Source organism: Achromobacter sp. UMC71, from assembly GCF_014170305.1.
Taxonomy (GTDB): domain Bacteria; phylum Pseudomonadota; class Gammaproteobacteria; order Burkholderiales; family Burkholderiaceae_B; genus Achromobacter.
The window spans coordinates 57,672-113,014 of record NZ_LZZT01000004.1; the positions used below are offsets into that span (position 1 = coordinate 57,672).

The 55,343-nt window shown below is 67.4% G+C and carries 58 protein-coding genes and 1 tRNA gene (2 of these 59 cut by a window edge); 34 read left to right on the forward strand and 25 right to left on the reverse strand.

Translation table 11 applies throughout. The features are described from left to right. The 5 genes in view from A9974_RS00865 to A9974_RS00885 are tightly spaced (at most 52 nt apart) and all read left to right on the forward strand, a layout consistent with a single transcriptional unit that may run on beyond the window. On the forward strand, positions 1–148 hold the 3' portion of the coding sequence (locus tag A9974_RS00865; protein ID WP_183002311.1) for a 3-oxoacid CoA-transferase subunit B. It extends 497 nt beyond the left edge of the window; the window shows 148 of its 645 coding nt (coding positions 498–645); its start codon lies beyond the left edge, outside the window; the stop codon is at positions 146–148. A 13-nt stretch (positions 149–161) separates the two neighbouring features. Further along, complete coding sequence (gene catC / locus A9974_RS00870; RefSeq protein ID WP_175191666.1) at positions 162–437, forward strand: muconolactone Delta-isomerase; 276 nt, start codon at positions 162–164, stop codon at positions 435–437. Positions 438–449: 12 nt separating this feature from the next. Then, positions 450–746: a YciI family protein gene (locus A9974_RS00875; RefSeq protein WP_183002312.1), complete on the forward strand. Its 297-nt coding sequence runs from the start codon at positions 450–452 to the stop codon at positions 744–746. A gap of 52 nt (positions 747–798) precedes the next feature. Further along, positions 799–1,578, forward strand: a complete 780-nt coding sequence (gene pcaD / locus A9974_RS00880) for a 3-oxoadipate enol-lactonase (protein WP_183002313.1) — start codon at positions 799–801, stop codon at positions 1,576–1,578. Positions 1,579–1,583: 5 nt separating this feature from the next. Then, the gene (locus tag A9974_RS00885; RefSeq protein ID WP_183002314.1) at positions 1,584–2,624 is read left to right on the forward strand and encodes a cyclase family protein; all 1,041 of its coding nucleotides are present in this window, start codon (positions 1,584–1,586) and stop codon (positions 2,622–2,624) included. A gap of 60 nt (positions 2,625–2,684) precedes the next feature. Here the strand turns inward: A9974_RS00885 and A9974_RS00890 are convergent, their stop codons facing one another. Next, positions 2,685–3,044 carry a PsiF family protein gene (locus A9974_RS00890; RefSeq protein WP_183002315.1) on the reverse strand — a complete coding sequence of 120 codons (360 nt, stop codon included), beginning with the start codon at positions 3,042–3,044 and terminating at the stop codon, positions 2,685–2,687. Positions 3,045–3,532: 488 nt separating this feature from the next. Here A9974_RS00890 and A9974_RS00895 point away from each other — a divergent pair, with 488 nt between their 5' ends. Together A9974_RS00895 and A9974_RS00900 are read left to right on the forward strand one after the other, a co-directional pair. Next, complete coding sequence (locus A9974_RS00895; protein WP_183002316.1) at positions 3,533–3,871, forward strand: FxLYD domain-containing protein; 339 nt, start codon at positions 3,533–3,535, stop codon at positions 3,869–3,871. Positions 3,872–4,119: 248 nt separating this feature from the next. Further along, a complete protein-coding gene (locus tag A9974_RS00900) occupies positions 4,120–4,770 on the forward strand; it encodes a carbonic anhydrase (RefSeq protein ID WP_183002317.1) in 651 nt (216 codons plus the stop codon). Positions 4,771–5,315: 545 nt separating this feature from the next. Here the strand turns inward: A9974_RS00900 and A9974_RS00905 are convergent. Beyond that, a complete protein-coding gene (locus tag A9974_RS00905) occupies positions 5,316–5,993 on the reverse strand; it encodes a GntR family transcriptional regulator (RefSeq protein ID WP_183002318.1) in 678 nt (225 codons plus the stop codon). Between the two features lie 205 nt (positions 5,994–6,198). Here A9974_RS00905 and A9974_RS00910 point away from each other — a divergent pair, with 205 nt between their 5' ends. The 11 genes from A9974_RS00910 (at position 6,199) to A9974_RS00960 (ending at position 16,387) form a co-directional block, all read left to right on the forward strand. After that, complete coding sequence (locus A9974_RS00910; protein ID WP_183002319.1) at positions 6,199–6,990, forward strand: SDR family NAD(P)-dependent oxidoreductase; 792 nt, start codon at positions 6,199–6,201, stop codon at positions 6,988–6,990. A 78-nt stretch (positions 6,991–7,068) separates the two neighbouring features. Then, positions 7,069–8,280, forward strand: coding sequence for an ABC transporter substrate-binding protein (locus A9974_RS00915; RefSeq protein ID WP_183002320.1), 1,212 nt, complete (start codon positions 7,069–7,071; stop codon positions 8,278–8,280). 72 nt (positions 8,281–8,352) lie between these two features. Continuing rightward, complete coding sequence (locus A9974_RS00920; RefSeq protein WP_183002321.1) at positions 8,353–9,255, forward strand: branched-chain amino acid ABC transporter permease; 903 nt, start codon at positions 8,353–8,355, stop codon at positions 9,253–9,255. Continuing rightward, a complete protein-coding gene (locus tag A9974_RS00925) occupies positions 9,252–10,253 on the forward strand; it encodes a branched-chain amino acid ABC transporter permease (protein WP_183002322.1) in 1,002 nt (333 codons plus the stop codon). The genes A9974_RS00920 and A9974_RS00925 overlap by 4 nt, the downstream gene beginning before the upstream one ends. Then, positions 10,250–11,014: an ABC transporter ATP-binding protein gene (locus A9974_RS00930; RefSeq protein ID WP_183002323.1), complete on the forward strand. Its 765-nt coding sequence runs from the start codon at positions 10,250–10,252 to the stop codon at positions 11,012–11,014. The genes A9974_RS00925 and A9974_RS00930 overlap by 4 nt, the downstream gene beginning before the upstream one ends. Beyond that, the gene (locus tag A9974_RS00935; RefSeq protein ID WP_183002324.1) at positions 11,007–11,726 is read left to right on the forward strand and encodes an ABC transporter ATP-binding protein; all 720 of its coding nucleotides are present in this window, start codon (positions 11,007–11,009) and stop codon (positions 11,724–11,726) included. The genes A9974_RS00930 and A9974_RS00935 overlap by 8 nt, the downstream gene beginning before the upstream one ends. 11 nt (positions 11,727–11,737) lie before the next feature. Further along, positions 11,738–12,490, forward strand: coding sequence for an SDR family NAD(P)-dependent oxidoreductase (locus tag A9974_RS00940; protein ID WP_183002325.1), 753 nt, complete (start codon positions 11,738–11,740; stop codon positions 12,488–12,490). 8 nt (positions 12,491–12,498) lie between these two features. Further along, positions 12,499–13,239, forward strand: coding sequence for an SDR family NAD(P)-dependent oxidoreductase (locus A9974_RS00945; RefSeq protein ID WP_183002326.1), 741 nt, complete (start codon positions 12,499–12,501; stop codon positions 13,237–13,239). 5 nt (positions 13,240–13,244) lie between these two features. Then, entirely contained in the window at positions 13,245–14,951 is a 1,707-nt protein-coding gene (locus A9974_RS00950) for an FAD-binding protein (protein WP_183002327.1), read from the forward strand. A 27-nt stretch (positions 14,952–14,978) separates the two neighbouring features. Beyond that, positions 14,979–15,584, forward strand: a complete 606-nt coding sequence (locus A9974_RS00955; RefSeq protein ID WP_183002328.1) for a glutathione S-transferase — start codon at positions 14,979–14,981, stop codon at positions 15,582–15,584. 227 nt (positions 15,585–15,811) lie between these two features. After that, positions 15,812–16,387, forward strand: a complete 576-nt coding sequence (locus tag A9974_RS00960; RefSeq protein WP_183002329.1) for a hypothetical protein — start codon at positions 15,812–15,814, stop codon at positions 16,385–16,387. Positions 16,388–16,524: 137 nt separating this feature from the next. Here the strand turns inward: A9974_RS00960 and A9974_RS00965 are convergent, their stop codons facing one another. Further along, positions 16,525–17,862, reverse strand: coding sequence for a DUF3100 domain-containing protein (locus A9974_RS00965; protein ID WP_183002330.1), 1,338 nt, complete (start codon positions 17,860–17,862; stop codon positions 16,525–16,527). A 238-nt stretch (positions 17,863–18,100) separates the two neighbouring features. Between A9974_RS00965 and A9974_RS00970 the strand changes: the two genes are divergently transcribed. The 4 genes from A9974_RS00970 (at position 18,101) to A9974_RS00985 (ending at position 21,794) form a co-directional block, all read left to right on the forward strand. Further along, positions 18,101–19,024 (forward strand): LysR family transcriptional regulator, encoded by a 924-nt coding sequence (locus A9974_RS00970; RefSeq protein ID WP_183002331.1) that lies wholly within the window; start codon positions 18,101–18,103, stop codon positions 19,022–19,024. A gap of 88 nt (positions 19,025–19,112) precedes the next feature. Continuing rightward, complete coding sequence (locus A9974_RS00975) at positions 19,113–19,304, forward strand: DUF2970 domain-containing protein (RefSeq protein ID WP_183002332.1); 192 nt, start codon at positions 19,113–19,115, stop codon at positions 19,302–19,304. A gap of 215 nt (positions 19,305–19,519) precedes the next feature. Next, complete coding sequence (locus A9974_RS00980) at positions 19,520–21,256, forward strand: nitrite/sulfite reductase (RefSeq protein WP_183002333.1); 1,737 nt, start codon at positions 19,520–19,522, stop codon at positions 21,254–21,256. Further along, positions 21,249–21,794, forward strand: coding sequence for a DUF934 domain-containing protein (locus tag A9974_RS00985; protein WP_183002334.1), 546 nt, complete (start codon positions 21,249–21,251; stop codon positions 21,792–21,794). The genes A9974_RS00980 and A9974_RS00985 overlap by 8 nt, the downstream gene beginning before the upstream one ends. 37 nt (positions 21,795–21,831) lie before the next feature. Here the strand turns inward: A9974_RS00985 and A9974_RS00990 are convergent, their stop codons facing one another. Then, positions 21,832–22,626 (reverse strand): IclR family transcriptional regulator, encoded by a 795-nt coding sequence (locus A9974_RS00990; protein WP_183002335.1) that lies wholly within the window; start codon positions 22,624–22,626, stop codon positions 21,832–21,834. Between the two features lie 102 nt (positions 22,627–22,728). Between A9974_RS00990 and A9974_RS00995 the strand changes: the two genes are divergently transcribed. From A9974_RS00995 to A9974_RS01010, 4 genes are read left to right on the forward strand one after another with little or no spacing between them, the layout of a single operon-like run. After that, entirely contained in the window at positions 22,729–23,718 is a 990-nt protein-coding gene (locus A9974_RS00995; protein ID WP_183002336.1) for a tripartite tricarboxylate transporter substrate binding protein, read from the forward strand. A gap of 10 nt (positions 23,719–23,728) precedes the next feature. Next, on the forward strand, positions 23,729–25,234 hold the full coding sequence (locus A9974_RS01000; protein WP_183002337.1) for an AMP-binding protein: 1,506 nt from the start codon (positions 23,729–23,731) through the stop codon (positions 25,232–25,234). Beyond that, entirely contained in the window at positions 25,231–26,019 is a 789-nt protein-coding gene (locus tag A9974_RS01005) for a citryl-CoA lyase (protein WP_183002338.1), read from the forward strand. The genes A9974_RS01000 and A9974_RS01005 overlap by 4 nt, the downstream gene beginning before the upstream one ends. After that, positions 26,016–26,837 (forward strand): SDR family NAD(P)-dependent oxidoreductase, encoded by an 822-nt coding sequence (locus A9974_RS01010; RefSeq protein WP_183002339.1) that lies wholly within the window; start codon positions 26,016–26,018, stop codon positions 26,835–26,837. The genes A9974_RS01005 and A9974_RS01010 overlap by 4 nt, the downstream gene beginning before the upstream one ends. Before the next feature lie 153 nt (positions 26,838–26,990). Here the strand turns inward: A9974_RS01010 and A9974_RS01015 are convergent, their stop codons facing one another. Then, complete coding sequence (locus tag A9974_RS01015) at positions 26,991–27,788, reverse strand: MetQ/NlpA family ABC transporter substrate-binding protein (RefSeq protein WP_183002340.1); 798 nt, start codon at positions 27,786–27,788, stop codon at positions 26,991–26,993. A gap of 178 nt (positions 27,789–27,966) precedes the next feature. On the opposite strand from A9974_RS01015, the gene A9974_RS01020 reads away from it, so the two are divergent. Beyond that, entirely contained in the window at positions 27,967–29,040 is a 1,074-nt protein-coding gene (locus A9974_RS01020) for a DUF6817 domain-containing protein (protein WP_183002341.1), read from the forward strand. 33 nt (positions 29,041–29,073) lie between these two features. Here the strand turns inward: A9974_RS01020 and A9974_RS01025 are convergent, their stop codons facing one another. The 5 genes from A9974_RS01025 to hemA form a co-directional block, all read right to left on the reverse strand. Then, the gene (locus A9974_RS01025) at positions 29,074–29,637 is read right to left on the reverse strand and encodes a UbiX family flavin prenyltransferase (RefSeq protein ID WP_025138455.1); all 564 of its coding nucleotides are present in this window, start codon (positions 29,635–29,637) and stop codon (positions 29,074–29,076) included. 4 nt (positions 29,638–29,641) lie between these two features. After that, positions 29,642–29,968, reverse strand: coding sequence for a Grx4 family monothiol glutaredoxin (gene grxD / locus A9974_RS01030; protein ID WP_006391696.1), 327 nt, complete (start codon positions 29,966–29,968; stop codon positions 29,642–29,644). Positions 29,969–30,140: 172 nt separating this feature from the next. Beyond that, the gene (prmC, locus tag A9974_RS01035; RefSeq protein ID WP_183002342.1) at positions 30,141–30,968 is read right to left on the reverse strand and encodes a peptide chain release factor N(5)-glutamine methyltransferase; all 828 of its coding nucleotides are present in this window, start codon (positions 30,966–30,968) and stop codon (positions 30,141–30,143) included. A 14-nt stretch (positions 30,969–30,982) separates the two neighbouring features. Continuing rightward, positions 30,983–32,065, reverse strand: a complete 1,083-nt coding sequence (gene prfA, locus A9974_RS01040; protein ID WP_183002343.1) for a peptide chain release factor 1 — start codon at positions 32,063–32,065, stop codon at positions 30,983–30,985. 84 nt (positions 32,066–32,149) lie between these two features. Next, complete coding sequence (gene hemA / locus A9974_RS01045; protein ID WP_183002344.1) at positions 32,150–33,424, reverse strand: glutamyl-tRNA reductase; 1,275 nt, start codon at positions 33,422–33,424, stop codon at positions 32,150–32,152. Positions 33,425–33,690: 266 nt separating this feature from the next. Between hemA and A9974_RS01050 the strand changes: the two genes are divergently transcribed. Then, positions 33,691–33,766: transfer RNA gene (locus A9974_RS01050), tRNA-Phe, on the forward strand. A 74-nt stretch (positions 33,767–33,840) separates the two neighbouring features. Here the strand turns inward: A9974_RS01050 and A9974_RS01055 are convergent. Together A9974_RS01055 and A9974_RS01060 are read right to left on the reverse strand one after the other, a co-directional pair. Then, entirely contained in the window at positions 33,841–34,449 is a 609-nt protein-coding gene (locus A9974_RS01055) for a LysE family translocator (protein ID WP_183002345.1), read from the reverse strand. A gap of 130 nt (positions 34,450–34,579) precedes the next feature. After that, positions 34,580–35,056 (reverse strand): Lrp/AsnC family transcriptional regulator, encoded by a 477-nt coding sequence (locus tag A9974_RS01060; protein ID WP_183002346.1) that lies wholly within the window; start codon positions 35,054–35,056, stop codon positions 34,580–34,582. A gap of 192 nt (positions 35,057–35,248) precedes the next feature. Between A9974_RS01060 and A9974_RS01065 the strand changes: the two genes are divergently transcribed. Then, positions 35,249–35,893: a LysE family translocator gene (locus tag A9974_RS01065; RefSeq protein ID WP_183002347.1), complete on the forward strand. Its 645-nt coding sequence runs from the start codon at positions 35,249–35,251 to the stop codon at positions 35,891–35,893. 19 nt (positions 35,894–35,912) lie between these two features. Then, on the forward strand, positions 35,913–36,812 hold the full coding sequence (locus A9974_RS01070; RefSeq protein WP_183002348.1) for an EamA family transporter: 900 nt from the start codon (positions 35,913–35,915) through the stop codon (positions 36,810–36,812). Between the two features lie 52 nt (positions 36,813–36,864). Here A9974_RS01070 and A9974_RS01075 read toward each other — a convergent pair whose 3' ends face one another. The 5 genes from A9974_RS01075 to A9974_RS01095 form a co-directional block, all read right to left on the reverse strand. Beyond that, positions 36,865–37,848 (reverse strand): tripartite tricarboxylate transporter substrate binding protein, encoded by a 984-nt coding sequence (locus A9974_RS01075; RefSeq protein WP_183002349.1) that lies wholly within the window; start codon positions 37,846–37,848, stop codon positions 36,865–36,867. 108 nt (positions 37,849–37,956) lie between these two features. Then, positions 37,957–38,742 carry a 2-oxo-tetronate isomerase gene (gene otnI / locus A9974_RS01080; RefSeq protein ID WP_183002350.1) on the reverse strand — a complete coding sequence of 262 codons (786 nt, stop codon included), beginning with the start codon at positions 38,740–38,742 and terminating at the stop codon, positions 37,957–37,959. Positions 38,743–38,906: 164 nt separating this feature from the next. Further along, positions 38,907–40,919 carry a TonB-dependent receptor domain-containing protein gene (locus tag A9974_RS01085; protein WP_255467956.1) on the reverse strand — a complete coding sequence of 671 codons (2,013 nt, stop codon included), beginning with the start codon at positions 40,917–40,919 and terminating at the stop codon, positions 38,907–38,909. A 222-nt stretch (positions 40,920–41,141) separates the two neighbouring features. Continuing rightward, positions 41,142–42,239, reverse strand: coding sequence for a M14 family metallopeptidase (locus tag A9974_RS01090; protein ID WP_183002352.1), 1,098 nt, complete (start codon positions 42,237–42,239; stop codon positions 41,142–41,144). Beyond that, positions 42,239–43,567, reverse strand: coding sequence for an MFS transporter (locus A9974_RS01095; protein ID WP_183002353.1), 1,329 nt, complete (start codon positions 43,565–43,567; stop codon positions 42,239–42,241). The genes A9974_RS01090 and A9974_RS01095 overlap by 1 nt, the downstream gene beginning before the upstream one ends. A gap of 129 nt (positions 43,568–43,696) precedes the next feature. Between A9974_RS01095 and A9974_RS01100 the strand changes: the two genes are divergently transcribed. Continuing rightward, positions 43,697–44,617, forward strand: a complete 921-nt coding sequence (locus A9974_RS01100; protein WP_255467948.1) for a LysR substrate-binding domain-containing protein — start codon at positions 43,697–43,699, stop codon at positions 44,615–44,617. A 46-nt stretch (positions 44,618–44,663) separates the two neighbouring features. Beyond that, entirely contained in the window at positions 44,664–45,371 is a 708-nt protein-coding gene (locus A9974_RS01105; protein WP_183002354.1) for a FadR/GntR family transcriptional regulator, read from the forward strand. 12 nt (positions 45,372–45,383) lie between these two features. Here A9974_RS01105 and otnK read toward each other — a convergent pair whose 3' ends face one another. The 6 genes from otnK to A9974_RS01135 form a co-directional block, all read right to left on the reverse strand. Next, positions 45,384–46,658, reverse strand: coding sequence for a 3-oxo-tetronate kinase (gene otnK / locus A9974_RS01110; protein ID WP_183002355.1), 1,275 nt, complete (start codon positions 46,656–46,658; stop codon positions 45,384–45,386). Beyond that, positions 46,655–47,563: an L-threonate dehydrogenase gene (gene ltnD, locus A9974_RS01115; protein ID WP_183002356.1), complete on the reverse strand. Its 909-nt coding sequence runs from the start codon at positions 47,561–47,563 to the stop codon at positions 46,655–46,657. The genes otnK and ltnD overlap by 4 nt, the downstream gene beginning before the upstream one ends. Beyond that, positions 47,560–48,537, reverse strand: coding sequence for a D-erythronate dehydrogenase (gene denD / locus A9974_RS01120; protein WP_183002357.1), 978 nt, complete (start codon positions 48,535–48,537; stop codon positions 47,560–47,562). Before denD ends, ltnD begins: the two co-directional genes overlap by 4 nt. Before the next feature lie 72 nt (positions 48,538–48,609). Next, a complete protein-coding gene (locus A9974_RS01125; RefSeq protein ID WP_183002358.1) occupies positions 48,610–49,248 on the reverse strand; it encodes an aldolase in 639 nt (212 codons plus the stop codon). Positions 49,249–49,331: 83 nt separating this feature from the next. Further along, positions 49,332–49,769, reverse strand: a complete 438-nt coding sequence (locus A9974_RS01130) for a hypothetical protein (RefSeq protein WP_183002359.1) — start codon at positions 49,767–49,769, stop codon at positions 49,332–49,334. Further along, complete coding sequence (locus A9974_RS01135; RefSeq protein ID WP_183002360.1) at positions 49,766–49,906, reverse strand: hypothetical protein; 141 nt, start codon at positions 49,904–49,906, stop codon at positions 49,766–49,768. The genes A9974_RS01130 and A9974_RS01135 overlap by 4 nt, the downstream gene beginning before the upstream one ends. A gap of 37 nt (positions 49,907–49,943) precedes the next feature. Here A9974_RS01135 and A9974_RS01140 point away from each other — a divergent pair, with 37 nt between their 5' ends. Both A9974_RS01140 and A9974_RS01145 read left to right on the forward strand, forming a co-directional pair. Beyond that, complete coding sequence (locus tag A9974_RS01140) at positions 49,944–50,384, forward strand: hypothetical protein (protein ID WP_183002361.1); 441 nt, start codon at positions 49,944–49,946, stop codon at positions 50,382–50,384. A gap of 101 nt (positions 50,385–50,485) precedes the next feature. Further along, a complete protein-coding gene (locus A9974_RS01145) occupies positions 50,486–50,953 on the forward strand; it encodes a MarR family winged helix-turn-helix transcriptional regulator (RefSeq protein ID WP_183002362.1) in 468 nt (155 codons plus the stop codon). Between the two features lie 39 nt (positions 50,954–50,992). Here the strand turns inward: A9974_RS01145 and A9974_RS01150 are convergent, their stop codons facing one another. Together A9974_RS01150 and A9974_RS01155 are read right to left on the reverse strand one after the other, a co-directional pair. Then, positions 50,993–52,309, reverse strand: a complete 1,317-nt coding sequence (locus A9974_RS01150) for an MFS transporter (RefSeq protein ID WP_183002363.1) — start codon at positions 52,307–52,309, stop codon at positions 50,993–50,995. Between the two features lie 150 nt (positions 52,310–52,459). Beyond that, positions 52,460–55,343: the 3' portion of a c-type cytochrome gene (locus A9974_RS01155; protein WP_183002364.1), read on the reverse strand. The gene runs 59 nt beyond the window's last position; 2,884 of the gene's 2,943 nt are visible here — the last part of the coding sequence; its start codon lies beyond the right edge, outside the window; the stop codon is at positions 52,460–52,462.

A 55,343-nucleotide genomic window follows, 5' to 3' on the forward strand; every position in this document is an offset into this window, starting at 1 on the left:
CGGCGTACGCTGCGTGTCGCGCGTGTACACCGACGTGGCCGTGTTCGACATCCGCGCCGACGGCGTGACCGTCATCGACATGTTCGGCGACATCACTGCCGACGAGCTGCTGCGCCTGACCGGCCTGCCGCTGAAGTTTTCACAATAACTGGAGATAAGCAATGCTGTTCATGGTTCAAATGCAAGTCAACCTGCCCGTCGACATGCCCGCCGAGCGCGCCGACAAACTCAAGGCCGACGAAAAGGCCCTGGCCCAGCAACTGCAACGCGACGGCAAATGGAAGAGCCTGTGGCGCGTGGTCGGCCGCTACGCCAACGTCAGCATCTTCGACGTCGAAAGCAATGACGAACTGCACACGCTGCTGTCGTCGCTGCCGCTGTTCCCGTACATGGACATCAACGTCACGGCGCTGGCGCGCCACCCTTCCGCGATCTGATCGGAGCAGGCCATGCCCTACATCATCGAAACCTTCGACAAGCCCGGCCACCAGGCCGTGCGCCAGCAGCACCGCGCCGCGCACCTGCAATACCTGGACGCCAACAAGCACCTGCTGCTGGCCTGCGGCGCCAAGCTGCAGGACGACGGCACGGATGCGGGCGGCGGCCTGTACATCGTCGACCTGGACACGCGCGAGGCCGCGCAGCAGTTCATCGACGCCGACCCGTTCGCCCACGCCCAGCTGTTCGACCGCGTGACCATCACCCGCTGGCGCAAAGCCTACGTCGACGGCACCTGCCATCTGTAATCGCGACGCGGCCGCCTCCGGGCGGCCGCAGCTACACCCCGAGGATTTCCCCATGTCTTACGCCGATCTCAGCCAGGCACGGCTGTTCTACGTCATCGATGGTCCTGCCGACGCCCCGGTGCTGGTGCTATCCAACTCGCTCGGCACCTGCGCCGACATGTGGGCGCGCCAGATTCCCGAGCTGACCCGGCACTTCCGCGTGCTGCGCTACGACACTCGCGGCCATGGCAAATCCTCGGTGCCCGACGGCGAATACACCTTCGCGCAGCTGGGCAACGACGTCGCCGAACTGCTGGCGCACCTGAACATCAAGCAAGCACACTTCTGCGGCCTGTCGATGGGCGGCCCCACCGGCCTGTGGCTGGCGCTGAACCGCCCCGAACTGATCAACAAGCTGATCCTGTGCAATACCGCCGCGCGCATCGGCTCGGCCGAAGGCTGGAGCACCCGCATCGCTGCCGTGGCCGAACAGACGCTGGAAAAAATGGCGCCCACGCTGGTCCAGCGCTGGCTGACCGACGACTACCGCGGCGCCGAGCCGGGCCTGACGCAAGTGTTGATCGACATGCTGCGGCGCACGCCCGACGCCGGCTATTCGGGCAACTGCGCCGCGCTGCGCGACGCCGACTTCCGTGAACAGGTGGCCGCCATCACCACGCCCACCCTGGTCATCAGCAGCACCCACGACCTGGCCGCCACGCCCGCCCAGGGCCGCGAACTGGCCGGCGCCATCGCCGGCGCGCAATACCTGGAATTGAATACCTCCCACATCTCGAACTGGGAGCAACCGGAAGCCTTCACCCGCGCGGTCGTCGACTTCCTGACGGAGTAAACCGCATGCAGCGCTGGACCCACCGGCCCGAGGGCTCCAATTGGGGCGACTTCGGACCCGACGACCAACTCGGCCGCCTGAACCTCATCACCGAAGAGCAAGTCTTGAAAGGCGCGCGTGAAATCCGCGCCGGCAAGACCTTCTGCCTGTCCCTGCCCCTGGACCTGCCCGGCGGCAACGTGCTGAACCCGCGCCGCCATCCGCCGCGCTTGAGCCCGACGACGCTGCAGGACACGCCGTACCTGAACTTTCCCCTGCGCAACGTCAACCCGGATGCGGTGGACGTGCTCAGCGACGACCAGGTGCTGCTGTCCATGCAGTACTCGACCCAGTGGGACGCGCTGGCGCATGTGGGCGCCCTGTTCGACGCGGACGGCGACGGCAAGCCCGAGCTACGCTACTACAACGGCTTCCAGGCCGGCCTGGACGTGCTGGGTCCGGCCGACGGCGACCACACCGGCTGCGGCTGCAACAGCGGCGGCCCCTCGGCCGCGCTGAAGCTGGGCGTCGAAAACCTGGCGCAGAAAGGCATGCAGGGCCGCGGCGTGCTGGTGGACCTGTTCCGCCACTACGGCCCGGGCCGCACCCTGATCGGCCACGCCGAACTGATGCACGTGCTGGCCACGGACCACATCGAGGTCGAACCCGGCGACATGCTGGTGCTACGCACCGGCTACGCCGAAGCGGTTGTGGCCATGAACGGCACGCCCGACGCCCAGGTGCTGCACACCTACGGCGCCGCGCTCGATGGCACCGACGCCGCGCTGCTGCAGTGGATCACCGACAGCGGCATCGCCGCCATCTGCGCCGACAACTATGCGGTCGAGGCCTATCCTGCCCGCGAAAAGACCGGCCCGCGCGCCATGCTGCCGCTGCATCACCACTGCCTGTTCAAACTGGGCCTGCCCCTGGCCGAGCTGTGGTACCTGAAAGACCTGGCCGACTGGCTGCACGCCAACGGCCGCCATCGCTTCATGCTGACCGCGCCGCCGCTGCGCCTGCCGCACGCCATCGGCTCGCCGGTCACGCCGATCGCCACGGTCTGACGGAACAAAGAAAAAGCGCCGGTCCGTTCAACGGCCGGCGCTTTTTGCATGAAGCGGCGTTCAGCCCTTCAGGCAAGTGCTCATGAAAGTCTTGCGCTTGTCGCCGGTCAGCTTCTGTTCGCCGGCCTTGGCGTTGCAGTCCTTCATCTTCTGCTGCTGCGGCGTCAGCTGCTTGGCCGGCGCGGGCGCTTCGCCCTTCAGGCACGAGCTCATGTACGTCTTGCGGTCATCGCCCTTCTTGCCTTCCGCCGACTTGTTGCAATCGGCCATGCGCTGCTGCTGCGCCGTGGGCGTCTTGGCGGGCGCTGGCGTCGCGGCGGGAGCGGGCGGGGTGGCAGCGGGCGTCTGCGCATAGGCGGCGCCCAGGAAGCTGGCGGACAACACAATGGCCGAAGCCAACTGGCTAGTACGGGAAAGCATGAGTTCCTCCCTTGAGCGCCCGCCTACGCCATGCACGCGCACAGCCGGGCCGCACGTTCCGCCGGCCAAGGTGCCGGCCCGGTCATCATCGGACAAACCGGACCGCTCCGCAAGCGCCCAAAGGACAACAAATGCTAACGCCGCCGCCATCATTCAGCTTGCGGAAAGGCACTGGGATCACGCCCCCGAACCCGCCCGGATCCGTCCGAAAAACGCAACATGACAGGCCAGGAAAGCGGCGCCGATTTCATCGAAAAGTCCCCGAAAATGCGGCCAACAATCCCCAATTTGGAGACATTCCGATGCACTTGTGGCATCCGCAGATGAATCTGCGGCGATCCCGCGCAACCTGTTACCCATTCATCCTTTCGGCCCGTTGTGCCGGGCTGCCGAAAGGTGTGAGATAGGCGCATATCCGCGGCAACACCCGTAAAAGACCGCTGCCCAGGCAGCCCGGCCCCGCCGCGCCGGCCTCACAGGAGACCGCCATGAAAACCGCCCTAGCCTTCGCCGCCCTGCTTGCCGGCCTGTCCGGCGCCGCCAGCGCCCAGAGCCTGTCCTACGGCGTCACCCTGGGCAACATCCAGGCCATCCGCGACACCAACGAGAACATCTCCACCATCACCGGTTCGCTCGCCAACCAATCCACCCGCGCCGTCAGCAACGTCATGCTCACCTTCGTCCTGTACGACGACCAAGGCCGCGAAGTCGGCCGCGTCCGCGACGACGACATCGGCCCCCTGGCCCCCGGCCAGATCAAAATGATCCGCGCCATCACCCCCCTGCAATTCACCAAGGTCACCGCCCTGGACATCCGTGCAAGGTGATGAGGGCCACCAGCTGCGCGCTTGCCGCCCCCAAAGGGGGCGCCCCGGCCTTCGGGCGGCCGAGAGGGGGGCTATTCCTGCAAGCAATTAAAAACCCTGGCGGCAATGGGGTTTAGTCAGGCAAGTGTGGGTTCAAGTATGGGAAAATTCGTCATGCCGACTCGATAGAAGGGGCTTCCACACGAAGCCCCTTGTTGCGTCTGCGGCGCGCCAGCACGCCTGGCATCGTTACCAAGGAAGTGAAGATCATGTTTCCCAAAAGACTCACCGAAGGCTATCAATCGTTTCTCGAAGGCCGTTTCCATTCCGAACGCAGCCGCTACGAAAAACTGGCCGAAACTGGGCAAAGCCCGGAAATCCTGATCATCGGCTGCTGCGACTCGCGCGTTTCGCCCGAAGCCATCTTCGACGCCGGCCCCGGCGAGATGTTCGTCGTGCGCAACGTCGCCAACCTCGTCCCGCCCTGTGACCCGGACTCCGAATCCTCGTACCACGGCACCAGCGCCGCCATCGAATTCGCGGTCAACGGCCTAAACGTCAAACACATCGTCGTCCTCGGCCACGCCTCCTGCGGCGGCATCCGCGCCTTCTTCGATGACGCCAAGCCCCTCACCAAGGGCGACTTCATCGGCAAATGGATGTCCCAGATCGCCCCCGTCGCCGACGCCATCGGCCCCGGCACCGACGACCGCGCCGCCAACCTCAAGCGCCTGGAACTCGCCGTCATCGGCCACAGCCTGAACAACCTGATGACCTTCCCCTCCATCCGCCGCCGCGTGGAAAAGGGCGAACTCGAACTGCACGGCACCTACTTCGGCGTCGCCACCGGCATTCTCTTCCTGCGCGACCCCGCCACCGGCGATTTCCACCCCTGCCTGGAAACCGGCCTGCCCGCGTAACACCAGCGCCACCGCAGCAACACGGCGGCCCAGCCGCCCGCCACCGCAAGCGAATGCTGGCGCGCACGCCCCAAGCGTGCGCGCCCACCGCCACAAGCCATCAACGCACGTCGCCCAAGCAGCCCGCAAATTCACCGAGCCGCCCGCGACGCAATGCGCAACCCCCGCAAGCGCGCAGCGTCATCCCATGACGCAAGACACCGCGTAAGCCGAGCAAGGCCGCCCGCGCGGCCGGCACGAGGCGGGCCCCGCAAACTCCTCCAAACCCAAACCGACCTTGGCCAAAACGCCAAGCACACCGCTCGCCCCAGAGGCCGCCAGTAAGGCACATCAGGAGCGCGCGACGGGGCAGGCGGGTGAGGGCGGGGCGTGTAGATGCGCCCGAGGGAATCGGAAGGCAGGCGCCGAAGGCGACAACGACGATGACGAAGGGGCAGTCCGGAGCGAAGGCTCCGGACCGCAATCGTAGCCCCGCCCTCACCCGCCTGCCCCGTCACGCGCGGCTCAAGAACCCACAACCGCCGCAAAAAAAAGCCAAGACGCCCCTACACCCGATAGGCCTGCGCCAACCTCTCATAATTATTCTTAAGAATGATCCCGGCATAATAAACATGCTCCCGCATAAGATCCTCAGCCCGAGCCCCATCTCCCGCGATGATGGCGCTAACGATCCGATGATGATCATCGTGCGACCGCAGGATGATCCCGTGATCCTCCCACAGGATGATCCGATCCGAGGCATAGGGAATCGCCTGCGCCTGCGTCGCAAACCGCTTCACCCAGGGGTTCCCCGCCGCCTCCAGAATCCCGTTATGCAAGGTAATGTTGACCTGCTGATAAGGCAGATGGTCCTCAGCCAGCAGCACCCCCTTGCCCAGGATCCGATCTCCTTCATCCAGGCAATTCTTGAGCACCGCCACCGCATCGTTCGACAGCCCGCGTAACGCCGCCTGCCGACAGGCCAGCCCCTCCAGCGCCGCGCGTACCTCGTAAGCCGCCACGATCTCGGCGATGTCATAGGCCCGCACCGTATAGCCGCGCTTGGGCAAGTGTTCCAGCAACCCCTCATTGCCCAGCGTCGCCAGGGCCGCCCGCACCGGCGTGCGCGACACCCCCAGCTTCTCGGCCAGCGGGATTTCCTCCAGGCGGGCGCCGGGGCTGAACTTGCCATGCAGCACCCAGTCCCGCAGCGTATCGGTAACGTGTTGAGAGAGCGTATCCATGCCCGCATTGTATACATGAAGAATACATACGACAGGGCCAGCACCCTGCCCGCTAGGGATCTCCCCTATGATCGACCTCTAGCGAACAGCTTATCTAGGGAAACCCCCTATACCTGGGCAACCTTCATGTATACATAATCGCAAAAAATTCAGACAGGCAGGCGCACTCCCCAAGGCGAGGCGAACCTGCTCAACAGGAGACAGCATGTCCAATGTATCCACGCCGGCCGCGGGCCCGGCCCCGCGTCTTGCGCTCGTCACCGGCGGCGGCGGAGGTATCGGCGCCACCATCTGCCAGGAACTGGCGCGCGCCGGCTACCGGGTCATCGTGTCCGACGTGGACGCCCAGCGCGCCCGCCGCGTGGCCGATGAGCTGGGCGCGCCGCACGCCGCCCACGCCTTCGACGTCAGCGACGAAAACGCCGTGGAAACCGCCTTCGACCAGATCGAACAGGCCCATGGCCCTATCGCCGTGCTCGTCAGCGCCGCCGGCCTGCTGCTGTTCCAGGACAACGGCGAACGCCCGCTCATCAAGGACACCACGCTCGACATCTGGGAACGCAGCTTCGCCGTCAATGCGCGCGGCGTGTTCCTGTGCGGCCGCGCCTACCTGCGCCGGCGCGAAGCCGCTCCGCTCACGCATGGCCGCATCGTCACCTTCACCTCGGTCGCCGCGCAATTGGGCGGCTACCGCTCCAGCGCCTCGTACATCGCCGCCAAATCCGCCGTGCTCGGCCTGACCAAGGCCATGGCGCGCGAATCCGCGCATCTGGGCGTCACCGTCAACGGCATCGCGCCCGGCCTGATCGATACCGACATGCTACGCAGCACCGTCACCAGCAGCGGCGCCCTGGCCGCCGCGGCGCAAGCCATTCCGCTGGGCCGCATCGGCACCGTCGACGACGTGGCCGCGGCCGTGCGCTTCCTGGCCTCGGAAGAGGCCGGCTACATCACCGGGAGCGTCATCGACGTGAACGGCGGCTACCGCATGCAGTGAACCCAATCCGGCGGCCTGGCCGCCACGCAGCAACGCGCCATTCATAAAGGCGCGCACTCATAAAACGGGAGACAAACCATGATTCATCCTCGCCGCTACGCGGCCGCCGCGCTATGCGCCCTGGCGCTGGGCGCCTCGGCCCAGGCCCAGCAGGAACCCGGCATCACCGACAAGACCATCAAGATCGGCCTGTTCGCGCCCCTGTCGGGCAGCGGCATGGCCTATGGCTTTGACGTGCTGAACGCCGCCAAGATGTGGTACGCCAAGGTCAACAAGGAAGGCGGCATCAACGGCCGCCAGATCGAACTGGTGATCGAGGACGACCGCTGCAACGCCAACGACCTGGTCGCGGCGGTGAAGAAGCTGACCGAGCAGGACAAGGTCTTCCTGCTGAACGGCGGCTCGTGCTCGGCCGCGGTGGTGGCCGCCCGCGAATACGTCGAACGCGAAAAAATGCCGCTGGTCATGCTGAACGCCTCCGGCGACGGCGCGCTGTATCCGCCGTCCAAGTACATCTACGGCGCCTTCTCGATCTCGCAGCACGCCGTGGGCGGATCGATGGTGCAGTTCGCGGCCGAACACCTGAAGGCCAGGAAGATCGGCTACATCAACCATGACGACGCCTACGGCGGCTGGAACCTGGAAGCCGCGCAGGCCCAGGCCAAGCACCTGGACGGACTGAGCCTGCAGGTGCAGTCGGTCAATCCCAACATCACCGATGTCACCGCGCCGATGCTCAAGATCCGCGCCGCCAATCCGGACGTGCTGCTCTTGACCACCTATGCCCGCCCCGCCGCGCTCATCATCAAGAAGGCGCAGGAACTGGGCTGGAACAAGCCCATCGTGCTGGCCGTGAACGGCACCGCCGACCTCAAGCAGCTGGTCGAGAACGTCGGCAACAAGGACGCCTTCAAGAACGTCTACATCCAGGAAGTGCTGGCCGACATGCCCGGCGGTCCCAAGCTGACCTGGGTCTACGACATGTACAAGCAGGCCTACCCCGACCTGGCCGCCAAGCCCGGCCATCCGCAGACCTACATGCCCTATGGCCTGCCGCCCGCCATGGCGGTGGTCAACGCGCTCAAGGCCGCCGGCCCCCAGCCCACCCGTGAAAAGGTGCTGGCGGCGCTGGAAACGATGAAGTTCGACTCCGGCGTCATGGCCGGCCCGATCGAATTCGGGCCCAACGACCGCGCCGCGCAGGAGTCGGCCATCTACATCAAGTTCGACGGCACCAACATGTCGCTGGTGCCTGGCGCCTTCAAGAGCGTCTGGCAGTACCAGCCGTAAACCTGCCGTCATCACGGCCACAGGCCAGGTCCGCGCCGCGGCGCAGCGCCGCGCGGACCGCCGGAGACCATCATGAGCTTTGCCGATTTTTGGTTGTTCCTGCAGCAAGGGGTGCTGTCAGGATTGGTGACGGGCAGCGTGTACGCGCTGCTGGCCGTCGCCGTCGTCATCATCTTCAAGACCACCGACGTGCCCAATTTCGCGCAAGGCGAAATCTTCATGGTCGGCGGCTACATCGCCCTGTTCCTGACCCTGGTCATGGGCTGGCCCTATCTGATCGTCATTCCCGTGACGCTGGCGGTGGTGGCCGTGGTGTCGGGCCTGTTCCAGCGGGTGGTGATGGAACGCGTCATCGCCTCCAAGGGCGTGGGCGTGCAGATGGTGATCGCCACGCTGGGCCTGGCGTACGCGCTCAAGGGCCTGGTGCGCCAGACCGGGCTGGGCGACACGCCGCGTTCGCTGCCGCCGCTAGCCCCCACCGACGCCATCATCATCGGCGACGCGGTGCTGACCCAGCTGGACCTGGTGATCTTCGCGGTGGCGGTGGGCGTGATGCTGCTGCTGTACGTCATGTTCACCTATACCCGCGTGGGCAAGGCCATGCGCGCCGTCGGCATGAACCCCAAGGCCGCGCGCCTGGCAGGCGTGAACCTGACGCGCATCCGCATGATGGTCTGGGCGCTGTCGGGCCTGATCTCGGCCGTGGCGGCCCTTCTCATCACGCCCAAGATCCTGATCACGCCCGACATCGGCCACATCGCCATCCTGGCCTACGCGGCCGCCATCGTCGGCGGCATCACCAGCCTGCCCGGCGCCGTGATCGGCGGTTTCGTGATCGGCGTGGCCGAGAACCTGGTGGGCCTGTTCATTTCGACCAACGCCATCGTCGTGGCGCCCTTTGTCGCCATCATGGTGGTGCTGCTGCTGCGTCCGCAAGGTCTCCTGGGCGGCAAACTGCAGGTGAAGAAAGTATGAAATCCAAGCTCGATCCCGCGTTGCTGGCCCTGATGGCCGTGGCGCTCGTGGCCCTGCCGTTCGTGGCCAGCGGCTATGTCATCTACGTCGTGAACCTGCTGATGGTGTTCGTGGTCCTGGCGCTGGGCCTGCATCTGGTCATCGGCGAAACGGGGCAATTCGCACTGTCCCATGCCGCGTTCTACGGCGTGGGCATCTACACCGCCGGCCTCATCAACAACCTGTGGCACCCGCCTTTCTTCGTGTCCATCGTGGCCGGCGGCCTGCTGGCCGCCGCGCTGGGCTACCTCATCGGCGCGCTGGCGCTGCGCATGCGCGACATCTACCTGGCGCTGTCCACCTTTGCCTTCGGCGAGGCGATGCAGTGGGTATTCCTGAACTGGCAGTCGGTCACCAACGGCTCGAACGGCTTCCGGATCTCGCCCGCTTCGCTGTTTGGCTACGAGCTGGTGTCCGACATCAAGGCCTATCCCTTTGTCGTGGCGATCGCCGCGTTGCTGCTGTGGACCACCATTGCCCTGTCGCGCTCGCAATTGGGTTCGGCCTTCCGCGCCGTGCGTGAAAGCGACGTGGCGGCCCAGGCCATGGGGGTCAACGTCAACGCCATCAAGCGCACCGCCTTCACCTTGTCGGCAGCGTACGCCGGCATTGCCGGCGGCATGTACACCACCTTCGCCTCGTTCATCCATCCGGAAAGCCTGGGTTTTCAGACCACCATCCTGATCCTGACCATGGTGGTGGTGGGCGGCATCGGTTCGGTGCGAGGCGCCATCGCCGGCGCGCTGGGTTTCGGCCTGATCTCGGAACTGCTGCGCCAAGCGTTGTCGTTCCAGGAAATTATCTATGGCGTGATCCTGATGGGCTTCATGATGTTCGCGCCCAAGGGCCTGTTCGCCAGCCGCGACGTCCGCCGCCGCGCGCCGCCGCCGGCTACGCCGCTACCCGCGCGCACCGCTGCCGGCGCCGCCGCCAAGCCTACCCAAAGGAGCGCGGCATGAGCGCCCAGCCTTATCTCGACGTCCAGGGCCTGACGGTGAAATTCGGCGGCCTGACCGCCATTAACGGCCTGTCCATGCAGGTCGAGCGCGGCCGCATTCACGCGCTGATCGGCCCCAACGGCGCAGGCAAGTCCACCACATTCAACTGCGTCTCGCGCTACTACCGGCCCACCCAGGGCCGCATCGTGTTCGACGGCGTGGACGTCACCACCAAGAAGCCGCACGAAATGGCCGCGTTGGGCGTGGCCCGGACGTTCCAGAACCTGGAGCTGTTCAGCGCCCTGACCGTGCGTGAAAACGCGCTGTTGGGCACCTATGCGCACGGCGCCTCGACGGCCGCGCGCCTGCTGCGCCCCGCCCGCGCCGAGGCCCGCGAACGTGTCGAGCACCTGCTCGAACGCGTGGGCCTGGCCGACCATCTGGACACGCCCGCGTGCAGCCTGGACTTCGGCCGCCAGAAGATGCTGGAACTGGCGCGGGCGCTGGCCATCTCGCCCAAGCTGCTGCTCCTGGACGAGCCGGCGGCGGGCTTGCGCAACCGTGAAATCGAAACGCTGGACCGCATCCTCACCGAGCTGTGCGAACGAGACGGCATCACGGTGCTGCTGGTCGAGCACGTGATGCAGCTGGTGATGTCGATCTCGCATCGCATCACGGTCATGTCGTTCGGCGAGAAGATCGCTGAAGGCACTCCCGCGCAGGTGCGCAGCAATCCCCGCGTCATTGAAGCCTATCTGGGCAAGGGAGCCGCCGGTGGCTGATTATCTGCTTGAAGTCGAGTCGGTCAGCGCCGCCTATGGCAATATCCGCGCCCTGCAGGACGTGTCGTTGAAGGTGCCGCAAGGCGCCATCGTCGCGCTGCTGGGCGCCAACGGCGCGGGCAAGTCCACCACGCTGAACGTGATTTCGCGGCTGGTGTCGCCCACCGCCGGCAGCGTACGTTTTGACGGCGAGCCGATACACCGCCAGTCCGCCGACGCCATCGTCGGCCGCGGCATCGTGCAGGTGCCCGAAGGCCGCGAGATCTTCCGCGACATGAGCGTGCGCGAAAACCTGGAAATGGGCGCCTATCTGCGCCGCGACCGCAGCGAGGTCAAGCAGGACCTGGACAGGGTCTGCGACACCTTTCCGCGGCTGCGCGAGCGCTTCGAACAGAAAGCCGCCACGCTGTCCGGCGGCGAGCAGCAGATGCTGGCCACCGGCCGCGCCATGATGGCGCGGCCTCGCATGATCCTGCTGGACGAACCGTCCATGGGGCTGTCGCCGCTGGTGGTGGAGCAGATCTTCGACATCGTGCTGCGCCTGAACCGCGAGCAAGGCATCACCATCTTGCTGGTCGAGCAGAACGTGAAGCTGGCGCTGTCGGTGTCCAGCTATGCCTACATCCTGGAAAACGGCGAGATCGCGCTGGAAGGCGCGTCGCAAGCGTTGGCCAGCGATGAAGCCGTGCAACGCGCCTACCTGGGCGCCTAGGGGATTTCGCCATGACCATGATGCAAGACAAACGAGTCCTCGTCACCGGCGCCGGCCGCGGCCTGGGCGCCACGATTGCACAAGGCTTCGCCAGGCAAGGCGCCACGGTGATCGTGGCCGACCTGGACCCGGCGCTGGCCCGTGCCAGCGCGCAAGCCATCGCGGCCGATGGCAGCCGCGCCTTCGACGCTGCGCTGGACGTGACCGACGCTGCCGCGGTGCGCGCCTTCGCCGCAGAATCCGCCAGCCGCCACGGCAATATCGACGTGCTGGTCAACAACGCCGGCATCTCGGCGCGCGCGCCGTTCGACGATCCGCAAACGCCGCAGATCTGGGACCGCGTGATGAGCGTGAACCTGCAAGGCACCTTCAACGTCACGCACGCTTTCGTCGACCAGCTCAAGGCCACGCGCGGCGCCATCGTCAACCTGTGCTCCATCGTCGCCTACGGCTGCGGCATCTCCACGGCGGGCTACGTGGTGTCCAAGGGCGGCGTGCGCTCGTTCACCGAGGTGCTGGCGCGCGACCTGGCGCCGCACGGCGTACGCGTGAACGCGGTCGCGCCCGGACTGATGGAAACGGAAATGACGGCCGGCCAGCGCTCCCAGGCCAACGGCACCGATTGGTACATGCGCCGCGCCCCGATGGCGCGGGCCGGGCGCGCCGACGAAATCGTCGGACCCGTGCTGTTCCTGGCGTCCGACATGGCCAGCTATGTGAACGGCGTGGTGCTGCCTGTGGACGGCGGCTACCTGGCCGTATAGGAATCGACATGGAAGCAAACAACACATCAGGCGTCGCCTTGGTGACGGGCGGGGCCAGCGGCATGGGCCTGGCGATCGTGGAACGGCTGGCACGCGACGGCTTTCGCGTCGTCATGGCCGACCGCAACGGCGAGCTGGCCGCCCGTGAAACCGCCGTGCTGCAAGCGCGGGGCCTGGACGTGGACTGCCGCGTGGTCGACCTGACCGACGAAAGCGCCACTCGCCAGCTGGTGCGAGATCTGGCGCCGCTGGCGGCGCTGGTCAACAACGCGGGCCTGTTCGACGAACGCAAGTTCTTTGACGTCGCCAGCGCGGACTACCGCCGCATGTTCGATGTGAACCTCCTGGCCGTGGCCACGCTGACGCAGGAAGCCGCGCGCGATATGGCCCCCGGCGCCAAGATCGTCAACATCGCGTCACGCGCCTACCTGGGCGCCAAGAATCATCCGCACTACGTCGCCTCGAAAGCTGCGCTGGTGGGCTACACGCGCGCTGCGGCCATGGAGCTGGCGCCGCGCGGCATCCTGGTCAACGCCATCGCGCCCGGCCTGATCGACACGCCGCTGCTGCGCAACCTGAGCGCCGAGCGCCTGGCGGCCCAGCTGGCCCTGCAGCCCACGGGCCGCGCCGGCCAGCCGCAAGACATCGCCAATGCCGTGTCCTTCCTGGCCGCGCCGCACATGGACTTCATCACGGGCCAGGTCATCTTTGTGGACGGCGGCAAGTCGCTGGGCGGGTCGGGAGCATAGGCAGCATGGATAGCATCAAGTGGGACAAGGAAGTCGACGCGCTGATCGTCGGCTCGGGCGCCGGCGGCATGACCGCCGCGCTGACGGCCAGCGTGGCAGGCCTGGACGTGCTGCTGGTGGAAAAGACCGGCCGCATCGGCGGCTCGACCGCCATTTCCGGCGGCGCGCTGTGGATACCGCTGAACGCGCAGACCGAGGCCGCCGGCCATCCCGACAGCTTCGACAAGGTCTGGACCTATCTGCAGGAAACGGTCGGCGACGGCGCTTCCGACGACATGAAACGCGCCTATCTGGAAGCCGGCCCGCGCATGATGGACGACCTGGTCGGCCGCGGCTTCCTGCAAGTGGCCGCGCGCACCGCGTCGCCCGACTACTACCCCGACCGGCCCGGCGCCGCGCTGGGCGGCCGGTCGCTGGACCCCGTGGAGTTCGACGGTCGCAAGCTCGGGCGCCACTTCAAGACCCTGCGCGATCCGCTCAAGGAATTCACGGTGCTCGGCGGCATGATGGTCACCATCACCGACGTGCGCCACCTGCTGCGCGCCACGCGCGCGTTCGCCTCGTGGCGCCATGCCATGAAGCTGGTGCTGCGCTACGGCGCCGACCGCCTGCGCGGCTACCATCGCGGCACCCGCCTGCTGCTGGGCAACGCGCTGGCCGCGCAACTGTTCCATGCCTTGCTGGCGCGCCAGATTCCGTACTGGCTGGACACCCCGGCGCTGGCGCTGGTGCGCGACGATACCGGGGCCGTGCTCGGCGCCACCGTGGTGCGCCAGGGCCGCCAGATGCACATCCGCGCCCGCCGCGGCGTGGTCCTGGCCACCGGCGGCTTTCCGTGGGATTCGGCGCGCCGCAAGCAGACCTACCCGCATCCCACCGACGACTGGTCGATGGCCCCGCGCGACAACACCGGCGACGGCATCCGCTTGGCCGAGGGCGCCGGGGCGGCGCTGGGCCAGGGCTATTCCAGCCCCGCCTTCTGGGCGCCGGTGTCCATCCTGCAGCGGCCTGGCGCCAAGCCGCTGCACTATCCGCACCTGGTGTGGGACCGCGCCAAGCCCGGCCTCATCGCCGTCAACAGCGCGGGGCGCCGTTTCGTCAACGAGTCGACCTCGTATCACGCGTTCGTGCAGGGCATGTACCAGAGCCACGCCGAGACGCCGTCGGTGCCGGCCTTCCTGCTGTGCGACCAGCGCTTCATCGACACCTGGGGCCTGGGGCTGGCACTGCCCGGCGGCCGGCCGCGCCAGCACCTGATCGATGCCGGCTACCTGCTGCAGGCGCCGACGCTGCAAGCCCTGGCCGAAAAACTCGGCGTGCCGGCGGACACGTTGACGGCCACGGTGCAGCGCTACAACGAACACGCGGCGCAAGGTGAAGACCCCGACTTCGGCAAGGGCGGCACCGCCTACAACCGCTATCTGGGCGACCCGGACCACGCCCCCAATCCCTGCCTGGCGCCGCTGGGCGCCGGCCCCTACTACGCGGTCAAGGTGTACCCCGGTGACATCGGCACGGCATGTGGCATTGCAGCAAACGCCAATGCCCAGGCCGTGGACGAATCCGGCCGGGCCATCGCCGGCCTGTACGTGGCGGGCAATGATATGCATTCGGTCATGGGCGGCGCCTATCCCGCGCCCGGCATCACGCTGGGTCCGGCGCTGACCTTCGGCTGGGTCGCTGGACAACACCTGGCTCACGGCCAACACTGACGCTACGCAACTTCTCAAGGACCCCACATGAAGATCTACTTTTCGCCCGCCTCGCCCTTTGTGCGCAAATGCATGGTCATCGCGCATGAGCTGGGGCTGGTCGACCGCATCCAGAAGCTGCCCAGCGCCGCCGGCCCCGTGGCCCGCGACCAGACCATCATCCCGGACAACCCGCTGGGCCAGGTGCCCACCCTGATCACCGACGACGGCCAGCAGCTGTTCGACAGCCGCGTCATCTGCGAATACCTGAACGATCTGGGCGGCGGCGCCCTGTTCCCCACCGGCCCCACGCGCTGGCGCGTGCTGGCCGAACAGTCGCTGGGCGACGGCATGCTGGGTGCGGCCCTGCTCGCCCGCTACGAGACCGTGCTGCGCCCCGAGGCGCTGCGCTGGGACGGCTGGTACGAAGGCCAGATGGGCAAGGTCCGCGACGGCTTGGCGCTGCTCGAAAAAACCGCCGCCAGTCTCGAAGGCCGCCTGGACATCGGAACCATCACCATCGGCTGCGCGTTGGGCTATCTGGACTTCCGCTATCCCCAATTCGACTGGCGCGCCAGCCACCCCGCGGTCGCCGCCTGGTTCAAGACGTTCAACCAGCGCCCCTCGATGCAGGCCACGCTGCCGCCGGTCTGAGCCGGTAAGGTTTGGGCTGCCGCAAGGCCTGGAGGACCCGCCGGGCTCCCTGCCAAGCGTCAGCCTTGTACGGCGCGTTCTCTTGAGCCCGCTGCTGGCCCCTGGCGTTTGCCAGGGGCCTTTTTTTCTTACAGATGGAAATCCCGGCGCGCGGGGGGACGTCTATATTGAACTTTCATCGGGCCAGCCAGCCCAATCCGTAGCCCCATGCAAACAGGGAGCCACGCATGAACGTGACCGCCGTCTCTCCCATCGCCCGTGTCGCCGCGCCCTACGCCGCGCGCATTCCGCTGCTGGACGACACCCGCTCCGTCTGGGAAGCCGAATGGGCCGCGCGTAACGCCGCGACCCGCCAGGCCCAACGCAGCGCCCAGGCACAGGCCGCCTGGCAAGCACAGCGCATCGCGCGCACGCCGCCCCCGGCGGATACCGACCGCGACGTTCGCGCCGCGGCACCCGCGCCGCAACCTCCGCTGGCGCTTGCCTCCGCGCCCCTCCCCGTCGATGTCGACCAGTTGCGCGACCTGTATGCCGACGCCCGAATGCGGCGCGCGGTGGATGAATTCTCGGCGCGCCCCGATCCCGTGGCGCTACGCGCCGGCACCGCCAACGACCTGGGCACCATCGAAGGCCTGACGCCGCTGCAGCCCTACCGCGTGGCGATGGGCAACCCGCAGGTACAGGACCTGCAGACCGCCGTGGCCATGAAGGCCGCGGGCCTGAGCATTCCCAAGGTCGAGAACATCGGCCCCACCGAAAACGTCACCGACAACGCGCGCTACCGGCCGGGCGCCCGGACCTGACCCACGCGCCGGAATTGACGGCTGGCAGTCGAAAAAAAGCCGCCCTGCAAGGGCGGCTTTCTGCTGGCCGGACGGCGATGGACTTGCCATCGGCCGCCGGGCCATCTGCGCTTGGCCTTGTGGCCCCGCGCCTGCGATCAGTGGAAGAACTCGGCGATCACGGTGGCGCCCATGAAGGTGCCGGCGTTGGCGGCCAGCGACACCACCACAATCTTCCAGCCCAGCTTGCGGAAGGCCGGCAGGTCTTTCAGGATCGACAGGCCGGCCATCGCCAGGATCACCGTCGTGAACGGCAGGAAATTGACCTTGCCGACGGCGGCGATGATCTGGTCCGAGTACGGCAGCACGCCCGGGCAGCCCACGGTCATCGCGATCAGCGACAGCACCGCCACGGCCGGCAGCTTGGGCACCACGCGCAGCAGCAGATCGGCGATCACGACCAGGAGGATGATGATGGCCATGCCGGGCAGCGCGTCCAGGATCGGCACGTTGTAGCCCAGGCGGTTGCCCACCAGCGCGAACAGGCCGCAGACGGCGTAAGCGGTCAGGCGGTCGCCAAAACCCATCTTGGCCGAGTGCGACGGCACATCGGCATCGGCTGCGGCCGCAGCGGCGGCCGGTTCGGCCTTGGCGCGCGAGAAGCGGCCCAGCACGGGTTCCAGCTTGCCGTACAGGAAGATGGTCGTCGGCAGCGAGATGAACAGCGTGAAGTACACGCCCACCACGGTGGTCAGCAGGTTGGCGGCGGCAGCCAGCGCGGCCACCTGGTGCGCCATTTCCGGGGTCTGCTGCGAGGCGATCGCGCCCACGCCGGCGGCCATCATGCTGCCCGAGCCCACGCCGGCGCCCATCGCGAGCGAACGCGGATCGAAGATGTTCAGGCTGGTGATGAAGCCGGCCATCAGCGCCACGAACAGCGCGCCGATCACGGTGCCGGTGATGTACTCGGCCATGACGCCGCGGCCTTCGGGCGAATTCATGCCGTAGCGCTCGCCGATGATCGCCAGGCTGGGCTCGCGGCCCACCGAGAACGTGGCACCGATGGCTTCGCGCTTGATGCCCAGCAGCAGGGCCAGCGGCAGGCCGATGGCCATGGTGCCGAAGAAGTGACCGAACTCCTGGAACACCAGCGCCCAGCCGGCTTCGCGCACTTGCGGCAGCGAGCCGCCCACCATCAGGCCCAGCTTGGCCAGGAACGGCAGCAGCGCGTATTGCAGGTAGCCGCTGATGCGGGTCTGCATGGCGGTGTCGATGCCGGCGCCGGCAGGCAGGCGCTGGCCGAAGGCGGCCACGATCGCGCCGATGAAGATTGCCCAGAGCATGGGCTGCAGAACAATCTTGCCCGGGCCCACGGCAAAGGTGACGCTGCCGATCGCTTCGGACACGATCACCACCAGCAAGATGGCGGCGAGCATGCGGACGCGGGTGGACAGCGACATGGTGGGCGCGGCCAGGCCGGCGCTGGCATGAGACATCGAATTCCCCTGAATACGTGAGTAGGTTTTAGAGCGGCCCGCGGCGCGGCGGGCGGCAGCGGCGATTTTCGCCGGGGGCTTGCGCGCCAACCATGACACCATCCAGGCTATTACGTTGCGTAAAATGCAACGGACGGACTTTTCCTCGGAATTTTTTGCAAGATCAGGCAATAACTCCGGGTAAACCCTCATATTGTTGCAAATTTTCCGATGCCTTGCCGCCACGGAGCCTTCTGCCATGGACGAAAAACTCGACGCCCGCCGCACCCACTACTTCATGCAGGTCATGAGCCGGGGTTCGGTGCGCGGCGCCGCCGAAGTGCTGAACATGGATCCGTCCGCGGTCAGCCGCGCCATCGCCGCGCTGGAACGCGACTGCGGCATGGCCCTGTTCGAGCGCCGGGGTCGCGGCGTGGTGCCCACCGATGCCGGCCACATCCTGGCGCGCTACGTGAAGCGTCAGCAGAACATCCAGGAAAGCTTCTTTTCGGAAATCGACAGCCTGCGCAAGGCCGAACGCGGCCACATCGACCTGGTGCTGGGCGAAGGCTTCGTCGAGTTGATGTTCGACCGGGTGCTGCCCGGCTATTGGCGCAGCCATCCCGAGGTGACGCTGGACATCGACGTGGCCCGCACCTCGGAAATCGTGCAGCGCATCGTGGATGACCAGGCCTACATCGGACTGGTGTTCCAGCCGCCCAACGACGCCCGCCTGCGTACCCACTATTCGCGGCCCGAGCCCATCCGCGCCATCGTGCGCCAAGACCATCCGCTGACGCGGCTGCAACGCCCGCTGCTGCTGACCGACCTGGTCGACTACCCGGGAGCCTCGATGCAGGAAGGCTTCGGCGTGCGCCAACACATCCAGGCCGCCGAGATCAGCGAACAGGTGCGCCTGCGCAACGTGCTGACCACCTCATCCTTCAAGGCATTGTGGCAGTTCGCCGCCACGGGCATCGGCTACGCCCTGACCCCGCCCATCGCCGTCACTGCGGACATGGCCGCCCAGCGCCTGGCCAGCCTGCCGCTGGCCAATCCGATCCTGAACCAGGGCAGCCTGCACGTGCTCAGCCGCGCCGGCCGGCATATCTCGCCCGCCGCGCGCGAACTGCTGGACCACATCGTGCGCGGCATCGGCGCCCCCGCGCCCGGCGCCATCTGATCCGGTCGTTCCAGGCCGATCTGCCCCTGTCGCCGCGCGCGCGCAGCGCCTACAGTGGCTGCATCCGCCTTCTCGCCTGGAGACCTCCATGCTCAGCTTCCTGCGCACGGTCAAATCCGTGCTGTGGGGCTTTTTCGGCGTGCGCCGCGGCCGCGGCTACGACGCCGACATCGCCCACAACAAGCCCGCCCCCCTGATCCTCACCGGCCTGCTGATGGCCGCGTGCCTCGTCGCCATCCTGATCGCCGTCGCCCGCTGGGCCGTCAACGCGGCGTTGTGACCCTCCCGCTAGAACGGCCGGACACCCCCCCCTGAGGGGCAGCAAGCACGCATCGCCTGTACAGCAGGGGGCCCACCCTCCGGCATACCGTTATTACTAGAATGACTTAGACGGTCGTCCGGGCTGCCTGTTACGGTTATGAATCCCCCCATTGCCCGCCTGCGGCGGGCCTTGCCTTGGGGACTCAGACCGAGAAGACTTCAAGGGCAGTAGACATGTACGTGTATGACCCCGTCGATCAGCAGCTCGTCGAGCAACGCGTGGCGCAGTTCGCCGACCAGACGCGCCGCTTCCTCGACGGCCAGCTCACCGAAGATGATTTCCGCGTCCTGCGCCTGCAGAACGGCCTGTACATCCAACGCCACGCGCCGATGCTGCGCGTCGCGATTCCGTACGGCATCCTGGCGTCGCGCCAGCTGCGCACCCTGGCGCACATCGCGCGCAAGTGGGACCGCGGTTATGGCCACTTCAGCACGCGCCAGAACATCCAGTTCAACTGGCCCAAGCTGGAAGACGTGCCGGACATCCTGGCCGAACTGGCCACGGTGCAGATGCACGCCATCCAGACCAGCGGTAACTGCATCCGCAACACCACCACCGACCACTTCGCGGGCGTCGCGCCCGACGAGCTGATCGATCCGCTGGTGTGGTGCGAGATCATCCGCCAGTGGTCCACGCTGCACCCCGAATTCGCCTTTCTGCCACGCAAGTTCAAGATCGCCGTCAGCGGCGCCGTCCAGGACCGCGCCGCCGTCGGCGTGCACGACATCGGCCTGCAGGCCGTCGAGCGCGACGGCAAGCTGGGCTTTCGCGTCTGGGTGGGCGGCGGCATGGGCCGCACGCCCATCGTCGGCAAGCTGATCAATCCCTTCGTCGAATGGCAGGACCTCCTGACCTACATGCAGGCCGCGCTACGGGTCTACAACCTGCACGGCCGCCGCGACAACAAGTACAAGGCGCGCATCAAGATCCTGGTCAAGGACCTGACGCCCGAGGTCTACGCGCAACAGGTGGATGAACAATGGCAGCTCATCAAGGGCGGCCCGGACACCATCACGCAGGAATTCGTCGACACCATCGCCGCGCGCTTCGTGTGGCCCCAGTATGACGCGGCCGCCGCCGGCGACACCGACAACACCGCGGCCCTGGCCGCCGCCGATCCGCGTTTCGCGCGCTGGGTCCGCACCAACGTGCATCCCCACAAGATCGCCGGCTACGCCGCCGTCACCGTGTCGCTGAAAGCCACCGGCGTGCCGCCGGGCGACATCACCGCTGACCAGATGGACGCGGTGGCCGCCCTGGCCGACGAATACGGCTTTGGCGAACTGCGCGTGTCGCATGAGCAGAACCTGATCCTGGCCGACGTGCGCCGCGCGCGCCTGCACGAGCTGTGGGGCAAGCTGGAAGCGCTGAACCTGGCCACGGCCAACGTGGGCCTGCTGACCAACATCATCGCCTGTCCGGGCGGGGATTTCTGCGCGCTGGCCAATGCCGTCTCGATCCCCGTGGCCGAAGCCATCCAGCGCCAGTTCGACAACCTGGACTATCTGTTCGAGATCGGCGAGCTGGACCTGAACATCTCAGGCTGCATCAACTCCTGCGGCCACCACCACGTGGGCCACATCGGCATCCTGGGCGTGGATAAGGCCGGCGAGGAGTGGTACCAGGTCACCATCGGCGGACGCCAGAACGGCGCTGCCAAGCCTCTGCCCGACATTGAATCCACGAAGGGCGGCGGCGCCGCCATCGGCCGCATCATCGGCCCGTCGTTCGCCCGCGACCAGGTGCCCGGCGTGGTCGACCGCCTGATCCAGACCTACCTGGGCCTGCGCGACAGCGAGGAAGAACGCTTCATCGACGTGGTGGACCGCGTCGGTATCGACCCCTTCAAGCAGGACGTGTATGCCGACCCTGCCTTCGCCAAGCCCGCCCAGGAGGCCGCCCATGTCTGAGCTCTACGCCCACGACGCGCCCGGCCCGCACCTGATCCGCAACGGCCGGCTGCAAGCCGACACCGCGCGCACCTTCGTGCCCGAACCCGAAGTGGCGGCCGAAGGCCAGGTGCCCAGCGACGAACCCGGCTGGATCGTGCCGCTGGCCACCTGGAAGGCTTCGCACGCCACGCTGCGCCGCCACCAGCACCCGGTGGCCGTGCTGCTGGCGCCCGATGCCGACCTGCGCGACCTGCTCGACGCCGACGGCACGCTCAACCCCGCCGGCATCGCCTTCATCGCGGTGGACTTTCCCGTCTACACCGATGGCCGCGGCTATTCGCTGGCCCAGTTGCTGCGCACCCGTTACCAATGGACGGGCGAGTTGCGTGCCGTCGGCGACGTGATGATCGACACCATCCACTACCAGGCGCGCGTCGGCTTCGACAGCTTCCTGGTCAAGCCGGGCCATGACCCGCGCAAGGCGCTGGAGGCGTTCAAGACCTTCACGGTCCACTACCAGAAGACCTACCGCGCTCCGGCGCCGGCCCAGGCCTGATTCCCCGCTGCCCGGGTCGACGCAGGCCTGATCGCCGTCAGGCCTGCTCGCCCGGCATCGTCCAACGCTCTCGCTTGATCTCGTCCTGCGCCAGCTGCGCGCGGATCAGATCGGCAATGCTGCGCTGGCGCGGCGCCTGCATGCGGCTGATCAGACTGGACACGCTGACCGCCAGCCGCGGATAGCCGCTGGCATCGCACAGCGCCACCCCCACGCCCAGCACGCCCGGCACCGCGGCGTTGCCCACCACCGCCCAGCCGCGATCGCGGGTGTTCTCCACCAGGCGCCGCATCTGCGCCACCGTCATGCCGCCGTAAGCCCGCAGCGCCTGCTCGTTCTGCGCGATCACCTCGTCGGCCTCGTCCGCCGGCAACGCCCCCAGCAGCGCCAGCCCGGCCGCCCCCACCCCCAGCGGCTGGCGATGCCCCACGGTCACGGCCAGCACCTGCACTGGATAGTTGCCCACCTCGCGATGCAGGCAAAGCGAATCGCCCCCCGCCCGGCAGATCAGAAAGGCCGAATCGCCGCTGACGTCGCTGATCTGCCGCAGCACGGGCCGCAGGCTGCGCACCGCCTGGGCGTGCGGGTCGCCGGCCATCATCACGCCCAGCTCCGCCATGCGCCAGCGCGGCGCATCGGCCTCGCGCAACGCATAGCCCTCTTGGGCCAGCACATCCAGGTAGCGGTACACGGTGGACCGCTGCATGCCCGCCGCCCGCGCAATGTCCGTGACGTGCATACCGACGGCGCCGGCCTGGCGCAGCACGCCCAGCACCCGCAGCCCGCGCCGCAATACCCGGGGGCCGTCTCCTTCCGTCTCCATCTTGTTCATTTTCTGGACACCTTGCGTTGATGACGCGCCTATCAAAGCCCAATATGAAGTGGGGCAGGCAAAGATCTGTCCAAATATTAGACAAATAGGACGGAGACAACCATGAAGACATTCAGCAAGCGGCTCACCGCCGCCGCGGCGGCCCTGGCCAGCGCCCTGACGCTGTGCGGCGCCGCCTCTGCCGCCAAGCCCTACCCCGAACGCCCCGTGACGCTGGTGGTCGGCTACGCCGCCGGCGGCGCCACCGACATCGTCGCCCGCCTGGTGGCCAAGGCCCTGACCGAAGAACTGGGCCAGACCATCGTGGTGGAGAACAAGACCGGCGCCAACAGCAACATCGGCGCCGAGATCGTCTCGCGCGCCGCGCCCGATGGCTACACGCTGTATGTCGGCTCCATCGCCAACACCATCAACCGCACGCTGTACAGCCAGCTCAATTACGACTTCGTCAAAGACTTCAAGCCCATCGGCCTGTTGGCGACCATTCCGAACATCCTGGTGGTCAATCCCAAGGTGCCAATCAAGAGCGTGCAGGAATACATCGCCTACGCCAAGAAGAACCCCGGCAAGCTGACCTGCGCCTCGTCGGGCAGCGGCTCGTCCATCCACCTGTCGTGCGAGCTGTTCAAGATGCGCACTGGCACCGACATCCTGCACGTGCCCTATCGCGGCAGCGGCCCGGCCGTGGCCGACCTGCTGGGCGGCCAGGTGGATTCCATGTTCGACAACCTGCCGTCGTCGCTGCCGCACGTGCAGGCGGGCAAGCTGCGCGCCATCGGCGTCACCTCGCCGCAGCGCCTGCCGGCCGTGCCCGACGTGCCGACGCTAGCCGAGTCCGGCCTGCCCGGCTTCGACGTGGAGTCCTGGTTTGGATTGATGGCGCCCGCCGGCACGCCGCAGGCCGTCGTCGACCGTCTGAACCAGGCCATGAACAAGGCCCTGGCCAATCCTGCGCTGCAAGCGTCCTACAAGCAATCCGGTTTCTACCCCCCGCAACCGCCCAACACGCAGGAGACCTTCGCCAAGATGATCGCCAGCGAAATCGACAAATGGGGCGCCGTGGTCAAGAGCGCCGACATCAAAGCCAACTGAGGAGTAGAGGGTGTACCCGATCGACTTTTTCTTCCGCGCCGCCGAGCAATACCCGGACCGCGTGGCGCTGGATGCGCCCGAGGGTCAGGTGACGTATGCACGGCTGGCCGCGGACGTGCGGGCGCTGGCGGCCGCGCTGCAGGACCTGGACCCGGCGCCGCAGACCCGCGTGGCCCTGTGCGCCGGCAACTCCAGCCGCCATATCCTGGCACTGCTGGCGGTGCTGGCCAGCGGCAAGATCTGGGTGCCGCTGAACTATCGCAGCACCGCGCGCGAAATCGGCCGCATCCTGGATGCCACCGAACCATCGATTGTCATCGTCGATGCGGCCGGCGAACCGCTGGTGCCCGCCGGCGTGGGCCAGCGCATCAGCCTGGGGCCTGACGCAACCGGCACTGCCGTGGATACGCTGCTGGCGCGCGGCGCCAGCCGCGAGCCGCTGCGCCACGCCTTGCCGCGCGAGGCCACCCAGGCCATCAAATTCACCGGCGGCACCACCGGCCTGCCCAAAGGCGTGATGCAGCCCTATCACGCCTGGAACGCCGGCATCATCAACCAGATCACCAGCTGGGGGCTGACCCCCGACGACCGCTATGTGGTTGCCGCGCCCGTCACCCACGGCACGGGCACCTATCTGCTGCCAGTGCTGGCCAGCGGCGGCGCGCACGTGCTGCTCGATGCCGCCACGCCCGCGGCCATCACCGCGGCGTTCCGTGAACGTGGCGGCACGCTGAGCTTCATGCCGCCCACCCTGATCTACATGATCATGGCGCAGCCCGGCGTCTCGCGCGCCGACTTCCCGCGGCTGCGCAACCTGATCTATGGCGGCGCGCCCATGCCGCCCGAAAAAATCGAACGCGCGCGCGACTTCTTCGGCCCGGTGCTGGGCACCACCTATGGCCAAACCGAGGCGCCGCAGATCGTCACAGTGCTGCGGCCCGCCGACCTGGAAACGCCCGCAAACCGCGCCTCGGTCGGCCGCGTCACCTGGCTGTCGGACGTCGCCATCATGGCGCCGGACGGCGCGCTGCTGCCACGCGGCGAGATCGGCGAAGTGGTGGTGCGCGGCGACCTGGTGATGTCCGGCTACTGGCGCCTGCCCGAGAAAACCGCCGAAACCATTGTCGACGGCTGGCTGCACACCGGCGACACCGGCCTGATCGACACGCGCGGCTATCTGTTCCTGAAAGACCGGCTGCGCGACGTCATCATCACCGGCGGCTTCAACGTGTACCCCGTGGACGTCGAGAACGCCCTGTCCGCACATCCGGCGGTGTACGAATGCTCGGTCTTCGGCCTGCCCGACGACAAATGGGGCGAAGCCGTCCACGCCGCCGTGCAATTCCATCCCGGCGCGGCCGCCGACGCCGACGCGCTCAAGGCCCACGTGCGTGCCTTGCTCGGCCCGGTGGCCACGCCCAAGCAGATCCATATCCACGCCAGCCTGCCGCGTTCGCCCGTCGGCAAGGTACTGAAAAACGCCGTGCGCGACGCGGCTCTGAAGGAGACGCCATGAACACCCCCGAAACCCGCCTGTGCGCCCATCATCTGACCGGCATGTCGTACCGCGATGTCGACCTAGTTGAGGACCTGATCGGCAAGAAGAGCTTCACCGACGTGATGATCATGCAGATCCTGGGACGCGAAGCGCGGCCAGTGGACATACGCATCGTGGACGCCGTGCTGGTCACGCTGATGGAACACGGCATGACGCCCAGCGCCATCGCCACGCGGCTGATCTACATGAGCGCCCCCGAAAACCTGCAGGGCGCGGTGGCGTCCGGCCTGATGGCGGTGGGCAGCCAGTTCGTGGGCACCATGGAAAACTGCTCGCGCCTGTTGGACCGCATCCGCCAGGCCGCCGATGGCGCATCGGAAGCGCAGGCGATCGCCCGCGAATTCCGCCAAAGCCGCCAGGCGCTGCCCGGCTTCGGCCACCACCTGCACAAACCCGACGATCCGCGCTCGATCAAGCTGCTGGCGCTGGCCGAGGCCGAGCCGGATCTGCCGGGCGACTCGCTCAAGGCCTTGCGCCTGCTGGCCTCGGCGGTGAACGCGGTCTACGGCAAGCACATCACCATCAACGCCACCGGCGCGGTGGCCGCGCTGCTCAGCGAAATCGGCGTGCCCACGGCGCTGATGCGCGGCTTTGCCGTCATCTCGCGCGCCGCCGGCCTGGTGTCGCACATCGCCGAAGAGCAGCAAAGCCCCTCCGGCCGCTACATCTGGGAAACCATCGACCACGCCATTCCGTATGTCGGCAAGGGCAAGTCGCACCAGAACGGCGGGGGCGCGTCATGACACCCGCGCCCGCGACACCCGGCGCCCGCCTGGCGGGCAAGGTCGTGCTGGTGGCGGGCGCCGGCGCGTCGGCCGCCGGCTGGAGCATCGGCAAGGCCAGCTGCGTGACGCTGGCGCGCCAGGGCGCCGCCATCGTCGCGCTGGACGCCAGCCTGGCGGCGGCCGAAGATGCGGCGCACGAGGTCGCGCAGGCCGGCGGCAGCGCCCTGCCGGTGCAGGCCGACGTGGCCGACCCGGATGCCATGCAGGCGGCGGTGGATGCGGCGCTGCGCCGTTATGGGCGCATCGACGCGCTGCAAGCCAACGCCGGCATCGGCCAGGTAGGCGGCCCGGAAGACATTTCGCTGCCGGACTGGGACCGCATCCAACGCGTCAACGTCACGAGCCTGCTTATCGCCACGCGCCTGCTCGCGCCGCTCATGCGCGCCCAGGGCGGCGGCGCCATCGTGACCGTGTCTTCCGTCGCCGGCATTCGCTACACCGGCTATCCACACCTGGCCTACAGCGTCAGCAAGGCGGCCGTGATTCATTTCGCGCGCATGGCGGCCCAGCAATACGCCGCCGATGGCATACGCGTGAACACGGTGATTCCCGGGCTGATCGACACGCCGCGTGTGGCCAAGAACGTGGCGCGCATGTTCGATGCCGACGACCTGCAAGCGGCCCGCGCGGCGCGCGACCGACAGGTGCCGATGGGCCGCATGGGCACGCCCTGGGAGGTCGCCAACGCAGTGGCGTTCCTGATGTCGGACGAGGCCTCCTACATCACCGGCACGGAATTGCTGGTCGATGGCGGACTGACGGGCAAGTACGCGTAGGGCTGGGCACAAAACGCGGCAAGCGCCGAAGGCACTCAGCGCTCGAAAGTCACGCCGATGGCGGCCAGCTCGCGCCGGATCTCGCCGGCCTCGTCGATGCGGCGGCCGGGTCATCCTGCGGATAGATCGTCAGCGAGGACATAGGCGCAGCGTCTACCAGGACGTGGTGTACGCGCCAGGGAACTGCTTGGCCACGAACGCCTTCACTTCCTCGGACTGGTAGGCCTTGATGAAACGCGCGACGCGCGGGTCGTTCTTGTTGTCTTCACGAGCGGCGATCACCACAGCCGCGAACGGGGCGTCCTTGCTTTCCAGCGCCAGCGCGTCCTTGGCGGGCGACAGGCCGGCCGGAATCGCGTAAGCCGAATTCACGGCGGCGGCGTCCACATCCGCCAGCGAATGCGGCAGCTGCGCCGCTTCGATCTCGACGAACTTCAGGTTCTTGGGATTCTCGACCACATCGAACAGCGATGCCGTCACGGTCACGCCGTCCTTCAGCTTGATCAGCTTGGCGGCCTGCAGCACCAGCAGCGCGCGGGCCCCGTTGGTCGGGTCGTTGGGGATCGCCACCTTGGCACCCGGCTTGAGCTCGTCCAGCGACTTCACGCGCTTGGAATAGATGCCCATCTGCTGCACCACCGCCGTGGCCACCGGTACCAGCTTGTAGCCGCGCGCCTTGTTCTGCGATTCCAGGAAAGGCTTGTGCTGGTAGATGTTCAGGTCCAGTTCCTTGGCATCCAGCGCGGCGTTGGGCTGGATGAAATCGCTGAACTCCACCAGCTTGACCTTCAGGCCCTGCTTGGCGGCCACCTGCTGCACCACTTCGCCGATCTGTGCATGCGGGCCGACGGTCACGCCGACCTTCAGTTCGGCGTCCTGCGCCAGGGCCGGCGCGGCGGCGGCGAATCCGATAAAAGTGGCAAGGGCGGCCAGGGTGTGGCGTAGGCGCATGAAAAGTCCCGACGAGGCAAACGAGTAAAGGAAGCCCCGGATTCTAGTGACCGCGCTTCAAAACCGGAAGCGATGAATTTTCATATTTATATGCATGAACGCATATAAGACGCGCCGCCATGACAAGCCTGCGCCAGCGCGACACAATAGCGGCTGTATCCCATTACCTGCTACGCCCATGTCCACCCCTACCGACCTTCATCCACACGCCCGCGCCCTGCTGGCCGACCACTACGCCGCGGTAGATGCCGACCTGCCCGTCCTGCTCGACCTGCTGTTTGCCCGCAGCGCTGGCGAAGACTGGCACAAGGCCGGCACCTTCAAGCATCACCTGCTGGGCGTCTACCGCACCCTCACGCTCTGGAACCAGCCGCGCGAAGTCCGCCTGCTGGGCCTGTTCCACAGCGTCTACGGCAACGAATACGTCGACCTGACCCTGTTCGACCGCGAACGCGAGCGCAACACCCTGCGAGACGTGCTGGGCGCCGAAGCCGAAGAATGGGTCAGCCTGTTCTGTGCCATGCCGCGCACCAAGTTCGTCCAGGCCGTGCTGCAGGGCCAGGGCGCGGGCCCCGATGGCCTGACGCTCGAAAGCGCCGACGGCCAGGTCTTCACCTTCACGCCGCGCCAGGTCGCCGCCTTCATCGTGGTGTCGGCCGCCGACATCGGCGAACAATGGCACAGCTGGCAAGACGAAATCTTCGCCGGCTATCCGCAGCAGCAGCGCCGCGATCTGAAGACGAACTGGGCCGCGTCGCTGTGGCCGGGGCCGCTCAAGCCGCCGTCAAACATCCTGTCGATGCTGTCGCACCTGCTGGCACCGCTCGCCACGCTGCCGGCGGGCACCGGCATTCCCGTGCCCCCCGCCTTCGACCACTGCCGCGCCACGCTCACGCCGCGCGACGAAGCCGCCGCCAGCGCCCTGTACTGGCAGGTCGTCACGCGTATGCAACCGCTGACCGAAATGGACAGCGCCCGCCACATGCTCGAAGCCGCGGTCGAACACAATCCGTGGGTGGGCGAGCCGCGCCTGCTGCTGGCCCAGCTTGCCTTGACGGCTGGCGACTTTGACGCGGCAGAGCACCATGCCACGGCAGGCTTGGCCGCGCTGCAAGCCTGGGGCACCGCCTGGGACAAGCGCATCGAATGGGCTGGTTGGATGGCCTGGGCGCGTATCGAATTGCAGAATGCGCGCGCCCGCCGCTGGCCCGAGAACCTGGCCGCGCTGAACGGGCTGGGACTGGTCGAATAGATTTTGCCGCAGCGGCGCTGGCCGCCGCGCCACTTACTTCGTGCCTTCCCAGTGCGGGCCAGGCACGTGGATATCGAACAGTTCCAGCACGCGGGCCACGGTGTGGTCCACCATTTCCTCGATGCTGGCGGGGCGGTGATAAAACGCCGGCAGCGGCGGAAACACGATGCCGCCCATTTCGGTCACGGCCGTCATGTTGCGCAGGTGCGCCAGGTTGAAGGGGGTTTCGCGCACCATCATCACCAGGCGCCGGCGTTCTTTCAAGGTCACGTCGGCCGCACGGGTGATCAGGTTATCCGACAGGCCGTGGGCCACGGCCGCCAGCGTGCGCATCGAACACGGCACAATGACCATGCCCGCCGTCTGGAACGCGCCGCTGGCCAGCGTGGCGCCCACGTCGCGCACGCTGTGCACGTGGTCGGCCAGTGCGTAGACATCATGGCGGCTGACATCGAGCTCGTGCTTGATGTTCAGCACGCCCGACGCCGACACCACCAGGTGCGTCTCGACATCGTCCACGCCGCGCAGCGCCTGCAGCATGCGCACCGCGTAGAGAGAGCCCGTGGCCCCCGTGATGCCGATAACCAGACGCCTCACGGGATCAGGCCGTGGCGCCGGATTGCTCCAGCAGCGTCTTCAGTTCGCCGGATTCGTTCATCTCGTTCATGATGTCCGAGCCGCCGATGAATTCACCAGCCACATACAGCTGCGGAATCGTGGGCCAGTTGGAGAATTCCTTGATGCCCTGGCGGACTTCGTCGTCCTCCAGCACATTCACGGTGACCAGCTTCTTCACGCCACAGCCCTTGAGGATCTGGATGGCCTTGCCGGAAAAGCCGCATTGCGGGAACTGGGCAGTGCCCTTCATGAACAGCACCACGGGGTGCTGGGTCACGGTTTCGCGGATGAATTCTTGAACGTCGCTCATGGTGGTCTCTTGGACAGGCATAACGGAATACGCCAATTATAGGTACAGGCGGCAAAACCGCCCCGAATCCCCCCGCCCGGATCCGGAAATGGGGCGGCCGGCAGTTACAAATCGGCCGGGCGGCGCCGGGGCCAAGGGCAGCGAGTCCCCCGAGGCAGCGCCAGATCCCGCGTCAGCGGCGGCTCGGCCAGCGCCCACCGGAAATACGCTCGATGCCCGCCAGGTCATGGCGGCTGTGCACGTCGTCAAAGCCCGCCGCCGCTAGCAGCGTCCGCACCGCCTCGGCCTGGTCCCAGCCGTGCTCTATCCACAGCGAGCCACCCGCCTTCAGATGGCGATGCGCGCCTGCCACGATGCGGCGCAGGTCTTGCAGGCCGTCGGCCTCGTCCGTCAGCGCGCCGCGCGGCTCGAAGCGCACGTCGCCCTGGCCCAGGTGCGGATCGTCGCTGGCGACATAGGGCGGATTCGACACGATCAGGTCAAAGCCCTCGCCCGCCGGCACGGCGTCGTACCAGCTGCCTTCCACGAAGCGCAGCGATGCCGTCAACTCCCAGGCGTTGGCGGCGGCCACCGCCAGCGCCTTGGCGCTGACGTCGCTGGCCATCACCCGCGCATCGCGGCGCGCCAACGCGATGGAAATCGCGATCGCACCGCTGCCGGTGCCCAGGTCCAGCACCGCGGGCGCGGCCAGTCCGGCCACGCATTCCAGCGCCGTTTCCACCAGCACCTCGGTATCGGGACGTGGAATCAGCACGTCGGGCGTCACCCGGAACACATGCCCCATGAACTCGCGCTGGCCCACCAGATACGCCATCGGCTCGCCCGCCAGGCGGCGCTGTGCCAGCGCCTCGTAGGCCGTGGCCGTCTCCGGCGTCAGCGGATCGGTATCGTGCGCCAGCAGCCAGGCGCGCGGCTTGGCCAGCACGTGTTCGAGCAGCATGCGCACTTCCAGGCGCGGCAGGCGGTCGTCCAGCAGCAGGCTCTTGATCTGGGCGGTCATGGCGGCGCGGCGCGTCAGAGGTCGTCGCCCAGCGCCGCCAGCTGCTCGGCCTGGTGTTCGGCGATCAGCGCGCCGGTCAATTCCTCGAGGTCGCCTTCCATGATCTGCTGCAGCTTGTACAGCGTCAGGTTGATGCGGTGGTCGGTCACGCGGCCCTGCGGGAAGTTGTACGTGCGGATGCGCTCGGAACGGTCGCCCGAACCGATCAGGCTCTTGCGCTCGGCCGCTTCCTTGCTTTGGCGCTCGCGGGTTTCCTTGTCTTTCAGGCGCGCGGCCAGCACCTGCATGGCCTTGTCCTTGTTGCGGTGCTGCGAGCGGTCGTCCTGGCATTCCACCACCAGCCCGGTCGGCAAGTGCGTGATGCGCACGGCCGAATCGGTCTTGTTGATGTGCTGGCCGCCGGCGCCGCTGGCGCGGAAGGTATCGATGCGCAGGTCACTGGCGTTGATCACGATTTCCGACGCCTCGTCGGCCTCGGCCATGATCGCCACCGTGCAGGCCGACGTATGGATGCGGCCCTGGGCTTCGGTCGCGGGCACACGCTGCACCCGGTGCGCGCCCGACTCGAACTTCAGGCGGCCGTAGGCGCCATCGCCGTCGATGCGCGCGATCACTTCCTTGTAGCCGCCCAGTTCCGACGCGCTTTCGGACATCAGCTCGACGCGCCAGCCGCGCTGCTCGGCGTAGCGCGTGTACATGCGCAGCAGGTCGCCCGAGAACAGCGCGCTTTCGTCGCCGCCCGTACCCGCGCGGATTTCCAGGAACACGCTGCGTCCGTCGTTGGGGTCGCGCGGCAGCAGCAACAGCTGCAGCGCCGCCTCCAGAGATTCCAGCTTGACGCGGCCGGTCTTGATCTCGTCCTCGGCCATCGCCTTCAGTTCGGGGTCCGACAGCATTTCCTGGGCCGCCGCCAGGTCTTCCTCGCCCCGCACGAAGGCGTTGAACGCCTCGACCACGGGCTCGAGCTCGGCGCGTTCGCGCGACAGCTTGCGAAAGCGGTCCATGACGGACGCGGTTTCCGGTTCGGCGAGCAGCGCGTCCACCTCGATGAGGCGGTGGCACAGATGCTCCAGCCGGCTACGCATGGAAGATTTCATAAGGGGGGTATCAAGGGGAAAAACGACATGGCGGGCGCCCACAACACGAACGCCCGCCGGGAAGCGGGGCGTGGGACAGCGCCGCTAACGGCGCGAGTCGCGGCCGGGGAACAGGCGCGGCATCCAGGCAAGCAGTTGCTTGCGGTCGTCGCCTTCGCTGCGGTTCAACGCCGCCAGCGGACCATGCAGGTACTTTTGGGTCAGGCCGTGGGCCAGCTGTTCGAGCACGGCCTCGGGCGATTCGCCGCGCGCCAGCAGGCGCCGGGCGCGTTCAAGTTCGGCGGCTTGCACATCTTCGGCGGCCTGGTGCAGGTCGCGAATGACGGGCACCACTTCGCGCGATTGCATCCAGTGCATGAAGCCCTGGACGCGCGTTTCGATGATGGCCTCGGCCTGCACGACGGCGGCGCGGCGCGCGTCGGTGCCGGTTTGCACCAGGCGGCCCAGGTCATCCACGGAATACAGGTAGACGTCGTCCAGGCGGCCGACTTCGGGTTCGATGTCGCGCGGCACGGCCAGGTCGATCATGACCATGGGGCGGTGGCGGCGCAGGCGCGTGGCCCGTTCCACCATCCCCAGCCCGAGGATGGGCAGGGAGCTGGCCGTACAGGAAACGATCACGTCGAATTCGGACAGCCGGTCGGTCAGGTCCGACAGCTTCATGGTGCTGGCCGAAAAACGGTTGGCCAGCAGTTCGGCGCGTTCGGCCGTGCGGTTGGCCACCACCATGCTGCGCGGACGCTGCGCGGCAAAGTGCGTGGCGCACAGTTCGATCATTTCTCCCGCGCCGATGAACAGCGTGCGGGCCTGGTCCAGATTGCCGAACACGCGTTCGGCCAGGCGCACCGCCGCGGCGGCCATGGACACCGACTGCGCGCCAATGGCGGTTTGCGATCGCACTTCCTTGGCCACCGAGAAGGTGCGCTGGAACATCTGGTGCAGCAGCGTGCCCAACGCGCCCGCCTCGCCGGCGGCGCGCACGGCGTCTTTCATCTGGCCGACGATCTGGGTTTCACCCAGCACCATGGAATCCAGGCCGCTGGCCACGCGGAAGGCGTGACGCACGGCGTCGTCTTGATGGTGATGGTACAGGTGCGGACGCAGGGTGCCGGCATCCAGGCGATTGTGCTCGGCCAGCCAAGCGGGCAGCTTGTCGGCCACGTGGCCGTCGGCGGCGCAATAGATCTCGGTACGATTACAGGTCGACAGGATGGCCGCTTCGCGCACCGATCCGCCAAACGCAGAACGCAGGCCTTCGAGCGCGGGCTTGACCAGATCAACGGGCATGGACACGCGTTCGCGAACCGAAACCGGCGCGGACGTGTGATTCAGACCGAAGGCGAGGACAGCTACCGACATGTAAAGGACGAGGCCGTGAGTAATAAGAGCGGTGGTCCCTGCGGTCATGCGGTACAGCACGCATGTAACAGCAGACCGCTAACGATTATACCCCTGCGGGTTATCCCCGGACCAACCGGCCCTTCGGCCGCGACCTTGGGTCGCACCCTGGCGTGCCTTGCGCCCAACAAATCGCCGCCTCTCGCAACCGATGCGAAAAATATTTGAAGTTTTTTCGCGCTGACTGGCACAAGTCCAAAAAATTGTGTATAGTTGCGGACTTCGTTGGCCTGGTAGCTCAGTCGGTAGAGCAGAGGATTGAAAATCCTTGTGTCGGTGGTTCGATTCCGCCCCAGGCCACCAGAATTAAAAAGCCCGGCTCCAAGGAGCCGGGCTTTTGCATTGCGGCCGCTGAAATCCAGACCCATCCAAACCCATCAAGACCCCGGCAAGGCAACGCCCATCGCGGCGAACAGGCCACCGCACACCTTATTGAACCGCCGGCCGCTGCGTTCGAGCCACGGCCGCACGCGATGCGCCAGGCGCGCCAACACGTACTCCACCAAAAACTCGATCACCGCGAAGGTGGCCGCCATGATCACGAACTGCGTGAACAGGCTGCGCGCCGGGTCGATGAACTGCGGCAGGAACGCGCCGTAGAACAGCAGCGCCTTCGGGTTGGAGATGGCCGACAGGAAGCCCTGGCTGAACATGCGCGTGCCGCGCAGGCGAGGCGCGTTCGGCGCCGGACGCAACTGCACGGCGGGCGCGCGCCATAGCTGGATGCCCAGCCAGATCAGGTAAGCGCCGCCGGCCGACTTCAGCACCGTCAGCGCCGGCCCCCACGTCTTGAGCAGCGCACTGATACCCAGCATCGACAGGGCGATCAGCAGAATGAAACCCACCGCGCCGCCGGCGATGGTGCACAGCGCCTTGCGGTGGCCATGCAGGGCGCCATGGGTCAGCGCGAGCAAGGTGTTGGGGCCTGGCGTGACCGACAGGCCGGTCACGGCAACCAGGTAGATCAGCCAGCTATGCAATGCCATGGCGAGATACGCGAAAGAGAAACGGGAAGCGGCCAGTCTAGCGCTGCCCCGGCGTGCGGGCAATGACGCGGAAACCGCAGTGCCTGCCCTCTGGCATGCGACCGCCCAGGCCTGGCGCGCCCACCCCGAACTAGCCCTCTTCCGGCCGCCCCATCGGCACGGTCAAGCCGTACTTCACGCGGCTCATCACCACCAGCGTGGAAAAGCGCTTCACGTTGGGGTCGCCCCAGAAGTGACGCTGCGCGAAGACGTCGTATTCCGCCATGTCGCGCACGGTGATGGTGACCACGAAATCGACCTCGCCCGTCACCGCCAGGCATTGCATGATCTCGGGCGCGTTCTGCATGGCCCGCTTGAAGTGGTCCAACTTGTCGGCGCGTTCGCTCTCCAGCGACACCAGCACCATCATCATGATGCCCCGGCCCACCGCGGCCGGGTCCACCACCGCCACGTCGTTCAGGATCACGCCGGATTCGCGCAGCCGCTTCATGCGGCGCAGGCACGACACGGGCGAGAGGTTCACGCGTTCGGCCACTTCCTGGCTGGTGCGTTGGTTGTCTTCCTGCAGGCTTTGCAGGATCTGTAGGTCGAAATCGTCTAGTTCCATGAGGCTCTCGGACTGCGGCGGTCCAGGCGGCGCTGGCCTGTCCAAGGATTCTAATCGGGCGCGCCGCGCGATCCGCCGCGATTTCGACGGGAAACTTCATTTCGGACCCGCCCGGTGCAGGAAATAATCAGCCGGCTTGCTTACACTGGGAACCCTCTGGCCGCCCTCGCGGTCAGGCGCAGCCCGACTCCCATGCCGTCACTCCAGCTTTTCCTGCTTTTCCTGGCCGCCGACGCGGCGCTCAAACTCACTCCCGGGCCGGACATGGCGTTGACGCTGTCGCGAGGCATGACGCAGGGATTCCGCCCGGCGTTCCATAGCGTGCTGGGCAACGTCGCGGCGGGGTTCATCCAGGTGCCCGCCGTGGTGCTGGGGCTGGCGTCGGTGCTGCAGGCGTTTCCGACGCTGTTCCTGGCCATCAAGGCGGCCGGCGGGCTGTACCTGGGGTATCTGGGCGTCAAGGCCATGCTGCGCTGCGCCCGCGATGCCGATGTCTCCCTGGCCGCGCGCCCCGGCGATGCCCGCGACGCGTTCTGGCAGGGCTTCATGACCAATCTGCTGAACCCGAAGGTGCTGCTGTTCATGATCGCCTTCCTGCCCCAGTTCACCACGCCCGACAACGGCCCGGTCTGGATCCAGATGCTGGTGCTGGGCGTCACCATGAAGGCGCTGAGCCTGCCCTACGGCAGCTGCTTCGCCTACGGCGCGTCCCGCATCCGCGGCTGGGTCGGGCGCAACCCCTGGTTCTTGCGCATGCAGCAAGGGCTGCTCGGCGCGATCATGCTTGCCCTGGCGCTGTACGTGCTCTCCGTCACCGCCTTGACCCTGAACCCCTGACCTTTGCAGATGTAGCACCATGACTGCCGCCACGATCGACCACGGACGCAATGCGTCCGCCTCCACCCTGATGCCAACCCTGTCGCTGATCGCCGCCATGGCCTCGCTGTGCGTGGGCACGTCGTTCGCCAAGTCGCTGTTTCCGGAAGTGGGCGCGCAGGGCACCACGGCCTATCGCATCGTCATCGGCGCGATCATCCTGGTGGCCTTCTGGCGCCCGTGGCGCTTTCCGCTGACCCGCGTCAATGCCGCCAAGATCGCGCTGTACGGCGTGACGCTGGCGTGCATGAACCTGCTGTTCTACATGGCGCTGCGCACCCTGCCGCTGGGCGTGGCCATCGCCATCGAATTCACCGGGCCGCTGACGCTGGCGGTGGTGCTGTCGCGGCGTGCGATCGACTTCGTCTGGATCGCCTGCGCGCTGGCCGGGCTGGTGCTGCTGATTCCCACCGGCCAATCGATGCACGACCTGGACCCCGTCGGCATCGCATTCGCGCTGGGCGCCGCCGTCTGCTGGGCGCTGTACATCGTCTTCGGCAAAATCGCGGGCAACGTGCACGGCGGCCAGGCGACGTCGCTGGGGCTGGTGGCGGCGACCATGGTCGCGCTGCCAGTGGGAGCGGCCCACGCCGGCATGGCGCTGCTGGACCCCAAGCTGATCCTGGCCGGCATCGGCGTCGGCATTCTGTCCAGCGCGCTGCCCTATTCGCTGGAAATGGTGGCGCTGCGCCGCCTGCCGCAAAAGACCTTCGGCGTGCTGCTCAGCATGGAGCCCGCGATGGGCGCCCTTGCCGGCGTGATCGTGCTGAACGAGCACCTGTCCAGCACCCAGTGGCTGGCGATCTGCGGCATCATCATCGCGTCCGCCGGCTGCGCCGCCACGGCCCGGCGTCAGAACCGCGCAGCCGCGGCAGGATAACGGCAGGGTCAAGGCCGGGCCGCCACGCGGCGCCGGCCCGCCCGCCGCGCCATCAATCCACCGAAATATTTTTCTGCCGGATAACGGCGCCCCAGTTGGTGTATTCCTGGTGCGCGTAGTCGAAGAACGCCTGCGGCGTGCTGCCCATGGGCTCCATGCCCTGCAGCTTCAGTTGCTTGATTACCTCGGGGGACTTCAGCGCCGCCTCGATCGCGCGGCTGAGCTTGTCGACCACCGCCTTAGGCGTACCGGCCGGCGCCACCACGCCTTGCCAGGCGGTCGCCTCGAGCGGCGGGCCGCCCGATTCGCCGAACGTCGGCACGTCGGGCAGCTGTTCCGAACGCTGGATCGCGGGCACCGCGATGGCGCGCAACTTGCCCGCCTGGATCAGCGGCCGCGCCGCGGCCAGGTCGGCCATCATCAAGGGCACCACGCCCGAGGCCACGTCCTGCAATGCCGGCGGCGTGCCCTTGTAGGGAATGGCCACGGCCTTGCCGCCGAACATAGACAGGAACAACTCCATGGCCAGGTGATGCGGGCTGCCCACGCCCAGCGAGGCGTAGCTGGCCTGCTTGCCACGGGTCAGGAAGGCCATCACCTCGGGCATGTTGTCCAGGTCGGACGAGGGCGACGCGACCAGCACGATGGGCAACGCCACCAGGGTCGATACAGGTTTCAGGTCCTTCCAGGGATCGTAGGGCAGCTTCTTATACAGCCACGGGTTCAGCGCCAGCGTGCTCATGCCTGCAGTCATCAGGGTGTAGCCGTCGGGCGCGGCCCGGGCGGTTTCCTGGGCCGCGACAATGGTGGCCGCGCCCGGGCGGTTTTCCACCACCACGGGTTGGCCCAGCGTTTCGCCGACATGCTTGGCCACGATGCGGGTGGCCAGGTCGCTACCGCCCCCGGCACTGAACGGCACCAGCCAGCGGATCGGATGGTCGGGAAATTCGCCAGCTATCGCGGACCCGGCGCCGGCAGCCAGCGCCACGGCGGCTGCGGTTCCCAGCGCGCGGCGAATAAAGCCTCTTCTGGACATGCGGTTGTCTCCTGATGTTTTTATATAGTTAACACATTAATTATATTTCGGCGGACCACGCCGTTGGCATCCGGAAAGACCATTACGGGCGCATCGGACAGCGGCGGTCTACCCGCGCGCGGCGGCCAGCCAGCGCAGGCCGGCCGAGGTGCCGGCCGCGGGCCGGTATTCGCAGCCGATCCAGCCGCTGTATTCCAGCTCGCGCAGCACCGAGAAGACCCAGCCATAGTCCAGTTCGCCACGGTCGGGCTCGTGGCGCAACGGCACGCCGGCGATCTGCAGGTGGCCAACCCGCCCCGTGGGCAGGTATTGGCGCAATTTGGCGGTGATGTCGCCTTCGACGATCTGGCAGTGGTACAGGTCCATCTGCACTTTCAGGTTGGGTGCGTTGACGGCCAGCACTACGTCGTGCGCCTCATCCTGCCGGTTAAGGAAATAGCCCGGAATATCGCGGGTATTGATGGGTTCGATCAGCACCGTCACGCCCGCCGAACGCGCCTGGCGTGCGGCCCAATCCAGGTTTTCCCGGTAGCAATCCAGCAGTTCGGCGCGCGCCACGCCTTCGGGCGCCAGGCCCGCCATGACATGGACCTGCGCGCAGGACAGCGCGGTGGCATAGCTCAGCGCCTGCTCGATGCCGGCGCGGAACTCGTCCTGCCGGCCCGGCAGCGCGGCCAGCCCGCGTTCGCCGCGCGAGGCGACGCCGGGCGGCGCATTGAACAGAACTTGCGATACGCCGGCGGCATCCATGCGCTCGCGCACGAAGGCGGCCGGCGCCTCGTAGGGGAACATGCATTCCACGCCCGCGTAGCCGTCCGCCGCAGCGGCCGCATAGCGGTCCAGGAACGCGTGTTCCGTGTACATCATCGACAGGTTGGCGGCGAATTTCAGCATGGCGGTTTCCGTAGCGGGCGGTATGCGTGGAAATTAGCACACCTGCCCGCCATGCTGGACCGCGGACTCGCGGGTCCGCCACGCGCCGCGGCCATCGCCGGGCGCATGGCCCGGCGGTATCGCCTAGGGCCTGTTCACGCTAGAAGAGGCCCCTCGCACAGGCCCTAGTACGTCAGGCGCATGCCCAGCATCACGCTGCGGCCCGGCAGCGGCGCCACCGACGAGATGAACGACGCGTGGTTGTACGCCAGCTTGTTCAGCAGGTTGGTACCGCGCAGATAGACTTCGTAGCCCGTCGCGCCGTAGCGGCCGCGGTAGGCCACCACGGCGTTGACCAGGTTGTAGCCCGGCGTGCTGCTTTCGTACGAGGCGATGTCCTTTTGCGAGAACACGCGCGCGTACTCGAGGCCGCCCGACCACTGCTGCCACTTCACGTTGCCGCGCAGGCCCGCGCGCGCCGCCGGAATGCGCGGCAGGTTGCCGTCGCCGCCGGTCAGCTTGCCGCGCACGTAATCGCCGAACACCGCGGCCGAAAACACCGGTGTGAACTGATGGCGGATTTCGCCTTCGACGCCAGTGAATTCGGCATCGCGCTGCGTGTATTCGATCAGGCGGAAATCCTCATAGCGATCCAGCGTGTCCGCATAGATGTAGTTCTTGACGCGGTTGTGGAACACACTGGCCGACAGCGTCGTGTCGCCCGAATGCTTGCGCAGGGTCAGGTCGATGTTGTGCGAGGTCTCGCGGCCCAGGCCCGCGTTGCCCAATTCATAGGTGTTGGTGGCCAGGTGCACGCCATCCGCATATAGCTCCTGCGCGGTCGGCAGGCGCTGCGAGCGCGACAGCGACAGGGCCACCGAATACTGCGGCGCGAAATCCCAGATGGCGGCGGCGGACAGCGACGTGCCCGACAGGCTGCTGCGCGACGCGCCGCCCGACGGCGAGATGCGCTGCCAGTCCTGGCGCGCGCCCACCTCGAAACGCCAGTCGTTCAGCTGGTATTCCTCCAGCACGAACAAGCCGTTCGAGCGGGTGCGACTGCGCGGCAGGAAGGCTTCCTCGCCATCGGCGCGGAAGTCGCTGTAGGCATTCTGCACACCGATCACGCCGCGCCAGCCGGCTATCGGCTTGTGCTGCAGCTCCACCCTCAGGTCGTAACCCTTGTTCTTGAAACGGGTGCCGACCTGGCCGCCTTCGATTTCCTCGTGCTGATAGTCGGTCAGGCCGCCGCGCACACGGATCTTCTCGAAGCCCGCGAACGGGTCCTGGTATTCGGCGCGCAGGTCCAGGCGGTCGCTGCGCAGCTTCACGTAGGGCACGCCGCCGTGCTCATGTTCATGGTCGTGATCGTGCCCTTCTTCCTCGTCGCCATGATCATGGCCGCCGCAATGCAGGTGCGTGCCGTGCGGGTGGCAGCCTTCGTATTCGTGGTTGTGGCCGGGCAGGCCATACTTGCTTTCCAGGTGCGTGAACGCCAGGCCGACATAGCCGCGCGGTGTAATCCACGACAGGCCCACCGAGCCCTGCGTCGATTCGCTGTAAGAACCGGCCAGCTTGCCGCCGGGCCAGTCCGGCACGTCGTAGTCGCTGGTTCGCCGCTTCATGCCTTCCACCCGCACCGCGAACTGGCCTTCGCCGGCGGTGATGCCGATGGCGCCCGCGCGTTCCTTGGTGCCGGTGGCGCCGCGTAGTTCCGCTTCCATTTCCACGCCCTTGTCCGGCACGGCGGTGGGGATCTTCTTGTCGATCACGTTGACCACGCCGCCGATGGCGCCGCCGCCATACAGCAAGGTGGCCGGCCCGCGCAGCACCTCGATGCGTTCGGCCAGCAGGGGCTCGACCGTCACCGCATGGTCGGGCGAAATGCCGGATGCGTCCATCACGTCGGAGCCGTCGGACAGCACCTTCACGCGCGGCGCCGTCTGGCCGCGGATCACGGGACGGCTCGCGCCGCCGCCGAAGGTGTCGCTATTGACGCCCGGCAGGCTTTTCAGGGACTCGCCCAGGGTGCCCGCGCGGCGTTCGATCAGTTCGTCGCCTTCCAGCACGGACGCCGGCAGCATGGTGCTGTTCAGGTCCAGGCCCAGCGGGTTGGCCGACACGGTAATCGGCGCCAGGGTCTTGGCGCGGTTGGAATCCGCCTCGGTTTCGGCCTGCGCCATCGGCGCGGCCAGCATCAAGGAACACATCAGGGGCTTGAGCGTCCCCGAGCGGCCGAGCCGCCGAGCCTTGGCCTTGCCACCTTCCCGCTTGCCGTCTTCCCGTGCAGTCCCCAGCGTTTTGCCTTTCATCGTTACTCTCTTGGATGTTATATCATTACAAATAGCTGAAGGATGATATAACATTCTGAAAGTAAATCAAGCCGATCCGCAGGATCGGCTCGCTTCGGCTTCAGGGCATCAGGCGCCCGAGGATTCCAGGCCGGACAAGGCTTGCAGCACCGCCACGCGGCTTTGCCCCAGGATGGCGCCGTGCCAATCCGGCGCATCGCAATAGAAGGCCTCGAGCGTCGTCCGCAAGATCTCGTCGCGCAACGCGGGATCGGCGTCGGGATGCGCGCGCAGCCAATTGCGCCCGCGCAGCGCGTCCACCACGTCTTGCGTGGGCAGCGTGCCAAACTCCAATGCCATCAGCGTCGGCTCGGAGGCCGGGCAAGCGTCGTAGATCAGCCCCGCCAAATGGCCGGTGATATCGACCGACGCGGAGGTGCCCTGATAGGGCACGGCGACATCGGCGCCCCACCAGCGCCGGGCCCGCGCCACTTCGGTCTCGTCGCGGCGGCCGGCGTAGATTTTCTCGCCGTGCCCGCGCGGCCCCAGGCCCGTGTGCACGTCGATCCAGCCGACCTGTGTGTAACGGGCCGCGTGCTCGGTCAGGATGCGCCGCAAGTTCAGCAGCGACGCCGCCGGACGGTCACCGCCGTAGAACAGGCCGTCCGCGTGCGTATATTGGCCCCGGGTCACCGCCTGCCTGAGCGCGGGCATGCCATGCTCGGCGACATAAGCGCCAATCTGCGCGCGGTTTGTGTCCGTCGGCGGCCATTGCGCGGGCAGCAGCAGGTCGTGAATCTGCCCGTAGCCGGGATTCTCGGGCAAGGGTTTTTCGCCGAACGGCTGGCCATTGCGGTTCAGGTCGACGTTGCCTTCATCGGTGCGGGCGATCCAGGAAAATCCGTGCGGATTCACTGCATGCACCAGCAACAGGGCAACGCCGGCCCGGCGGGCGCGCGCCAGCATGTCGGCGTCGTCCAGCAGCGCCAGCTGACAGCCCGACCCGCAAAAGCCTTCCACGCCGTGCGTGGCCGAGGTCATGATCAGCAGCCGCCGCGCATCCGCATCGCCAATCAGCGCCACGTCGGTGGCCAGCGCCTCGCCCTCGCGGCCCTTGGGCTCGATGGGATAGGACGCGAAGTGCGCGGCAAGTGGCCGGGCCGCGGCGGCAAAGCGCTCGCGCGCCTGGGCGTAGCTGCGGGAAAAATAGGGGGTCGCGGATTGCATCAGGTCTCCTGGTTGTCGATATCGTCGCCGGTGCGGTCCCGTATCCAGAACAGCACCACCGTGGAAATCGCCACCGCCACCATCAGGTACCAGGCGGGGGCCATGGGATTGCCGGTCACGTGCAGCAGCCACGTCACGAAGAACTGGGCGAAACCGCCGAACACCGAAATCCCCAATCCGTAGACCACCGACATGCCGGTGGTGCGCACGGACTTCGGGAACAGTTCGGGCAGCATGGTGATGCCCGGCGCGGATTGCAATGCCAGCAGTATCGACAGCAACGCCACGACAGTCATCAGCCGCGCGCTGCTGGGCTCGGCGATCAGCCACTGGAAGCACGGCAGCAGCACCGCCACCGTCACCACGCGCGACCAGAAGATCACCCGCTTGCGCCCCACCCGATCCGCCAGCATGCCGACCAGCGGCGCAAATAGAAAGCCCACCGCACCCACCACCACGCTGGCCGACAGTGTGGACGTGGCGGGCAAGCCCAGCTCGCGATGCGCATAGGACGGCATGTAGAAGCCGATGATCTGCGCGCACACCATGCCGCCGATCATCAGCAGGATACCCTTGGCCACCTCGGTCTTGTGCTCGGCGAAGATGCGACGCAAGGGCTGGTTGCCCGCGGCGCGCGGCCGATGGTCATCTTCGTCCGTCGTCAGCGTCTCTTCCAGGTTTCGGCGGATATATGCGCCCACCGGCACCGTCAGGATGCCGATCACGAACGGCAGCCGCCAGCCCCAGGCCTGCATCTGCTCGGCGGTCAGCGCAGCAGTCAGGCCGCCCACCACCAGCGCACCCAGCGCCACCCCCAGTGACTGGCTGCCGAACTGCCAGCTGGAATAGAAGCCACGCCGCGACGGCGGCGCATGCTCGACCAGCAGCGTGGTCGACGCGCCCACCTCGCCGCCCGCGGCGAAACCCTGGATCAACCGCGCCAGCACCATCATCACCGGCCCCGCCAGCCCCATCTGCGCGTAAGTCGGCGCCACGGCGATCAGCCCACAACCCAATCCCATCAACCACAACGTCAGCGTCATGGCGGCGCGGCGGCCGTGGCGGTCGGCGTAGGAACCGATCAGCATGCCGCCCACCGGCCGCATCAGGAAACCCACGCCGAAAGTCGCCGTGGTCAGCAACAGTTGCCCATAGCTGGAGGCCGCGGGAAAGAACAGCGGCCCGATGACCAGCATCAGGAAGGTGAAGACGGTGAAGTCAAAGAACTCCAGCGCGTTGCCGATGGTGGTGCCGGCGATGACGCGCCGGCGCATGGACGGTGTGTGCAGGCTGCGTGCGCCCGCGCCGGCCGTGATGGCGATAGACATGTTTTCCCCTTGATGTCCGGTCCTGGGTTGCCGGCCCGTGTATCCGGAGTCCGCGCACCGCAAGTCCTAGTGAATATACGGATGGCTACCGAAACGGGAAAGACAGTATTTTTGCAGCAGCGATGACTTTTGCTTATATCCCAGACCGTGCCTGCTCCCATGAACCTGCGCCAGCTGCGCGCCTTCGTGCTGATCGCCGAACACCGCAGCATCCGCGCCGCGGCGCGCGCGCTGTGCGTCACCCAACCCGCTGCCACGCGCAGCCTGCGCGAGCTGGAACAAAGCCTGGGCGCCGAACTGGTGCGGCGCAGCGCCAAGGGGGTTGAGCTGACGCCCTACGGCGAAGCGCTGCACAAGCGCGCCGTGCTGATCCTGCAGGAGGCGCGCCGGGCACAGGAAGACATCGACCAGATGCGCGACGGTGAAGGCGGCACGCTGAACCTGGCGATCAGTTCGTCGGCGCTCACGGTACTGCCCGACGCGCTGGCCGCGTTCCGCGCCCGCATGCCGCGCGTGGCGGTGGCGTTCCATGAGGTGGCGGCGCCTTACAGCCACGCACAGCTGGACGCCGGGCGCTACGACCTGGTGGTGCAAACCGAATATGACGGCAACAATTACGACGGCTTTGCGCGCACCACCCTGTTCACGCTGCCGCTGGTGGTGGGCGCGCGGGCCGATCATCCCCTGCGCCATGCCACCGATCTGGCCGAGCTACGCGACCTGCTGTGGCTGATGCCGGGAAATACCCAGACGCCGACCAATCTGCTGCACCTGGCCTATGCGTCGCGCGGCCTGCCCACGCCGACAGATGTGATTCCGTGCCAGTCGATCGCGATCGCGCTGGCGATCCTGGCGAAAAGCGATGCGGTGGGCTTCTTCGTGCGCAACGGCTTTCACCGCGAGCTGGTGCCGCATCCGCTTTGCGTGATACCGCTGGCGCATCCGCTACCGGCGGCGCGGGTATCGATCCTGACGCGGGCCGAGTCGCCGCCGACGCCGGCGGCGCAGTGCTTCATCGATTGCCTGAACGCCGCGCGCGCGGCGGCGTGACACCGCGCGGGGTATCATGGAACGCCCTTTGCCTCCGCCCCATTCCATGGCGTTTCCCCGACTCAACACGCCCCCCACGCTGACCGACACGGTCGCCAAACAGTTGCTCGCCGAGATCGACGAGGGCCGCGTGCTGCCGGGCGAGAAACTGCCCACGGAAACCCGCCTGGCCGAGCAGTTCGGCGTCAGCCGCACGGTCATCCGCGAGGCCGTGTCGCGGTTGCGCCAGGACGGCATCGTCGAGGCGCGCCAGGGCAGCGGCGTCTTCGTCACGGGCCTGGGCGGCAACCGCGCGCTGCGCATCGATGCGGCCGAACTATCGTCGCTGGATGCGGTGCTGCATATCGTGGATTTACGGCGCGCGCTGGAAACCGAAATCGCCGCACAGGCCGCGGCCCAGCGCAGCAAGCGCGACCTGGCCGAGATCGACGGCGCCTTGGCGGCGATCTCCCAGGCCGTCGGCAACGGCGGCGACGGCGTCAAGGAAGACGTCGCCTTTCACCGCAGCATTGCCCGCGCCACCGGCAATCCGTATTTCCTCACGACGCTGGCGTTCGTCAGCCAGTTCCTGGAAGCCGCCACCCGCGTCACGCGCGGCAACGAGGCGCGCCATGCCGACCTGATGCGCGCGGTGATGCAGGAACACATCGCCATCGTCGACGCCATCCGCCGCCAGGACGTGGAAGGCGCGCGCGAAGCCGCCCGCGTGCATATGATCAACGCAGCCAAGCGCCTGCGCCAGGCGCACCGCTAGCCGCGCGGCGCCTCACGCTGGCGGCCGCCGGCCCTGGCTAAAGGCCCGGGTAAAGAAGTCCGCGCCACCAAAATTGCCGGACTTCAACGCGATGCTCATGCGCGTCCGCACCGCTTGCGCATGACCGGCGCACCAGGGTACGCCCGGATCGATCTGCTCACCGATGGCCAGTTGCGTCAGACCCAGCGCTTGCACCACCGCGCCCGAGGTCTCGCCGCCCGCGACGATCAACTGGCGCACCCCTTGCTCCGCCAGGCCCACCGCGATCCGTGCGATGGCGTCCTCGACCAGCACGCCGGCCCGCGCAGCGCCCAGCGCGGTCTGCGCCTGTTGCACGGCGTCAGGCTGCGCCGTGGAATAGATCAGCACCGGCCCGTCCGCCAGGCGCGGCTTGGCCCAGGCCAGCGCCTCCGCCGCAACCGTCTCGCCCGCCGCGATACGCAGCGGGTCCAGCGCCAGCGCAGGCCGCCCCGTCTCGATAAAGGCCGCGACCTGGCCCTGCGTGGCGCTGGAGCAGCTGCCCGCCACCACCGCCTGCAATCCGGGTTCGCGCGGCAGGCTGGCAGCCGCGCCCGCGGCCAAGCCCCAATTGCCCGGCAGACCGATCGCCACGCCCGATCCCGCCGTGACCAACGGCATGCCTTGCAGCGCCGGCCCCAACGCCAGCAGGTCGTCGTTGGAAATCGCATCCACGATCGCGATCTCCACGCCCTGCGCCTGCAAGGCAGCGATACGCGCGCGGATCGCATCGCTGCCGCGCGCCACCACGGCGTAGTCGATCAGGCCGACGCGGCGCGCGGTCTGCGCGGACAGCACGCGCACCAGGTTGGGATCGGTCATCGGCGTCAACGGATGGTTCTGCATGCCCGATTCATTCAGCAGCACGTCGCCCGCGTACAGATAGCCCTTGAACACCGTGCGCTTGTTGTCAGGGAAAGCCGGCGTGGCAATCGTGAAGCCGGTATCCAGCGCCTTCATCAAGGCATCGGCGACGGGGCCGATATTGCCCTGCGGCGTGCTGTCGAAGGTGGAGCAGTACTTGAAATAGATCTGTTCGGCGCCCTGCGCCCGCAGCCATTCCAGGGCGGCCAGCGACTGCGCCACGGCCTCGCCAGCCGGGATCGTGCGGGTCTTGAGCGCCACCACCACCGCATCGGCGGGCTGGTTCAGCGGGGCCGCCGGCACGCCGATGGTCTGCACCGTGCGCATGCCGGCGCGCACCAGGTTGTTGGCCAGGTCGGTGGCGCCGGTGAAGTCGTCGGCGATGCAGCCCAGTTTGATCGTCATGGCGCCTCCGGCAGGCTGATGCCGGGAAAGATCTTGATGACCGCGCTGTCGTCTTCGCCACCGTGGCCCGCGGTCGATGCCTGCATGAACATCTGGTGCGCGGTGGACGCCAGCGGCAGCGGAAACTTGCTGTGCCTTGCGGTGTCCAGCACCAGGCCCAGGTCCTTGACGAAGATATCCACCGCCGACAACGGCGTGTAGTCGCCCGCCAGCACGTGGGCCATGCGGTTCTCGAACATCCAGCTGTTGCCCGCGCTGTGGGTGATGACTTCGTACAGCGCCGCCGCATCCACCCCTTCGCGCAGGCCCAGCGCCATGGCCTCGGCGGCGGCGGCGATGTGCACCCCGGCCAGTAGCTGGTTGATGATCTTGACCTTGCTGCCCGCGCCGGCGCTGCTGCCCAGGCGGTAGACCTTGCCCGCCATGGATTCCAGCAGGTCGCCGCAAGCGGCGTAGGCGGCCGCGCTGCCGGCCGTCATCATCGTCATCTGGCCGGCGGCCGCCTTGGCGGCTCCGCCCGAGATCGGCGCGTCCAGGTAGTGGATGCCCAGCGCCGCCAGGCGCGTTTCCAGGTCCGCCGACCAGTTCGGGTCCACGGTGGAGCACATCACGAATACGCTGCCGGGCCGCAACGACGACGCGATGCCGCCATCGCCGAATAGCACCGTCTCGGTCTGCTGCGCGTTCACCACCACGCTGACCACCACGTCGCAGGCAGCCGCCATGTCCGCCAGCGTGGCGCTAGCCACCCCGCCCTGTTCGGCGAATGCCGCGGCCGCACCCGGCCGGACGTCGTACGCATGCACGCGGCTGCCGGCGCGCCGCAGGCTGGCCGCGATGCCCGCGCCCATGGCGCCCAGGCCGATCACGCCGACGTTGCGCGGCACTTCATTGGCGGTATTCATACCGTCCCCCGCAGATCGTCGCCGATGTAGGCGCGGATGATGTCGGCGAAACCGTTGTCGCCTTCCAGCCCCAGGCGCGCCGCGCGCGCGGTGTCCCAGCCGCCGGGCCAGCTGCCGACGATGGCCTCGACCTTCGGGTCCGCTTTCCAGCTGATGCGGTCGGCGACGGCGTCGCCAGCGATCTCGCGCAGCGCTTGCGCCATCTCGGCCACCGTCACCGACACGCCTGGCAGGTTGACGGGCCGGCGATCGGCCAATGCCCGGGCGTCCAGCTCGCAGCCCGCGATCAGCGCCTGCACCGCGCGGCGCGGCGACAGCAGCCACAGGCGCGTATCCGCGCCCACCGGGCATACCGCAGGCTCGCCGTTCAAGGGTTCGCGGATGATGCCACTGGCGAACGACGACGCCGCCGCATTGGGCCGCCCGGGGCGCACGCTGATGGTGGGCAGCCGCAGCGCGCGGCCGTCGACGAAACCGCGCCGCGTGTAGTCGGCCAGCAGCAATTCGGCGATGGCCTTCTGCGTGCCGTAGGAAGACTGAGGGTTGAGCGCCGTGTCGTCGCGTACCAGATCGGGCAGCGCGCCGCCGTACACCGCGACCGAGCTGGTGAACACCACGCGCGGCCGGTGCCCGCGCAGGCGGCAGGTTTCCAGCAGGGCGCGCGAAGCGTCCAGGTTGATGCGCATGCCCAGGTCGAAATCGGCCTCGGCCTGCCCGCTGACGATCGCCGCCAGATGGAACACGGCGGCCGTGTCGGTGCCGATCAGCGATTCCAGCACAGCGGGGTCCGCGACGTCGCCCTTCACCGAGCGCACGCGAGTGTCGTTGATGGCGTCGGTCTGCACCACGTCGAGCAGGTCGATCTGCGTGATCGGTTCGCGCGACTCACCCAGCGCCAGCCGTCCTTGCTCCAGCAGTTTGCGCGCCAGACGCTGGCCCAGAAAGCCCGCGCCGCCGGTAATCAGTATCTTCATCGCTCGCCTCCTGCGAGTCATGGAGCCGGCGCGCGCGCCAAGGCGGCACGCTTGCGCCGTTCGTCGGACGGTCTAGTCGCGCGCGCCGAAAACGGCGCGTAATTCCTCGATGGCTGCGTCGGACAGGGGCTCGGGCCGGGGATCGGACATGAGCCACAGTCGCGCCGTCTCTTCCAGTTCTTCCAGCGCGAAGGACGCATGCGAGACCGAACGTTCCCAGACCACCGGGCCCAAGCGCTCAAATAGCACGCCGCGCACCTGGGCGGCCAGGGCCGCCACCTGCGCGGCGGCAATCGGATCGCCCGGCCGGCGATAAGGAATCAAGGGAATACGGCCCACCTTCATCACCTGGTACGGCGTGATGGGCGGCAGGACTTCGTCCTGGCGCCACACACCGGCCAGCGTCAACGCCACCAGGTGGGTCGAATGGGTATGCACCACGCCTTGCGCGGCGGGAGCGGCCCGGTAGATGCCCTGATGCAGGGCCAGCGTCTTGGACGGCTTGGCGCCCGAAACCCATTGACCGTCCAGGTCCACCTTGGCCAGTTCAGCCGGGTCCAGCCGGCCCAGGCAGGCGTCGGTGGGGGTGATCAGCCAGCCGTCGTCGAGCCGGGCGCTGATGTTGCCGGCCGCGCCAACGGTGTAACCCCGTTGGTACAGGCTGGCGCCGACGGTGCAGATTTCCTCGCGGATGCGGTTTTGCTTATTCATATGGTCATCATACAAATTTTGCCGAAAAGCCCGGTAGCGGGATTACCCGGAAAGGAGACGACGCCCGCGGGCGCTACGCCTGCCTATAGCGAGTACTTATAGTCGCAGTTCACGGTGGCCGTGAGCGGATTGTTGGCGCCGCCCGACCCCGGACGCGGCCCCATCAGCTTGGCCTGGAACGTGCCCGCCACGTCGCCGTTGGCCTGCTTGCTCACCGCCACGCTGCCCGGCAGCGCATACAGCGTCAACGTCCAGACCTCGTCCGGGGCGACCAGCGTGAATACGCCCTGCGAGAAATCCGACACCACATAGCCGGGGGCCTTGTCGATGTCGAACCGCAGCGTGGACCCGACATAGGTCAGCACCACATTGAGCTCGTCCGACGACGGCGACGGCACCACGCCGCGCAGCGACACCTTGCCGCTTTCCGAGACGCAGGACAGTTCGGCCGGCGCCGACCCGGCGTGGGCAATACCCGCCAGCAGCAGGCAGGACACGAATAGGGGCGCGCGTAGCGTCATGGATCAGGGTTCCCTTGCGGCGGCCGGGCCGATCCGCGGCCGCCTTCGATGATCGAATCGACATAGTAGCGGTTGACCACGAATGCCACGCGCAAATACAACTCGTAATGCGCGCCGCCCGCCAGCCCGGCTAGCATGCCGGCATCGTCTTACCTTCTCCCAGGAGCCCCTCCCATGCCCGGCTTTCGATCCCTCGCCTGCGCCGCCCTGCTCATCCTGGCGCCCGCCATCGGCCATGCCGAAACCGTGACGCTGCAAGCCGAAAAGGCCACCGCCGGCACCGATCCGCATACCTCGGCGCGGATCGTCGACGTGGAGCTCAAGCCCGAAAGCCGCAAGGCCCTGGCCGACTTCACCCGCAATCGTGTCGGCAAGCGCATCCAGCTGCGCTCGAACGGCGTGCTGCTGTCGTCGGCCACCCTGCAAAGTCCGCTGGAAGGCGATAGCTTTCGCATCACGGCGGGCGAACACGGCTTTGCCGGCAAGTCCGCCGAAGAAATCGCCCGCGGCATCATGAGCGGCGGCGGGCTTACGGTGGACGACGAAGGCACCGCTTCGAGCGATTGGGGCACCCGCGCCACCAAGCGGGCGCCGGCCACGACGCCAGGCAGCTAGATCTCGGATAAAACCTTCGGCATCTTCCCGCTGTACCCGTACACTCGCACAGGATTCTTTGAGAAAGATCATGTGTTCACGGCACGGTTCCGAATAGGCTTATGCGCAATATGAAAGGCAAGTCCCCATCCCCCAAGGATGATTATTTGTTTTCCGATCAGATTGGTCACCTGCTACGGCGGGTCTACCAGCGGCATACCGCGCTATTCCAGCAGTACATCCCGGATTCGCAGCTGACCGCGGCGCAATTCGTCGTGCTCTGTTCCGTGCGCGACAACGGCGCTAGTTCGCTGGTCGACCTGGTGAAATCCACCGTGATCGACCAAGCCACCGTGCGCGGCGTAGTCGACCGGCTCAAGCAGCGCGAGCTGGTGCAGGTCGATCACGACCAGCAAGACCGCCGCAAAGTCGTGATCAACCTGACGCCCGCCGGCCACGAACTGGTGCGGCAGATGGAGCCTTTCGCCAAGCAGATCACGGAAGGCACGTTCGGCAAGCTCAATCCCGCCGAACGCCTGGCGCTCGTCTTCCTGCTCAAGAAAATGCTGGAGAACGATGGCGCGGAATAAAGCCCGCCGGCGCGCGCGCCGCACGGGCCTCGGGATGCCTTAGTCCAGCGCGCGGTTGCGCGACTCCACGTCCACCGCCCAGATCGACACGGCGCCCGCCACCAGCATGCTGGACAGCACCACCAGCGACAGCGTGAAGTGGTTGGCCATCAGCGGCGCGATGATGGCCGGCGCGAACAACCCGCCGAAACGCGCCACCGCGCCCGCCATGCCCATGCCGCTGGCACGCAGGTCGGTCGGATAGACCTCGGGCGTGAACGCGTACAGCGCGCCCCAGGTGCCCAGCAACGAGAAGCTCATCAGCAAAGTCGACCCGATCACCACGGCCGGCGCCGTGCCCAGGCTGTACAGCATGCAACCGACCGCGCTCAGGATCAGGAAGCCGATCAGCGTGGGCTTGCGGCCCCAGCGCTCGACCCCGTAGGCCGACAGCGCGAAGCCGGGCAATTGCACCAGCGCCAGCAGCACCAGGAACTCCTGGCCGCGCATGAACGCAAAACCTTCACTGCTGAGCTTGATCGGCAGGTAGACGAACACGCCGTAGTACGCGATGGAAATCAGCGCCCACGCCAGGAACAGCGAGATGCTGCGGCGGCGGTAGTCGGCCGAGAACAAGGCGGACAGCGGCTTGCGCTCTTGCAGCTCGGGCTTGAGCGCCGGCATCTCGGCCGTGCTGCCGTTGACCCGCGCCACGCGCTCGAGCACCTTGCGCGCCTGGTCCGACTTGCCATTGCGGTTCAGGTACATCGGCGATTCCGGAATGTAAAAGCGCAGCGCCACCCCGATCAAGGCCGGCAGGCCGGTCACGAAGAAGATCACGCGCCATGCGTCGTCGCCCCAGGACACGGCGGCCAGCGCCAGCAGCGCCAGGCAGATGGTGCCCACGGCCCAGAACGATTCCAGCAGCACCAGCCAGCGGCCGCGGCGGTCGCTGGGCAGGAACTCGGCCATCATGGTGTAGTCCACAGGCAGCGTGCCGCCCACGCCGATGCCCGTGATGAAACGCAGCAGCAGCAACCAGCTCAGCTCCGGCGCGAAGGCCGACGCAACGCCGGCGCAAGCGTCGATGACCACCGCCATCATCAGCACCGGCCGGCGGCCAATCCGGTCGGCCAGGCGGCCGAACACGAAGGCGCCGATCAGCATCCCGACGAAGAAGGCGGTGCCGGTCTGCAGCGCCTGCGGCATCGTCACGCCAAAGGTCTTGGCAATGGACGGCGCGGAAAAGCCGATCGACAGCACCTGCATCGCGTCCGCCAGCCAGACCAGGCCGAAGATCACGAACAACCGGTACTGGAACTTCCCGACACCCGCTAGCTGGATGCCTTTTTCCACCGAAACATATGAAGCTGACATGTGAGTATTCCCCTTGTGTAGCGAAACGAACGGCGCAAGCGCTCCCCTCGGCGCCAAGCCTGGGCCGATACGAGCTACCGATGGATGGCTGTGCGGAATGACCGACGGCATGCGCACAGCGGCGGGCGGATACGCCCTGGTGTTTTCCCCTTACTGCGACGGCGCGTGCTCGCGCAGCCGGCTAATCATCGTCATGTCCACTGGCCAGTGCTTTTCCTCCGGCGCAAACCGCTCGCGCAAATAGTCGATCAAATCCGCAATCTGCGGGTCATCCAGGCTGTCCTTGAATCCCGGCATGTAGCCCAGTTCATCATTGGCCGGCGCCTGGATGCCATGCAGGATCACCTGGATCAGGTTGTCCGGCGTGGCGGCATGCAGATTGGTGTTCAGCCCCAGCAACGGCTTGGCGCCGAACAGCGTGGGGCCGCTGCCCGCCTCGTGGCAGGCGGCGCAGGCGTTCTGGTAGATGCGCTCACCGTTCACCTGCCTGAACTGCGAGGACAGATCCGTGGCGGGAGCCTGCGCGGCTTGCGCGGCGGGGACGGGCCCCGCCGGTGCCGCGCTGGGCGCGGCGGCTTGTCGGGTTGCTCCGGCAGGGTCCGGCAGGTCCATCAGATAGGTCACCATGGCCCGCACATCACTTTCGGGCAATTCGGCCAGGCCATGGATCACCGGTGCCATCGGCCCCGCGGCCACGCCGTGCCGCGGAGAATAGCCGGTGCGCAGGTATTGGAACAGGCCTTCGCGCGTCCAGGGCAGCGTGCCGTCGGCCAGCCGGTTCAAGGGTGGTGCGGTCCAGCCCTCGGCTTCGCCGCCACTCAGATAGTTCAGGCCGGCCTTTTCCGCGCCCAGGCTGTTGCGCGGAGAATGGCAGGCGGCGCAGTGGCCCGCGCCCTGCACCAGATAGGCCCCGCGATTCCACTCCACGCTGTAGGCAGGATCCGGCGAATACGGGGCGGCGTTGTGGAACAGCAGGTTCCACCCGGCGATCATCGGACGCAGGTTGTACGGAAACGCCAGCTTCGTTTCGGGCGGCTTGGACGCTACGGCGGGCTGCGACATGAGGTAGCCGTACAGCGCCTGCATGTCCGCGTCGCTGAGCTTGGCGAAGGCCGTGTATGGAAAGGCGGGATAGAGCTGGCGGCCGTCCTGGTGGATGCCCTGGCGCATGGCGCGGTCGAAGGCGGCAAAGGACCACCGGCCGATACCGGTGTCGTTGTCCGGCGTGATGTTGGTCGAATACACCGTGCCAAAGGGCGTCTCCAGCGCGAAGCCGCCGGCATTGGCGGCGCCGCCCGGCGCCGTGTGGCAAACGACGCAATCGCCTGCCGCCGCCACCAGCCTGCCGCGCGCGATCGCTTGCGGCGAGTACAACGTCACATCCGGCCCCGCCGTCAGCGGCAATGCCGGCTTCATCGGCCAGGCCATCACCGCCAGTCCGGCCAAACTGGCGGCGCCCGCCGCCAGCCAACCCCAGCCGCGCCGCCACGGCTTGCCGGAGGACTCGGCGCCACGGTCCGCCAACGCGAGCCGCAGTTGCTCCGGCTGGAAAGGCGCCTGCCGCAAGCGCACGCCGGTCGCGTCCTGGATGGCGTTGGCGATGGCGGCCGCGGCCGGCAGCGTGACCACGCCATCCACGTCCAGGCGTCCATGCGATAGCGGACCGATTCCGTTCGGGTCACGGCGGGATAGATCGGTGCTGCCTGCGCGGGTCGTCAGCGCATTGGCAACGCCCGCATCCGCATTCCCCCAGTCATCGAAGGCCGCAGACGGCGCCACCAGCCGGCGCGCGCCCTCCAGCCATTGCGGGGCCTGGTGCGTGATTTCCGGATGAACGCAGGCGCCTTGCGCCGCCTGCAATTGCCGGCTGTCGTGGCCCGCGATCACCCGCGTCACCTCGATGTGCCCAGTCCGCGGTTGCACCGCCACTTCGGCCACCCAGGCGCTCCAGACCACGCGATCTTCGCCGGCCTCATCCACGCACTGTGCCGTGGCCGTCGCGAAGCCGCGCCCCCACAACCGGCCGTCGGCGCCCTGCGCAACGGCATCGCCGCCGACGCTGCCGGCCTGCTCGGCCACCTGCCTGGCCAGGTCGCTGCCGGGCCCCGCCGGCAGATGCCGCAGCCGCCAGGCCAGGGGATCCTCGCCCTGGGCCAGCGCCTGCTCGTGCCACAGGCTTTCCTGGGCAAATACCTGGGCGGCATCGAGGTCGTCCACGCCGGCCTGTGCCGGACCGCAGGCGCCCCGGGCCGCCTGGACGGCCAGATCGGTGCGCACCGAGGCGTACGCGTTGGCGGGCGCGGAGCCGGGGCGGCTCAGCAGGCGCGCCAGGCTCGGGCGCACCGCCCAGGGCGTATCCGACACCAGCGCCTGGGGCAGCCCTTTCGGGCCGCTCGCGGCAATCGTCGTGGCAGGCGACGCCGTTGCCGGTTCAGTGATCGACGTCTCGGCTTGCGCCATGACATGCAAGACCAGCTCGCCGCCCGTCGCCGGCTGGCAGGCCACGCACACCGGCCGGCCCACGGCTTGCGACAGCAGCGCGGCATCGGCCGCGGCGTCCAGCAAGCCCAGCGCATGCACGGGCGCGTCATCGCCGTCGGAAGAGTCATCGCGCCAGAGCGTCACGCGAATCGCCGTCTCAGGCCATTGCAGCAGTTCGGCCAACTCGTGCCTGACCTGGCGCTGTACCTGTTGCGGGCAAGCCGGCAGCCACACGCCGGCATGACCATTCAGGCACCACACGGCGACGCGCGCCGCCGCGCCGCTGGGGTCCGCGGCCATGCGCCAACGGTAGTCGGCCTGCCCGGTATCGGGCAGGCGTTCATTCTTTTCGTGCTCGCCAGATTGCCAGACGGGATTGAACGCGGCGGCGGCCTGGCGGGCCTGCAATGGCGTCATCGCAACCACGCCCGCGAAATGGCCATGCCGCACCGCGTCCACCACCCCAGCCATGCCGCGGGCGCCGGCCACGTCGGCGCTGGCCAGCAGGTTGCCGCGATAGCGCGCACCATCCCAGCTTGCCCGCGGCGGCCGC

Bases quoted from the DNA above. Each gene is read 5' to 3' on its own strand.
- catC (WP_175191666.1), top strand. From the start codon at position 162: ATGCTGTTCATGGTTCAAATGCAAGTCAACCTGCCCGTCGACATGCCC.
- A9974_RS00875 (WP_183002312.1), top strand. From the start codon at position 450: ATGCCCTACATCATCGAAACCTTCGACAAGCCCGGCCACCAGGCCGTG.
- pcaD (WP_183002313.1), top strand. From the start codon at position 799: ATGTCTTACGCCGATCTCAGCCAGGCACGGCTGTTCTACGTCATCGAT.
- A9974_RS00885 (WP_183002314.1), top strand. From the start codon at position 1,584: ATGCAGCGCTGGACCCACCGGCCCGAGGGCTCCAATTGGGGCGACTTC.
- A9974_RS00890 (WP_183002315.1), bottom strand. From the start codon at position 3,044: ATGCTTTCCCGTACTAGCCAGTTGGCTTCGGCCATTGTGTTGTCCGCC.
- A9974_RS00895 (WP_183002316.1), top strand. From the start codon at position 3,533: ATGAAAACCGCCCTAGCCTTCGCCGCCCTGCTTGCCGGCCTGTCCGGC.
- A9974_RS00900 (WP_183002317.1), top strand. From the start codon at position 4,120: ATGTTTCCCAAAAGACTCACCGAAGGCTATCAATCGTTTCTCGAAGGC.
- A9974_RS00905 (WP_183002318.1), bottom strand. From the start codon at position 5,993: ATGGATACGCTCTCTCAACACGTTACCGATACGCTGCGGGACTGGGTG.
- A9974_RS00910 (WP_183002319.1), top strand. From the start codon at position 6,199: ATGTCCAATGTATCCACGCCGGCCGCGGGCCCGGCCCCGCGTCTTGCG.
- A9974_RS00915 (WP_183002320.1), top strand. From the start codon at position 7,069: ATGATTCATCCTCGCCGCTACGCGGCCGCCGCGCTATGCGCCCTGGCG.
- A9974_RS00920 (WP_183002321.1), top strand. From the start codon at position 8,353: ATGAGCTTTGCCGATTTTTGGTTGTTCCTGCAGCAAGGGGTGCTGTCA.
- A9974_RS00925 (WP_183002322.1), top strand. From the start codon at position 9,252: ATGAAATCCAAGCTCGATCCCGCGTTGCTGGCCCTGATGGCCGTGGCG.
- A9974_RS00930 (WP_183002323.1), top strand. From the start codon at position 10,250: ATGAGCGCCCAGCCTTATCTCGACGTCCAGGGCCTGACGGTGAAATTC.
- A9974_RS00940 (WP_183002325.1), top strand. From the start codon at position 11,738: ATGACCATGATGCAAGACAAACGAGTCCTCGTCACCGGCGCCGGCCGC.
- A9974_RS00945 (WP_183002326.1), top strand. From the start codon at position 12,499: ATGGAAGCAAACAACACATCAGGCGTCGCCTTGGTGACGGGCGGGGCC.
- A9974_RS00950 (WP_183002327.1), top strand. From the start codon at position 13,245: ATGGATAGCATCAAGTGGGACAAGGAAGTCGACGCGCTGATCGTCGGC.
- A9974_RS00955 (WP_183002328.1), top strand. From the start codon at position 14,979: ATGAAGATCTACTTTTCGCCCGCCTCGCCCTTTGTGCGCAAATGCATG.
- A9974_RS00960 (WP_183002329.1), top strand. From the start codon at position 15,812: ATGAACGTGACCGCCGTCTCTCCCATCGCCCGTGTCGCCGCGCCCTAC.
- A9974_RS00965 (WP_183002330.1), bottom strand. From the start codon at position 17,862: ATGTCTCATGCCAGCGCCGGCCTGGCCGCGCCCACCATGTCGCTGTCC.
- A9974_RS00970 (WP_183002331.1), top strand. From the start codon at position 18,101: ATGGACGAAAAACTCGACGCCCGCCGCACCCACTACTTCATGCAGGTC.
- A9974_RS00975 (WP_183002332.1), top strand. From the start codon at position 19,113: ATGCTCAGCTTCCTGCGCACGGTCAAATCCGTGCTGTGGGGCTTTTTC.
- A9974_RS00980 (WP_183002333.1), top strand. From the start codon at position 19,520: ATGTACGTGTATGACCCCGTCGATCAGCAGCTCGTCGAGCAACGCGTG.
- A9974_RS00985 (WP_183002334.1), top strand. From the start codon at position 21,249: ATGTCTGAGCTCTACGCCCACGACGCGCCCGGCCCGCACCTGATCCGC.
- A9974_RS00990 (WP_183002335.1), bottom strand. From the start codon at position 22,626: ATGAACAAGATGGAGACGGAAGGAGACGGCCCCCGGGTATTGCGGCGC.
- A9974_RS00995 (WP_183002336.1), top strand. From the start codon at position 22,729: ATGAAGACATTCAGCAAGCGGCTCACCGCCGCCGCGGCGGCCCTGGCC.
- A9974_RS01005 (WP_183002338.1), top strand. From the start codon at position 25,231: ATGAACACCCCCGAAACCCGCCTGTGCGCCCATCATCTGACCGGCATG.
- A9974_RS01010 (WP_183002339.1), top strand. From the start codon at position 26,016: ATGACACCCGCGCCCGCGACACCCGGCGCCCGCCTGGCGGGCAAGGTC.
- A9974_RS01015 (WP_183002340.1), bottom strand. From the start codon at position 27,788: ATGCGCCTACGCCACACCCTGGCCGCCCTTGCCACTTTTATCGGATTC.
- A9974_RS01020 (WP_183002341.1), top strand. From the start codon at position 27,967: ATGTCCACCCCTACCGACCTTCATCCACACGCCCGCGCCCTGCTGGCC.
- grxD (WP_006391696.1), bottom strand. From the start codon at position 29,968: ATGAGCGACGTTCAAGAATTCATCCGCGAAACCGTGACCCAGCACCCC.
- prmC (WP_183002342.1), bottom strand. From the start codon at position 30,968: ATGACCGCCCAGATCAAGAGCCTGCTGCTGGACGACCGCCTGCCGCGC.
- prfA (WP_183002343.1), bottom strand. From the start codon at position 32,065: ATGAAATCTTCCATGCGTAGCCGGCTGGAGCATCTGTGCCACCGCCTC.
- hemA (WP_183002344.1), bottom strand. From the start codon at position 33,424: ATGTCGGTAGCTGTCCTCGCCTTCGGTCTGAATCACACGTCCGCGCCG.
- A9974_RS01055 (WP_183002345.1), bottom strand. From the start codon at position 34,449: ATGGCATTGCATAGCTGGCTGATCTACCTGGTTGCCGTGACCGGCCTG.
- A9974_RS01060 (WP_183002346.1), bottom strand. From the start codon at position 35,056: ATGGAACTAGACGATTTCGACCTACAGATCCTGCAAAGCCTGCAGGAA.
- A9974_RS01065 (WP_183002347.1), top strand. From the start codon at position 35,249: ATGCCGTCACTCCAGCTTTTCCTGCTTTTCCTGGCCGCCGACGCGGCG.
- A9974_RS01070 (WP_183002348.1), top strand. From the start codon at position 35,913: ATGACTGCCGCCACGATCGACCACGGACGCAATGCGTCCGCCTCCACC.
- A9974_RS01075 (WP_183002349.1), bottom strand. From the start codon at position 37,848: ATGTCCAGAAGAGGCTTTATTCGCCGCGCGCTGGGAACCGCAGCCGCC.
- otnI (WP_183002350.1), bottom strand. From the start codon at position 38,742: ATGCTGAAATTCGCCGCCAACCTGTCGATGATGTACACGGAACACGCG.
- A9974_RS01085 (WP_255467956.1), bottom strand. From the start codon at position 40,919: ATGCTGGCCGCGCCGATGGCGCAGGCCGAAACCGAGGCGGATTCCAAC.
- A9974_RS01090 (WP_183002352.1), bottom strand. From the start codon at position 42,239: ATGCAATCCGCGACCCCCTATTTTTCCCGCAGCTACGCCCAGGCGCGC.
- A9974_RS01095 (WP_183002353.1), bottom strand. From the start codon at position 43,567: ATGTCTATCGCCATCACGGCCGGCGCGGGCGCACGCAGCCTGCACACA.
- A9974_RS01105 (WP_183002354.1), top strand. From the start codon at position 44,664: ATGGCGTTTCCCCGACTCAACACGCCCCCCACGCTGACCGACACGGTC.
- otnK (WP_183002355.1), bottom strand. From the start codon at position 46,658: ATGACGATCAAACTGGGCTGCATCGCCGACGACTTCACCGGCGCCACC.
- ltnD (WP_183002356.1), bottom strand. From the start codon at position 47,563: ATGAATACCGCCAATGAAGTGCCGCGCAACGTCGGCGTGATCGGCCTG.
- denD (WP_183002357.1), bottom strand. From the start codon at position 48,537: ATGAAGATACTGATTACCGGCGGCGCGGGCTTTCTGGGCCAGCGTCTG.
- A9974_RS01125 (WP_183002358.1), bottom strand. From the start codon at position 49,248: ATGAATAAGCAAAACCGCATCCGCGAGGAAATCTGCACCGTCGGCGCC.
- A9974_RS01130 (WP_183002359.1), bottom strand. From the start codon at position 49,769: ATGACGCTACGCGCGCCCCTATTCGTGTCCTGCCTGCTGCTGGCGGGT.
- A9974_RS01135 (WP_183002360.1), bottom strand. From the start codon at position 49,906: ATGCTAGCCGGGCTGGCGGGCGGCGCGCATTACGAGTTGTATTTGCGC.
- A9974_RS01140 (WP_183002361.1), top strand. From the start codon at position 49,944: ATGCCCGGCTTTCGATCCCTCGCCTGCGCCGCCCTGCTCATCCTGGCG.
- A9974_RS01145 (WP_183002362.1), top strand. From the start codon at position 50,486: ATGCGCAATATGAAAGGCAAGTCCCCATCCCCCAAGGATGATTATTTG.
- A9974_RS01150 (WP_183002363.1), bottom strand. From the start codon at position 52,309: ATGTCAGCTTCATATGTTTCGGTGGAAAAAGGCATCCAGCTAGCGGGT.